Genomic DNA, 56,952 nt, shown 5'->3' on the forward strand with positions numbered 1-56,952 from the left:
CTCCTACAGAAGAGCAAAAAAAAAGCCCGACCAAAAGGTCGGGCTCTTTATAGGTCAAGCGGCTGGATTAGACCAGCTTCTCGAACTCAGGGATGGCTTCGAACAGGTCCGCCACCAGGCCGTAATCGGCCACCTGGAAGATCGGCGCTTCTTCGTCCTTGTTGATCGCGACGATCACTTTGGAGTCTTTCATGCCGGCCAAGTGCTGGATCGCGCCGGAGATACCGACCGCGATGTACAGCTGTGGAGCAACGATCTTGCCGGTCTGGCCGACCTGCATGTCGTTGGGTACGAAACCTGCGTCGACCGCGGCGCGGGAAGCACCGACGGCAGCGCCCAGCTTGTCGGCCAGGGCGTACAGGTGTTTGAAGTTGTCGCCGTTCTGCATGCCGCGGCCGCCGGAAACGACGATCTTGGCAGCGGTCAGTTCCGGACGATCGGACTTGGCCAGTTCTTCACCAACGAAGCTCGAAGTGCCGGCGTTGTGCGCAGCAGCAACTGCTTCAACGGCAGCCGAACCGCCTTCAGCGGCAACCGGGTCGAAACCGGTGGCACGCACGGTGATCACTTTGACCGCAGCGTTCGACTGAACGGTAGCGATGGCGTTACCGGCGTAGATCGGGCGCTTGAAGGTGTCAGCGCTTTCAACCGAGATGATCTCGGAGATCTGGTCAACGTCCAGCTGAGCGGCAACGCGCGGCAGGATGTTTTTGCCGTTGGAAGTGGCGGCAGCCAGGATGTGGCTGTAGCCCTTGCCCAGCTCGGCAACCAGTGGCGCGACGTTTTCCGGCAGTTGATGAGCGTAGGCGGCGTTGTCGGCCACCAGCACTTTTGCCACGCCAGCGATTTTCGCAGCGGCTTCAGCCACGGCGCCAGCGCCCTGACCTGCAACCAGCACGTGGATGTCGCCGCCGATTTTGGCAGCAGCGGCCACAGTGTTCAGCGTGGCCGGGGCCAGCACTTTGTTGTCGTGTTCAGCAATAACCAAGATAGTCATTTAGATTACCTTCGCTTCGTTTTTCAGTTTCTCGACCAGTTCAGCCACCGACTTGACCTTGATACCCGCGCTGCGTGCAGCAGGCGCTTCGACTTTCACGGTCTTGTTGGTGGAGGCGGTGGAAACGCCCAAAGCGTCCGGAGTCAGCACTTCGAGAGGCTTCTTCTTGGCTTTCATGATGTTTGGCAGGGACGCGTAGCGCGGCTCGTTCAAACGCAGGTCGGTGGTGACGATGGCCGGCAGTTTCAGGGAAACTGTCTGCGCGCCGCCGTCGATTTCGCGGGTCACGGCAACGCTGTCGCCGGACACTTCGACTTTGGACGCGAAGGTGCCCTGACCGTAGCCGCTCAATGCAGCGAGCATCTGGCCAGTCTGGTTGTTGTCGCTGTCGATGGCCTGTTTGCCGAGGATCACCAGCTGAGGCTGCTCCTTGTCGACAACGGCTTTGAGCAGCTTGGCAACGGCCAGGGAAGTCAGATCTTCAGCGGATTCGACGAGGATGGCGCGGTCGGCACCCAGAGCCAGCGCGGTGCGCAGTTGCTCTTGAGCGGTGGACGGGCCGATGGAGACGACGACGATTTCAGTCGCAACGCCTTTCTCTTTCAGGCGTACGGCTTCTTCCACTGCGATTTCGCAGAACGGGTTCATCGACATCTTCACGTTGGCGAGGTCGACGCCGGAATTGTCCGCCTTGACGCGAACCTTGACGTTGTAATCCACAACGCGTTTGACAGCTACAAGAACCTTCATGGATTCCTCGTTACTCTCCGGTGAAAAGAAAGTCGCCTAGGCGAACCTGGCGGTTGATGCTCATCGGGCGCAAGGGCACCTCTAAAAACGCCGGCATACGTGTCAAGTGACCATCGCTCATGACGTTGATGACCGTTCGTCAGTAGTGACCAACAAGTCATTAAATATCGTGGCGTGTAAACTGCGCGCCAACACTGCGCTGCACATCACCTTGTACTGCCATCGCCCTGTCTTTAGAGGTGCTCTTGAAACCAACAGTCAGCCTACGGCGAGCGCAAAACCGACCGTATCTTGACCGGAACGCCTATTCCGGTCAATACGGCAAAATGGCCAGTCATAAGCCGCGTGACTTTGATTTCTCTGGCTTTGAGCCGATTCAAACAAACGTTTGTATTGGACGCTAAGAGTGGTGTAGATATAATGCGCCACCCAAAGAGAAAGGTGGTTCATCGATTGTCCTCTTCCTGCCTCGTGCAGGAATTCATGGATGCGACACCAAACCTCCAATTAGAAAAAAAACTGTTGAGCCTTGAGTAGGAGATAACCTGTGGAACGCGAATACATGGAATTCGACGTGGTCATCGTCGGTGCCGGCCCCGCTGGTCTTTCCGCCGCCTGCCGCTTGAAGCAGAAGGCTGCTGAAGCCGGTAAGGAAATCAGCGTCTGCGTGGTCGAAAAAGGCTCCGAAGTGGGTGCTCACATCCTGTCCGGTGCCGTGTTCGAACCACGCGCCCTGAACGAACTGTTCCCGGACTGGAAAGAACTTGGCGCGCCGCTGAACACGCCGGTCACCCGCGATGACATCTTCGTGCTGAAAAACGCCGACAGCGCGCAGAAGATTCCCGACCTCTTTGTGCCCAAGACCATGCACAACGAAGGCAACTACATCATCTCCCTGGGCAACCTGTGCCGCTGGCTGGCTCAGCAGGCCGAAAACCTGGGCGTGGAAATCTACCCGGGCTTCGCCGCGCAGGAAGCACTGTTCGACGAGAACGGCGTGGTGCGCGGGATCATCACCGGTGATCTGGGCGTTGACCGCGAAGGCAACCCGAAAGAAGGCCTGTACACCCCAGGCATGGAATTGCGCGGCAAGTACACGCTGTTCGCCGAAGGCTGCCGTGGCCACATCGGCAAGCAGTTGATCAAGCGCTTCAACCTCGACAGCGAAGCCGATGCCCAGCACTACGGCATCGGCCTGAAAGAAATCTGGGAAATCGACCCGGCTAAACATCAGCCAGGCCTGGTGGTGCACACCGCCGGCTGGCCGCTGGACATCATGGGCACCGAGAACACCGGCGGCTCGTTCCTCTATCACCTGGAAAACAACCAGGTGGTGGTCGGTCTGATCGTTGATCTGTCCTACAGCAACACCTACCTGTCGCCGTTCGACGAGTTCCAGCGCCTCAAGCATCACCCGGTGCTCAAGCAGTACCTGGAAGGCGGCAAGCGCATCAGCTACGGCGCGCGCGCCATCTGCAAGGGCGGCCTGAACTCGCTGCCGAAAATGGTCTTCAAGGGCGGCGCGCTGATCGGTTGCGACCTCGGCACCCTGAACTTCGCCAAGATCAAAGGCAGCCACACTGCGATGAAGTCCGGCATGCTCGCTGCTGAATCCGTGGCCGAGGCGCTGTTCGCTGAAAAGGACGGCACCGAAGAACTGACCACTTACGTCGATGCGTTCAAGAAGAGCTGGCTCTACGACGAGCTGTTCGCCAGCCGCAACTTCGGCCCGGCGATCCACAAGTTCGGCGCCATCGTCGGCGGTGGTTTCAACTGGCTGGACCAGAACATCTTCGGCGGCAAACTGCCGTTCACCCTGCACGACACCAAGCCGGATTACGCTTGCCTGAAACTCGCGGCCGACTGCAAGAAGATCGACTACCCGAAACCGGATGGCAAAATCAGTTTCGACAAACTCAGCTCGGTGTTCATCTCCGGTACCAACCACGAAGAAGAACAGCCTTGCCACCTGAAGCTGGCCGACCTGAGCATCCCGATCGCCAAGAACCTGCCGATGTACGATGAACCTGCCCAGCGTTACTGCCCGGCCGGCGTGTATGAGGTGGTCACCAAGGAAGACGGCGAGAAGCGCTTCCAGATCAACGCCCAGAACTGCGTTCACTGCAAGACCTGCGACATCAAGGACCCTGCACAGAACATCACCTGGGTGGCACCGGAAGGTGCTGGCGGCCCGACTTACCCGAACATGTAAGTTGACTCGCTGAACATCAAGGCTCCCTAAATGGGGGCCTTTTTGTTGCCCGCAATTCATACCCCAACACTGTCCTGTAGGAGCCGGCTTGCCGGCGATGGCGGTGTGTCATTCGGCATTATCGGTGTCTGGCACGCCGCTATCGCCGGCAAGCCGGCTCCTACAGGGGTTCGCAACGGTTCAGGCAGCGCGCTCATCACCGGGATTACGCTCAAAGTAGCGCTTGTACTCCCGACTGAACTGCGACGTGCTCTGATACCCGACCCGATGCGCCACCTGCGCCACGCCCAAGCCCTCCGCCACCAGCAACGTCTGCGCCTTGAGCAAGCGCAATCGCTTCAAATACTGCACCGGTGACAGCAACGTGCTGCGCTTGAAATGCTCATGAAAAGTCGACGCACTCATGTTCGCGCAACTGGCCAGGGTCTCGACGTTCAAGGGTTCGGCGTAGTGCGCATGCAAATGGCTGATCGACGCCGCGACACGGGCGAACTGCCCCTGCTGTTCCACCAGCGCACGCAACACATCGGCCTGCGGCCCGCGCAACGCGACGAACAACAACTCGCGCAGGTGTGACGGCCCCATGATCCGCGCCTCCAGAGGATCGTGCAGACAACGCAACAACCGCTCCACACAGCCGCGCATGCCGTCGTCGAGCACCACCGAGGTCATCGACTCCGGCGTCTGCGCCGCAATGTGCCGTCCCGGCGCCAGTCCCATCGCCAGCACCAATTCCCCCAGCAGCACCCGGTCAATCGCCACGGAAACCCCGAGCAGCGGCGCATTCGGCAAGGCAAAGGTTTCGCACTCGAACGGCACCGGCAACGCTTGAATCAAGTAATGCCCGGCGCCGTATTCCAGGGTTCGCGGCCCCAGATACGCCAGTTTGCTGCCCTGGGCGATGATCATCAGGCTCGGTTCATAAATATGCGGGCCACGGGCGACGTCACAACTCGCGCGCAGAACTTGCACACCGGGCAACCCGGTCTGGGTGAAACCGTCGCGGGTCGCCAGTGGCTCAATCAGCGAAACCAGCGTGGCATTGGCATCGAGATGACGGGTCAACAACATGGGAGCTCTTCACAAAATAATCACGGAAAAAGGGATGAAAGCATCATCGCAGGTCTGATTGCCCATTGGACCCAACGAACGCAGATGCCGGAGGAATAGGCATGACACCCGGAGGAATCGCCATGGCCGCGTAATGGTACGGCGCCCAGAATGCGCCGCCTCACCTGTCATGCTTTTTGCGAGGTCCACCATGTACACCGCCATCGGATACGCCGCCCAGTCGGCCACCACTCCCCTTGCCCCCGTGAAATTCGAACGCCGCAGCCCGCGTGCCGACGACGTGGCGATCGAGATTCTCTACTGCGGCGTCTGCCATTCCGACATCCATCAGGCGCGCAATGAGTGGGGCATTGCCGTTTACCCGCTGATGCCCGGCCACGAGATCGTAGGCAAAGTGACCGCCATCGGTGCGAATGTCACCCAACATAAAGTCGGCGATCTGGTCGGCGTCGGCTGCATGGTCGATTCGTGCCGCAGCTGCGAAGCCTGCCAGGCCAACCTCGAACAATATTGCCTCGAAGGTCCGACCATGACCTACGCCACACCCGACCGGGTCGATGGCAGCAACACCATGGGCGGTTACTCCGACAGCATCGTGGTCAGCGAGCACTTCGTGGTGCGCATCCCGGAAAAACTTGACCTGGCCAGCGCCGCGCCGATCCTCTGCGCCGGCATCACCACCTACTCGCCGCTCAAGCACTACGGCGTGAAAGCGGGCGACAAGGTCGGGATTCTCGGCATGGGCGGCCTCGGCCACATGGGCATCAAGTTTGCCAAGGCTATGGGCGCGGAAGTGACGCTGTTCACCCGTTCGGCAAGCAAGGCTGAAGAAGGTCGTCGTCAGGGCGCGGACCATGTGATCGTGTCCACCGATGCCGAGCAGATGAAAGCCGCTGCCGGCCATTTCGACTTCCTGCTGGACACCATTCCGGTGCAGCACGACCTCAATCCCTACCTCGACACGCTGCGTTTCGACGGCGTGCACATTCTGGTGGGGTTGATTGAACCGATTGATCCACCGGTCCACGCGGCCAAATTGGTACTCGGCCGCCGGGTACTGGCCGGCTCGCTGATCGGCGGCATCGCCGAAACCCAGGAAGTGCTGGATTTCTGCGCCGAGCACAACATCACCTGCGACATCGAAATGCTCGACATCCGCCAGATCAACGAGGCTTACGCACGCATGATCGCCGGTGACGTGAAATACCGCTTCGTCATCGACATGGCGACGCTGAAAGTCTGATCAGACCTTAGCGGTTTATACCTTCAAGCCAAGCTCCGCCGAGAGCCGGGCCGTGACCCCTTTGATCAGGGGAATCAGCTCGGCCATTTTTTCCAGCGGCATGTACGGCACGGTGCTGGCAATGCTGATGCCGGCGACGATGCGCTTGCTGGCGTCACGGATCGGCGCCGCCACGCAGCGGATCGACGGTTCGTTGTCTTCCAGGTCGAAGGCGTAACCGCCCGCCACGTACTCAATCATGCGCTGCTGAAACTGCTCCCAGGATTGCTCCGGGTGCTGCGGCCAGAACTGATTTTTCCCACCCGCCGGCAGGCTGACTTCGTACAGCCGTTGCCATTCTTCCTGCGTGTCATCGAGCATCAGCGCCTTGCCGATCCCGGTGCGCGCCAACGGCATGCGGTGGCCAACCCGCGAACGCATTTCCGGACCATTGCGCCCCGGATTCTTGTGCAGGTACAGCACCTCGTCGCCCTCGCGAATCGCCAGGTGAATGGTGTCGCCGGTCAACGCCGACAACTCATCCAGATACGGACCGGCCAACGTGACCAGCGGCAATTCCTCACGCGCCTGAAAGCCCAGCTCGATCAGCTTCGGCCCCAGCAAATAACCGACTTGCGGCACCACGCGCAGATAACGCTCGTCCACCAGGCAACTGGCCAGACGATGGGTGGTGCTGCGCGTCGTGCCGATCAGCCGGGCGATTTCCTTGAGATCGCGGGCGCCACTGGCCACGGCCTGAACCACACCCAGACCGCGAAGCAGGGTCTGAGTGCCGGTCGGCGCGGCGTCCTTGGCGATTTTTGGGGCGTCTTCCTGCATATCCAGCCTTTACCGTTGAGCGAGTGAACGGGCGGCATTATGGTCGCCCGACGGCTACGACTACAACTTGATACGCTCGACCTTCCCGACCAGCAGAATGTAGGAAAGCGCCCCCAACAACGCGAGAACCGAGATGTAGGTGATCGCTGGAGCGAACGAATCACCGCTGGCGAGGAAACCGATGACAATCGGCGTGGCAATCGCCGACAGGTTGCCGATGAAGTTAAACACCCCGCCGGTCAGCCCCAACAAGCGTGCCGGTGCCAGCGTTGAAACCAGTGACCAGGTGATCGAAGCCAGACCGTTGCCGAAGAACGCCAAGGCGAGGAAGGCAATCACCAGCGGCGTCGACTCGACGAAATTGGCGCCGATGATCGAGGTGGAAATCAGCAAGCCGCCAATGATCGGCAACTTGCGGGCGAAACCCACCGTTTAGCCGCGTCGGATCAGGAAGTCGGAGAAGAACCCGGAACAGAGTACGCCGACGAAAGCGGCGAGAAACGGCAACGATGCCAGCAGGCCGGACTTGATGAAATCCATGCCGCGGTACTTCACCAGGTAGGTCGGGAACCACGTCAGGAAAAACCACAACGTCGAGTTGAGGCAGAACTGGCCAAGGTAAATGCCCCACAACTTGCGCTTGGTCAGGACGATGCCGAGGTCGGTCCAGCTGAATTTCGCCTTGACCTTCGCTTGCTCGGCCTGAATATCCACCAGCCCGCCACCTTCGCGGATCAGGTCGATTTCAGCGTCATTGGCGCCTTTGAAATCCCGCGGTTCGCGATACACCGCGTACCAGATCACCGCCCAGAGAATGCCCACCGCACCGGTGCTGACGAACACCATGTGCCAGCCAAATTCATGCTGCAACCAGGCGAGTACCGGCGTCAGGAACGCCAGGCCGACGAACTGGCCGGAGGTGTAGAAACCAATGGCCGTGGCGCGCTCACGCTCCGGGAACCAGGTGGTAACCACGCGGCTGTTGATCGGATACGCCGGAGCTTCCAGCGCACCGACCGCCATGCGCAAGACGAACAGCGCAATGAAGCTGGCGGCGAAACCGAGCATCACCGTGGCGATCGACCACAGCAGCAAGGCGAGGCTATAAAGGATGCGCGGCGGAACGCGGTCCACCAGCCAGCCGCCGGGGATCTGCATGGCGGCGTAGGTCCAGCCGAACGCGGAGAAGATCAGTCCGACATGGATCGGGTCGATGCCCAGGTCACTGGTCAGCGCCGGGGCGGCGATGGACAGGTTGCTGCGGTCCAGATAGTTGATCACCACGGTGATGAACAGCAGGACCATGATGAAAAAACGCTTGCGGCTGGGCGCCACCAACGACGCCTGCCCAGTGAGGGTTTGCGGTTGCATGGGGAATGCCTCTTCTTATGTTTATTGAGGTCGGTCTAAAGACTTGCACTGAACCCTGTAGGAGCCGGCTTGCTGGCGATGGGGGTGTGTCAGGCACCATCAATGTTGAATGATATGCCGCTATCGCCAGCAAGCCGGCTCCTACAGGGGATTTGCGGTGGGTCGGCGATCACTCACCACTCGGCAAAACTGCCATCGGCATGGCGCCAGATCGGGTTGCGCCAGCGGTGGCCGACCGCCGCGCGTTCGATCACGTATTCCTCGTTGATCTCGATCCCCAGGCCCGGGCCGTTCGGAATCTTCACGAAGCCTTTGTCGTAATCGAACACTCGCGGATCCTTGACGTAATCCAGCAGGTCGTTGCTCTCGTTGTAGTGGATGCCCAGGCTCTGTTCCTGGATGAACGCGTTGTAGCAAACCGCATCCAGTTGCAGACACGCCGCCAGCGCAATCGGCCCCAACGGGCAATGCAGCGCCAGCGCTACGTCATAGGCTTCGGCCATGTTGGCGATCTTGCGAGTCTCGGTGATGCCACCAGCATGAGAAGCATCCGGCTGGATGATGTCGACGTAACCTTCGCTGAGCACGCGCTTGAAATCCCAACGCGAGAACAGACGCTCACCGAGGGCAATCGGTGTGCTGGTCAGCGGCGCCAGCTCCTTCAGCGCTTCGTAGTTTTCGCTGAGCACCGGCTCTTCGATGAACATCAGTTTGTACGGATCGAGTTCCTTCATCAGCACCTTGGCCATGGGTTTGTGCACCCGGCCATGGAAGTCCACACCGATACCCACGTTCGGGCCGACCGCATCACGTACGGCGGCGACGTTGGCCAGGGCCAGGTCGACTTTCTCGAAGGAATCGAGGAACTGCAGCTCTTCGGTGCCGTTCATTTTCACGGCGGTGAAACCACGGCTGACCGCTTCTTTCGCGGCGCGCGCGGTGTCTGCCGGACGGTCACCGCCAATCCACGAATAGACACGAATCTTGTCGCGCACCTGACCACCGAGCAGGTCGCTGACCGACACACCCAAGGCCTTGCCCTTGATGTCCCACAACGCCTGGTCGATGCCGGCAAGCGCACTCATGTGGATCGCACCGCCCCGGTAGAAGCCGCCGCGATACAGCACGGTCCAGATGTCTTCGATGTTGCGTGGGTCTTTGCCGATCAGGTAGTCGGACAATTCTTCAACGGCAGCCGCCACCGTGTGGGCACGGCCTTCGACCACAGGCTCGCCCCAACCGGTCACGCCCTCGTCGGTTTCCACTTTCAGGAAGCACCAGCGCGGCGGAACGATGAAGGTGGTCAGTTTAGTGATTTTCATCTCTTCTCTCTCTTATTAGATGCAGCGCGCTCGGCGCCAAAAAAGTCTTAACGCAGAGCGTTCCATGCAGCGACGTAGGCCTTGGCATTGGACGCCACTTGCGCCGCAGTCATGCCCGGTTTGAACAACCCGGACCCGAGGCCGAAGCCCTTCACGCCCGCATCGATAAACACCTGCATGTTCTCCGGGGTGATCCCGCCCACCGGCGCCAGAATCGTCCCGGCGGGCAACACCGCCAGCCAGGCTTTTACAACCGCCGGGCCCATTTGTTCGGCGGGGAACATCTTCAGCACGTCCGCGCCTTCAGCCAATGCAGCGAACGCTTCGGTCGGCGTCGCCACGCCAGGCGACAGGAACAACCCGGCGGCCTTCGCGGCGCGCAGCACTTTGGGATCGCTGTGGGGCATGACGATGACCTGCCCGCCGGCGGCTTTCACTTGCTCGACCTGCTCCGGCGTCAACACCGTGCCGGCACCGATCAGGCAATCGGCAGGCAAGGTACTGCGCAGGATGCGGATACTTTCGTACGGCTCGGGGGAATTGAGCGGAACTTCGATGACGCGAAATCCGGCTGCGTAAAGGACTTCTCCGATAGCCGCCGCTTCCTGCGGGCGCAGGCCACGCAGGATTGCGATCAGGCCGTTTTGCGCCAATGCTTGTTTGAGCATGTCAGACCTCCAGTCAGGTTTAACGGGATGGGTTTGGAGTGATCAGCCCGGCGGCGAGCGCCAGTTGCCACAACCCGCGTTCGGTGGCCTGTTCGGCCAGCGTCACTCGGGCAAAACCGCAGGCGTCGAGCGCCCGGCTGTAACGGGCACAGAGTTGGGAATTGCCGATGAGAATGATCGATGGCAGATGAACGCTGTTGCGCCGACGCCGCTGAACCGTGGCCAACGCCGACAGCTCATGGCCGATCAACAGGCCGGACAAATAATCCGGTTGCGCACTGCCGCTCAGTTCGCCGGTCAGCCCGAGGCTGCGGGCACTGAACAGCGTCGACAGCGGGCCGATTTCGCCGTCCGCCGACAGGGCCACTTGCACGCCACGGTCAAACGCGTCGCCATCGAAAGACCCACCGCGTTGCTGGGTGCGCCCCAGAATGCTGTGTTCGCTGAGCACCGCGAAGACTTCGCCGGTCATGAAGGTGTCGAAATGCACGATGCAGCCATCGGCCACCTCCACCCATTTCGAATGGCTGCCCGGCAGGCCGATCAACAGATCGCTGCCCGCCTCGCCCGCCAGGTTTTGCAGCACGCCGAGGACCTGGGTTTCTTCACCGCGCATCACGTTCGGCAGGCGCGAACGCTGAATCACGCCCGGCACGATGTGCACATCGACACCGCGAAGACTGCGAATGGTTTGTAGGGAAGTTCCGAGATTGGCAACGTTTGCCGGCGTGTCACGGTAGGCCGCTTCGCACCAGCCTTGCGCGCTGCCAACCATGCCGCAGGCAATCACCGGCAAACCGGGTTGCTCATCGAGCCAGTCACCGCAGGCCTCGTCAAAGGCCAGTTCAAAACCGTCGGTGCATGCCAGACCGTTAATGATTCGCGGCGTCCGGGGCAGCTGCATGATTCCCGATGACAGCGAACGCTGTTCGAGCACCTGGCCACCTGCGGCGAGTTTGTAAGCACGTAATGAGGTTGTCCCCCAATCGAGCGCGATCAATTGCGCCAGCATCGCTTCACCTGTTTTGTTTATTGGCAGTGAGTGAGCTGGACTATAAACCCTGACACGGTAAAATCTCAATATATAAATATACATCCCATATTTTGGGATCAAGCCAAAAAAAGATCGCAGCCCTCGGCAGCTCCCCTATTAGGAGCCGCCGAGGGCTGCGATCCTTTAAACGATCAATTGCCCGCAGCAAAATCCCTTAGCACCGCACCATCCATCCGATACCGCACCCACTCTTCCTGTGGCTGCGCACCCAAGGATTTATAGAACTCGATAGCCGGCTTGTTCCAGTCCAGCACGCTCCACTCAAAACGCCCGCAATCATTGGCGCAGGCAATTTTCGCCAAGTGGCGCAGCAGGGTTTTACCGGCCCCGCCACCGCGCTGCTCGGGAGTGATGTAGAGGTCTTCGAGGTACAGGCAGTTGCTGCCGAGCCACGTGGAATAGCTGAAGAAGAACACCGCAAAGCCGATCGGCAAACCGTCGCGCAGGCAGATCAGGCCGTGGGCGGTGGCGCCTTCGCTGAACAGGCTGCGCTCGATGTCGGCGACGCTGGCGATGACTTCGTGGCGGGCACGTTCGTAATCGGCCAGTTCAGTGATGAACGCGAGGATTTGCGGAGCATCGCTGGGGGTCGCCGGGCGGATTTCGATCGTCATGGACGTGCCTTCGTCAAAAGTGGAAACGCCATACTAAGTCGGCGCGCAACGCTCGTCACACTGGAAATTCAAAGCTGATCTATGGAGGATGTGGAGCCGCTGCCCCAACCGTTTTCACTTAACAGGACGTTTATGACGACTGATGCTTTCGCGCCGCTGCCAATCCTCGCCGCCAGGTTGCTGCCCCACGCACTGGAACCCTCGGAAGACGGCGCCCACGATCTGTCGCACCTGCAGCGGGTCTGGCACAACGTGCGCACTCTTCATGCTGAGGAAGGTGGCGATATTGAAGTGCTGCTGGCAGCGGTGCTTTTGCATGATTGCGTGTCGCTGGAGAAGAACTCGCCGTTGCGTTCGCAAGCATCGCGGTTGGCAGCCGAGAAGGCCTCTGCAGTGTTGACCGACATGGACTGGCCCAGCGCAAAAATCAGCGCCGTTGTACACGCCATCGAGGCCCACAGCTTTTCTGCCAACATCACTCCAAGTTCCCTGGAAGCGAAAATCATGCAGGACGCCGACCGTCTCGATTCCCTTGGCATGCTCGGCGTTGCGCGCACCTTTTACATCGCCGGTCGCATGGGCAGCGCGCTGTATGACCCACAAGACCCGGAAGCGAATGCGCGGGAATACGATGACAAGCGCTTTTGTCTCGATCATTTCCAGACCAAGCTGCTGCACTTGGCAGACGGTTTCCAGACCCTCACCGGTCAACGCCTGGCCCGCATCCGGCATGAACGTTTGAAAAATTTCATGGAGCTGTTCAAGGAAGAAATCGGCATCGGCCGAGTGCATTACTCCGCCCACCACTAACCCTGGAATCGATAACCTCAGACCTAACATCGGCGCCTTGCATGATAGATAGATGACACTCTCCGTTATCGGGTCAAGGAAGCGCGTCATGTCTACTGCTCCACCTCAGGTCTCCAGCAAACTGTTCGGCCTGTTTTGCCTCGCCAGTTATTTGCTGTCGCTGTCCTATGGCTCGACGTTTTTGCTGTCGCTGTTGATCGGCTCGCGCGGCGGTAATGAACACGATGCCGGCAGTGTGATTTCGGCGGCGATGCTCAGTACGTTTGCGGCGGTGATCGTTTCCGGGCACTTGTCCGACTGGCTTGGCGCGGCGCGTTCGATTGCGCTGTTCGGCGTGCTGCTGGTGGCGGCCAGCCTGGGTTTTGCACTGACGCCGGGCTTCGGCCATCTGCTGCTGTTTTTCGGCTTGCTGCTGGGTTTGGGCTGGGGCGTTTTCTACACGCTCGGGCCGATCATCGTCGCGAGCCTTGTGACGCCTGCCCAGCGGGCCAGATATTTCGCGCTGCTGTCGGGCAGCATGATGACCGGGATCGGCAGCGGCCCGTTGCTGGGCCGCGCGGCCAGTGCGCTCGGCTATCCCGTAACGGCGGCGTTTTACCTCGCGGCGCTGGCCAGCCTGATCGGCGTGTTGCTGTTCTGGCGCCTGGATGCGCAGCTGAAAAAAGCGCCCTCGCCGACCGCTGCGGTCGCACGCATTTCCTGGCGCGCAACCCGGCAGATTTTGTCGTCCCGCGCAGTGTTCCCGATCCTCATGGTCGGCCTCGGCGGCTGTGTGTTCGGTGGTCTGTCGAGCTTCCAAACCAGCTACGCGGCGTCTCGTTCGCTGGATTACTCGCTGTTCTTTTTCGGCTTCATGGGCGCGGCGATCAGCAGCCGGATGGTGATTGCCGGGTTCGTGGTCAAGCGCGATCCGTTCCGCGCGTCTTGCCTGTTGTCCGGGCTGATGATGGTTTCGATTGTGATGTTCGGTTTCGTGGTCGACAGCGGCTTGAGCTACGTGCTCGCGGCGATGATGCTCGGGGTCGGTTACGGGCTGACGTATTCGGTGATCAATGGCCTGGCGGCGAATGAAGCGCCGCACAGCACCACCGCGCAAGCGTTGCTGCTGTTCAGCCTGTCGTACTTCATTGGTGTGTTCGGCTTTCCGTTGCTGGCCGGGAAGATCATCGTCGAACACGGGATGGCGACACTGTTGCTCACCGTTCTCGCCGTGGCGCTGTTGAACTGGCTGATCACCGTGGGCCGCCTGATCTGGCGCCGCTACACGGTCAAAACGTTGCAAGAAGCCTGAACCGTTCGTCGTTCATCAGTATCCATGAACGTCGATGAAAACCGATCAAGCTTGGTGCGGCTGGGGTTGAGGTGGCGCGCAAGCTGGACGTGTAAACGTTTGAGGGCCCCCTTCGCGGGCAAGCCTCGCTCCTACAGGAACTACGCGATCCCTGTAGGAGCGAGGCTTGCTCGCGAAGACGTCAGATCAGGCGCCGAACGTTTTACTGATCAACGCATCCACCTCGGCAGTCCCAGGCGAAGTCGCCGGCCCCCACCGAGTCACCGCCAGCGCCGCTGCCGCATTCGCCCGCCGCGCCGCTTCACCCGCAGACAACCCTCGCGCCAACCCGGCCACAAACACCCCGGCATGGGCATCCCCGGCGCCGTTGCTGTCCACCGCCTCAACCTTGAAACCCGGCACGTGCTGACGCTCGCCATGCTGATGAATCCAGCACCCTTGCGGACCGTCGCGGACCACCATCAACACCTTCGACGGCAGATGATCGGTCAGTCGATCCAGCGCCTCGGCAATGTCCGACGCCCCGGTAAACCGCAGCGCCTCGACGCTGTTGCTGGTCCACACATCGATGCGCGGCAACAACGCCTGCATCAACGGCGCATCGGGTGATTCCACCAGCGGGCCCGGGTCGAACACCACGTTGATCGCACTCGGCAAATCCAACACCCAATCCACCAGCGCCTGAGCCTTGCCGACATGCAGCAGGCTGTAGCCGCTGACGTAGACATAGTCGCCCGCCTGCGCCGCTACGCTGTTCAAATCCTCTGCGGACACTTCACCTTCGGCGCCGATGTAGGAAACGAAGCTACGTTCAGCCGAGGCGTCCGTGATCGCCACGCACAACCCCGTGTCTCGTTCAGCATTGTGAGCAATGCCGATGCGAATGCCTTCAGCCTTCATCGCCTCACGCGCCAGGTCGCCGAAACGACCAGTGCCATGACGGCCCAGGTAAACCACCGGCAAGCCATTACGCTGAGCGGCGGCCATCACATTGAACCCGCCGCCGGCTTCGAAACTGGCGGATTGCGCCAGTACGTCGCCGCCGGCTTGAGGCAGTTTATCCACGGCCATGACCAGGTCGATGATGACCTGGCCGGTGTGCAACATTTTAGGCATGAGCATTCTCGAGCGACGCGGCGCGGCGATCCCTGGCCCCGCCGAGTACAAAATAAATCCCGCCGGCGACCAGGAACGTCACGATCCAGCCAAGGCCGTTATGCCCCAGCCACGAGTCGGAAAGGAACCCACGGAACCAGACGGTTTGTTCGGTGGTGCCAATGGTGGTGAAGCTGAAACCCAGCACGATCGCCAGGGCCCACGCACCGAAAGCACGCCACTCGACGCCGCCGCGATACCAGTAGGCGCTGCTCGGGCTGACGTCCAGCAGGTCTTTGGGGCTGTAGTAATGACGATGAATCAGGTCAACGACGAAGATCCCGACCCACGCCGTGATCGGCACGGCCAGCAGCGAAATGAAGGTGATGAACGGGCCGTAGAAACTGTCGGCGATCAGCATGAAGTAAATCGAACCGGCGAAAATCGCCACGATGTCGACCACCACGGCGTAGACACGCTTGACCTTCAGGCCGAGGGTCAGCGTGGTCAAGCCGGCGGAATACACCGACAGGTTGTTCGACAGCAGCAAGCCGCCGAACGCGGTGATCAGGTACGGCACGGCCATCCAGGTCGGCAGCATGTCGCGGATCGCGATGATCGGGTCAGTGGCCGACGCCAGGTCGTTGTTGCCCACCGACAGCAGGCCGCCGAGGGTGATCAGCAACACCAGCGGGATCCCGGCACCAAACGCGGCGGAAGCCACCAGACGTGCCGCCTTGACGCTGCGATGCTGATAGCGCGACATGTCCGCACCGGCGTTGGCCCAACCGATCCCGGTGCCGGCGGCCATGGTGCCGACGCCGATGATCATTGCGCTAAGCGGTGCAGGCGTGGCGTTGAACACGGCGCTCCAGTCGATGGTGGCGCAGAGGAAACCGCCGACCAGAATGTTCAGCGCGCCGAACACATAAGTCGCCCACTTCTGAATCACCAGCAACGTCGCGTGACCGAGGCCGGACACCGACAAGGTCAGCAGCACGAAAATCGCGATGAAGATCAGGGTCAGCACCGGCGCGCTTTTGGCCTCCACCGGCGACCCGAACAGGATCGAGCACAGCGACAGCAACACGAACGCGGCGGTGGTGGTGTTGACGGTTTCCCATCCCAGCCGCGACATCAGCGAAACCAGGGTCGGGCCGATATTGCCGCGTACGCCGAAGATCGCCCGCGACAGCGTCAGGCTCGGTGCGCGGCCACGGCGACCGGCAATGGAAATGATCCCGACGACGGCAAAAGAACCGGCAGCGCCGAGGATCGCGACGATGATCGCCTGCCAGATCGCCAACCCGCGAAACGCCACCAGCGTAGCGCCGAGCGGCAGACCGAGGATGGAAATGTTAGCGGCGAACCAGACCCAGAACAGCTGCAGCGGATGCCCGTTGCATTCGGCTTCCGGCACCGGCTCGATGCCTCGGGTTTCCAGTTGCCCGGCGCTTTGCCCGGCGTTCGATGAACTCATGTGAAATGCTCCTGTTGCCTTTGTTGTGGTTATGGGCAATGACGGAAGACGAAAACAACATCCCGGCTGTCCTGGCCAAGTCAGTGCGATCCATTGCTGTGAGAACTTTCAAATAGGTGGTGCGGCCATCGCCGGCAAGCCGGTCTCGCTCCCACAGGTATTGGGAACACCGCAGATCACTGTGGGAGCAAGCCTGCTCGCGATGGCGTCGGCACAGTCAGCGCAGAGCCAACAGTCCTTTTACCAATGGCTCTAAATCCAATCCATTGACGATTTTAACCTTGTCGATCATCGCCACCGGCCAACTCTCAAGCCCCAGACAAGCCCCGAGCATGGCCCCCAGAATCGCCGCGATGGTGTCGGTGTCGCCCCCCAGACCTGCGGCCATGCACAGCGCGTCGAAGGCATTTATTTCACCGATGGCCACTTGTTGCGCCAGGGCAAACGAAACCACCACCGACTCCTGCGAAGCCACCGACGTGCCGATCACGTCGTACATCAAGTCCGCCAGCATCGCCTTGTCGCTGTCGACGCTGATCGTCCGCGCCCAACTGATGCGCGAGGCAATGCGTCCGCCTGCGACCCAGTGACCGTGGCTTTCCGCTTGCTGGGCGATTTGCTGGCCGAGGTTCAATGCCTCGCCGAGGTCCATGCCGTTGATGCCGGCCGAGACCACCGCCGCCACCGCCGCCGCGCTGGAAATGCCCAGCGTGGTGTTGTGGGTGACCTGGCAGGCCTGCACCACGGCGTTGATGAAACGCTCGGGATCGCGGACATCCGCCGAAATGCCGACGGGCGTGATGCGCATCGCCGCGCCGTTGGTGGTGCCGTAGCGCCCCGCTTCTTCCGGCGAATGACCGGCGAGGATCATCTCGATCGCCCGTTTGGTCGACGGCCCGAGCAAGTCCTGCGAGCCCTTGGCCTGCATCGCGGCTTCCCATTCGATCAGCCGTTGCGCCAGTACCGACGGTTCGATCCTGCCCTTGCCGTCGATCAACAACTGACCGACCAGAATGGCCTGTTCGGTGTCGTCGGTGATCGAGCCTTTAGGCATGTTGGCCGCAATCGGTTGATTGGGGCCGGCGTCTTGCAGATCGGTGATTTCACCGAAACGCGCCTTGATGACGGCGCGGCTCAGCGATTGCGTCGGCATGCCCAGCGCATCGCCCAGGGCCAGTCCGTAAAACGCGCCCAGTGCACGATTGAGCGCGGTCATTGTGGGTTTCCAAATTGCAGGTGCAGGCGAAAGTGCACGGGATCGAGCAGGCTTTCGACCTGCTCCATGAAGCGGTTCTGCCGGTCGTAGGTGGTGCGCAAGGCTTTGAGAAACACCGTGCCGACCGGACGACCGAGCAGCTCGGCGTCTTCGGCGCTCAAGGGTTCGGCGCCGATCCATTGATCGCCGCGCTCGCCGATGTAGCCGTACGCGGCCAGGGTGATGGTCAGGGAATTGTCGATCAGGCCGACACGCGGCAGGCTTTCCAGGCCTCCGGTGGCGGGCATCAATGAGCGTTCGAGGGAAACCAGCTTGCCGTCGGTGGAACGACGGCGGCGGTCGAGGGTGATGAATTGGTCAGTGCCGAAACGCGGCAGCAGGTCGGGGCGAGTCACCGCCTCGAGCCGCAGCACTTCGGTATTGATCAGCGCCCCGCTGTCGGCCAGCGCCTGCGCCCAACCGCTGCGCTGATCGAGCACCACCCCGTCGAACGTGACGATGGAACCGACACCACTTTGCGTCGCGATGTAGTTGCGCCGTTTCAATTCGGCCAGGGCTTCACGCAGCGTACCTCGGCTGACTTTGAATTCTTGAGCCAACTGATGCTCGCCCGGCAACTGAAAACCGTCCTCCATGAGGCCGCTTTCAATGCGCCGGATGAGTTCGTCGACCACCCGTTGTTTCTTGTCAAATCGTACCTGTCTAATCATGTACAAATTGATACCCGAAACGACTTGTAACAGGCAAGACATATTTAGGGGGAGTGACGGAAGGATGCGGTCGCGAGGTGAATCAGGTACATCGTCTTCGCGGGCAAGCCTCGCTCCTACAGGTTATATGTCAGTCGCGTAATCCATGCACGACACATAACCTGTAGGAGCGAGGCTTGCCCGCGAAGGGGCCAGCACAGACAACAAAAATCTCAGCGTTGTTTCAGACGGTCGATAACCACAGCCAGCAGCAAAATCGAACCACGAATCACGTACTGATAAAACGTATCGATGTTCTTCAGGTTCATCGCATTCTCGATGATCGCCAGAATCAACACCCCGGCGATCACATGCCGGATCATGCCGATCCCGCCACTGAGCGAAACCCCGCCAAGCACACACGCCGAGATCACCGTCAGCTCGAAACCCTGGCCGATCATCGGCTGGCCGGAAGTCATCCGCGACGCCAGAATCACCCCGGCCAACGCCCCGATCACACCGTGCACGGCGAAGATGATGATCTTGGTCCGGTCAACGTTGACCCCGGCCAGCAGCGCCGCTTCCTGGTTGCCGCCGATGGCCATGGTGTTGCGCCCGTAGGTGGTGTAATTCAGCAACCAGCCGAAAAACAGGAAGCAGGCAATGGTGATCAGGATCGGCACCGGCACGCCAAACAACTGGCCGTTACCGAAGACGAAGAACGACTCCTGCGACACGCCCACCGCTTTGCCATTGGCAAAAATGTAGGCCAGACCGCGAACGATCTGCATGGTCGCCAACGTAGTGATCAATGCATTGACCCGCAGCTTGGCGATCACGATCCCGTTGATCAGCCCGACTATCAAGCCCATGAACAGCGCCGCCACCACACCGAGAAAAACGCTGTCGGTGTCACGCATCACCACCGCCGCGACCACGCCGGCACAGGCAATCACCGAGCCCACCGACAAGTCGAAATGCCCCGACGCCAGGCAATACAACATGGTGCACGCGGCTATCCCGGTGGTGGAAATCGCCAGGCCCAGGCCGCGCATGTTCAGCGGCGAAAGGAAGTTGTCGATCAGCAAGGTGCAGAGCACAAAGATCCCGACGGCCGCGAGCAGCATCACCCAGTCATCGAGAAAGCGCCGCAGGTCCAGAGGTTTGCGCTGGGTGGGCAGAGCGTTGTTTTGGGTTGTCATCATAGTCACCTCTCAGTTCGCCACGCCGTCAGCACGGTGGCGCGGCAAAGCCAGTTGCAGCAGGTTGGATTCGTTGGCCTCGTCACGGGACAGTTCGCCGCGCATCGCGCCTTCGCAGAGCACCAGGATGCGGTCGGAAATACCCATCACTTCCATCAGGTCGCTGGACACCACGATCACCGCGATGCCGCTTTCAGCCAGGTTATGGATGATCTGGTAAATCTCGGCCTTGGCGCCGATGTCGATGCCGCGAGTCGGTTCATCCAGAAGCAGCACTTTCATCGGCATCGACAGCCAGCGGCCGAGAATCGCCTTCTGCTGATTGCCGCCGGACAGGTACATGATTTTCTGCGCCGCGCTGGGCGTCTTCACTTTCAGCGCCTTGATCTGCTTGTCGGCGTTGTCCTTCTCCCACAGGCCGCGCAACAGGCAACCGAAGGTGGAATGGGCGCCGCGCGCGCTGATGTTGATGTTCTCGGCAACGCTGGAGAGCGGCATGATGCCCTCCTTCTTGCGGTCCTCGGGACACAGCAGAATGCCGGCGGCAATCGCATCGCGGGGTGAACGCAGTTTCAGTTCATGACCGCGCAATTCCAGGCGCCCCGCGGTGTTGCGCTCAAGGCCGCTGAGCATGCGGAACAGCTCGGTTCGCCCTGCCCCCACCAGGCCGAACAGCCCGAGAATTTCGCCTTTGTGCGCATCGAAACTCACCGGCTCACGCAAGCCCGGCCCGAGCAGACCGTCGACCCTCAACGCCACCGCGCCACGCTTGCGCGGGCGGTAATCGTAGATGTCCTGAATGTCGCGCCCGACCATGCACGTGACCAATTGATCGTGGGTCAGCTCGCTCATGTCCTCGAAGGTGCGCACGTAGCGGCCGTCCTTGAACACCGTCACCGCGTTGCAGATGCGGAACACTTCTTCCATGCGATGGGAGACGTAAAGCACCACTTTGCCTTCGTCGCGCAGGCGCCCGATGATCGCCATCAAGCGATCGATCTCCCGCGCCGAGAGGCTACTGGTCGGTTCGTCGAACGCGATCACATGCGCGCCACGGGACAATGCCTTGGCGATTTCCACCAGTTGCCGTTGACCGAGGGACAGGCGCCCGACCTTCTCCTGCGGATCGATTTCATCGGCCAGGCCCTTGAGGCAGGCCAGCGCTTGTTGTCGCAGTGCGTTGCGATTGATCAGGCCGAAACTGGCAGGCAAATGACCGAGGAACAGGTTTTCCGCCACGGTCATTTCCGGCACCAGGTGCAATTCCTGATGGATCACCGCCACCTTGTTGCCGATGCTGTCGGCGGTGGATTTGAAGACCATCGTTCGCTCGCCGATCTGCAGGTCGCCGCTGTTCGGCGTGTAGGCGCCGCCGAGGATTTTCAGCAGGGTCGATTTGCCGGCGCCGTTCTCGCCCATCAAGGCATGAACCTGACCCGGATGGGCGACGAAGCTGATGCCGTCCAGCGCCTTTACCCCGGGAAAGGTCTTGCCGATCCCATTGAAGCGCAGGCTGCCGCCAACGCTGTCGTGTTGTGTCTGTACTTGCGCGTGCATAAAACACCTCATCACACAGATCAGGCAGCCCCGTCGCCAGGGCCGCCGATGAAATCAACCGCGCCTCAGTTCCAGAGGCCGATCTTTTCCAGTTCCTGCTTGAAGTTGTCGCGCGTGATCAGGGTCACGTCGTCCATGGCGGTGTACTTCGCCGGCTCTTTGCCGGTGGTGACCCACTCGAACATCATGCTGGCGGTGTTGTAACCCTCGATGTGCGGGCTTGGCAGCATCGAGCCGAAGAAGCCGCTGTTGGGCTTTTTCAGTTCGCCGATGGCGTCGGTGCCGTTGATGCCGATGCCGATCACGTTGGCCGCAGCAAAACCGGCGCTCTCGGTGGCGCGTACGCCGCCCAGCACGGTGTTGTCGTTCATGCCGCCGATGATCAGGTTCTTCGCCGCGCCCGGCAGTTTCACCAGCGCCGAGTTGGTGGCGTCCATGCTGCCCGGCACGTCGAGGGTTTTCAGGGCCGAGAACAGGATGTGGTCTTTTGGCATGCCGGCGTCTTCCAGCGCTTTGACCGAACCGTCGGTGCGCTTCTTGCCGGTGTCGAGCTCGTTGTAGGTGTTGATGACCGCGTAGGTGTCTTTCCAGTCCCAGTTGCGTTTTTTCGCTTCGGCGGCCATCGCCGCGCCCTGCTTCTGGCCGACTTCGAACGCCGCCATGCCGAGGTACGGAACGTCTTCCATGAACTTGCCGCTGGCATCGACGAAACGGTCATCCACGGCAATCACTTTCAAACCGTTGAGTTTGGCTTTGGCCATGATCGCCGGGCCGAGGGACACGTCCGGCGGGCAAATCACGAAGCCCTTGGCGCCGTTGGCAGCCAGGCTGTCGATGGCGGACAGGGTTTTCTCGCCGTCCGGCACGGCGATCTTGATGACCTTGAAGCCTTTCTCTTTACCGGCCTTTTCGGCGAAGGCCCATTCGGTCTGGAACCAGGGCTCTTCCGCCTGCTTGACCAGAAAACCGATCTTCACTTCCTCGGCCGCCAGCAAGCTGCTGCTGAGGCTGACCGCGGTGACCGCCAAAGCGGCACAGCACAGGGAACGGATCCCACGACGACGATTCATAAGCTGACTCCTTGTTATTTTTTTTGAGCGTTATTTTTCAAAGCCGGTGTAAACGTTGTAGCAAATAGTCATATCGTATGATGATTGGATTTCAGACGTAATTCCGCGCCTGAAACCCCGGTTATTCAGTCGTGGTACATCACCGAGCGCCCACCATCGATGGTGATGCACGAGGCGTTGATGAACGGCGCTTCATCGCTGGCCAGGAAGACTGCCGTCATCGCCACTTCAATCGGCTGGCCAATGCGCCGCGGCGGATGCAGATCGAAAGCGCGCTGACGTTCGGCCTGCGGGTCGGCAAAACCGTTCCAGTAATCGACGTTCAATTGGGTTTCGATGTAGCCCGGTGCAATGGCGTTGACGCGAATGCCTTTCGGCGCGTATTCGATGCCCAGTGCGCGGGTCAGGCCGAGCAAACCGTGCTTGGCCACCGGGTACGGGAAGCAGCCGGGAATGATGTGCGTGGAATGGGTCGAGGCGATATTGATGATGCTGCCGACGCCCTGCTCGATCATCTGCGGCAACACCGCCTTGCAGCCGAACCAGGCGCCATCGAGGTCGATGGCAAAGCAGCGGCGCCAGTCTTCTTCAGTCATTTCCAGCGGATCGCGGAACACATTGACGCCGGCGCAGTTGACCAGCACGTCGATGCGGCCATGCAACTCGACGGCCCTTTTTGCCATCGCGTGCAGGTCTTGTTGATTGGATACGTCAACCTTGATCGCCTGAACATCGAAGCCTTGGGCGCGCCAATGCGCCGCGACGCTTTCGACTTTCTCGCCCTGGATGTCGCTGATGATCAGCCTGGCTTGCTGGCAAGCGAAGGCCGCAACAATCGCCTCGCCAATGCCCTGAGCGGCACCGGTCAGCAGCACGACCTTGTTTTTCAGGCGCTCGCCCTTCGGCGGTTCGGGCACTGGAGGCAGGGAGAGCGCTTCAGCCATGGATCAGCGCTCCCTTTCGCGGGCACGACAAAAACCGGGCATCTGTCGATGTCCGGCCAAAAAACGTGTTGGAAAATCGCTGCATCACTTCACCTGTTTTGTTTTTTTAAGTGTGAGTGCGTGTAACTGATTGGAGCCGACTATAAACCCGACCACCAAATAATCTCAATATATAATTTTACATCCCATATTTTGGGATTTAATCGGCAAATCTCGTACAGGGTTTTCCTGGTATATCGACCCGGATCGACAACACCGCGCCGTCCAGCGGATGGTTGAGCGGGCTCGCAGCGCTGGTGATGTAGAGGGTTTTCAGGTCGGCGCCACCGAAGACACAACTGGTCGGGCGACTGACTGGCAATTCGATGATGCGATCGACATACCCATCCGGTGTCAGCCGGATCAGGCAGCTGCCGTCCCAGCGCGCGTTCCAGATATAACCTCTGGCATCCATCGCCGAGCCGTCGGGGCCGCCACGTTGATGCGGGCCGAACCAGACCAGCGCGGGATCGAGGCCGCCGTCGGTGCGGATGAAATGCTGGTAGAGCGTGCCATCCAGGCTGTCGGCGAAATAAAGCGTGGTGGCGTCATCGCTCCACAACAACGTGTTGGGAATGCCCAAACCGCGCAGCAGCGGCGTGACCCGGGCATCGCGGTCGATACGAAACAAGCCGCCGGAACGCCGCACAACGGGCAGGTCTTCGCCATTTTCGCCGATGTTGTTTTGCATGGTGCCGAGCCAGAGTCGCCCCTGGGCATCGCAACGGGCTTCGTTGCCGCGATTGCCCGGCTGCGGGTCGGCGACGCAGAACAAGGTCAGCCGTGGCTCAAGGCCTGGTGAATCCAGATCGAGCCGATACACGCCACTGCTCAACGTCACCAGCGCATCGCCGCTTTCGCAGGGAATGAAAGCCGACACGTGCTCGGGCATCTGCCAGATCTGCACGTTGGCACCGATCAGGCGCAGCGCCTGTTTACCGGCGATATCCACCCAATAGAGGGCTTGCGTCGGCGCATCCCAGAACGGGCCTTCGCCGAGGCGTGCCCGGTGTCCGGTGACTGCGGTCCATTCCATGAAACCTCCTGCGTTGTTCTTGTTTTATGTGGGAGCGGGCTTGCTCGCGAAGAGGTCGTGTCAGACGACATTGACGTTGAATGACACACCGCCTTCGCGAGCAAGCCCGCTCCCACAGGGGATTAGTGTGATCAGCCGGTTTTTTTGTCGGCCATGACTTTTGGGTAGAAACGTTTGATGGCCAGGTCGGCGTTGTCGATCAGCGTCATGCAGGCCCACACACCGCGTGCCGCGTCGCGGGCGGCGATGGCGTCGGCCATGTCCTTGTGTATCGGCAGCGTGCGGCGCAGTTCGTCCGGATCGGCGGCGGAAACTTCAAAAGACACCGCCAGCAACGCGCCGAGGGCCGGGACCATTTGTTCGATGAATTGATTGTGGCTGGCCGCGAGGATGCACTCGTGGAAGAACTGGTCGGCGCGGTTGTAATCGATGCCGCTGTGCACCGCCCGCTCCAGCGCGTTATAGGCCTGAAGCACCGCCTGCACCTGTTCGACGGTCGCTCGCTCGCAGGCCCAGCGCACGGCCATCGGCTCGATGGTGCGGCGTAAATCGAGGAGGTCGTCGACGAAGTTTTCCGGCAGGCCGCTGCGGGACAGCCAGCCGACGACTTGCGGATCGAAGAGGTTCCAGCGCCGCACCGGCAATACCCGCGTGCCAACCTTCGGCCCGACTTCGAGCATTCCTTTGGCGACCAGGGTTTTGATGGCTTCGCGGATGACAGTGCGGCTGACGCCGAGCTGCTCGCCCAGGTCGGCCTCAACCTTTAGGGTTTCGCCGGGTTTTACCTGGCCCGCCGCAATCCAGCAACCCAGCCAATCGACCGTCGATGCGTGAAAACTGCTGGACATGGGCACCTCGATGCTGGGACGGCACAATGCCGTTCGCGATGGTTGCCCACGCTAATCATCATACGATTGGGTGTCAATTTGATTTTGAAGCTGAGTAGCGAGATCGCGTTATCGTTCTTCGCGGGCAAGCCTCGCTCCTACAGGCGCCGGCGAACTCTGTAGGAGCGAGGCTTGCCCGCGAAGGCGTCAGCACTGACGACTCAAGGCTCGAGACCGATGGGGAAGAAGATGCCGCCGCTCCATACGCCCAGCCAACGCTGCCCATCGATTTCACGAGTCACCGCCAGCTCCACCAATTGGTAAAACACATTGCGATGAATCAGCGCTTCGAGATTGGTGCGCACATGCACGTAAGGCGCAGGCTCCTGTGTCACCGGGTCAATCACCACGCGGATCGCATGGTCGGCACCGGCCTCGGCGATTTCATCCACATGGGTGGTGAAGCGCAAGACCTGGGCTTCACCCTCGCCTTCAACATCCACGGCAATCGCCACGAACGGAGCATCGTCAACCTTGATGCCGACTTTCTCGACCGGGGTGATGAGGAAATAATCATCGCCGTCGCGGCGAATGATGGTGGAGAACAGTTTGACCATCGGCTTGCGCCCGATCGGCGTGCCCAGGTAATACCAGGTGCCGTCGCGGGCGATGCGCATGTCGATGTCGCCGCAGAAGTCGGGGTTCCACAAGTGGACCGGTGGCAAGCCTTGGGTCTTGGGGATTTGCCCCAACAGGTCGTTGGCTTTTTGCGGGCCACTCATGGCGTTCTCCTTGGAATTACTGGTCGCTGAACCCCAGCAGGCTGCGCGCGTATTGCCGCAGCGGCGGGCCCATCAGGTCTTCAGGTTTTTTGTCGTAGAACGTCAGTAAACCGCCACGACTCTTGATACGTGCAGTATCAATCAAATACTGGGTGCTGGTCTCGATCAACATGATCTGAATCACGCCAGAGTCGATACCGAGACGATCCACGGCTTCCTGATCGAGCCATTCGTCCGTGTTGCCGATACGGTCGTCAGTCTTGGCGAAACGGGTGTAGAGCAGGTAATGCGCACCGACCGCACGGGCTTCGCCCATGGCCTGGTCGAGGCCTTCCGGCGTGCGTGCACGGCGGACCATCGGGAAGTATTCGATAAAACCGTCGAAGGCGACTTCGGCGATCACGTTAGGTCGCGGGTAGACCGCACTGCCCGGCGGCACAAAGGCGCCTTGGGCGATATAGACGAACGAATCCGGCTGAATGCGCAGGTTGTGCACGCGGCGGCTGTCGCTGTGGTCAAGCAGCCCCACGTCGCTCATGTGGTAGCGAGCTTCTTCAGCCATATCGCTGACATTCATGCAGCCACCAAGCGCCAAAACGGCCAGCAGCAAAACCAGGCTACGCATCCTACCCTCCAGAGGCCGGTGACGGAAAACCGGCGAATGGCCATGGGATGCAGCTTCCGCGCCAGCTCCAGAACGTCGTTGCCTGTTCGAACGCATTCGCGGGCAAGCCTCGCTCCTACAGGTTAACGCCGATCTTGTAGGAGCGAGGCTTGCCCGCGAAGAGGCCAGTTCAGCCGCCGATAATCTTCATGACGGTCGCACCACCGGAAAACGCCACCTCCTGCTTGTCACCCAAGGCCTTCACCAAGAGTCGCTGCAACGCCGGCAATGCCTGGTGACGCGGTTTGTCCAGCAGATCGCCGACATAGTGACGGTTGCTCGACGACAGGCAGCCATGCAGCCACCCGGTTGAAGACAGGCGCAGCCGCGAACAGGTTCGGCAGAACGGAACACTTTCGTTGGCGATTACCCCGAAATAGCCCTGCCCCGGAATTTCATAGCGCACCGCCGTGGCGTCAACCGGAGCATCGGCCTGGAGATACTCATAGCGATCACCGATCAAGCTCAGCAGTTGCTGAAGGCTGACGAATTGTTGCAGGAATGCGTTGTTGTCGCTGGCCAGGTGGCCCATGCGCATCAGCTCGATGAAGCGCAACTCGTAACCGCGTTCCAGGCAATAATCGAGCAGCGGCATCACCTGATCGAGGTTCTGCCCGCGCAACGGCACCATGTTGACCTTGATCTTCATGCCGGCGGCGCTGGCCTGGTCCATGCCATCGAGCACAGTCGCCAGATCGCCGCCGCGAGCAATGCTGCGGAATGCATCGGCATCCAGGGTATCGAGGGAAACGTTGATGCGACGAATGCCGGCATCGACCAGCAGGGGCAGTTTTTTCGCCAGCAATTGACCATTGGTGGTCAGGCTGATGTCTTGCAGGCCCATCTGCCCGACGGCGGTCATGAAGGCTTCGAGTTTGGGGCTGACCAACGGCTCACCGCCGGTGATGCGCAGCCGTTCGATCCCTGCCGCCTCGATCAAGTAGGCAACGCCGCGCGCCATGGCCTCAGCCGACAGTTCATCCTGCGCAGCGACCAGCCGCTTGCCGTTAGGCACGCAGTAGGTACACGCGTAATTGCAGGCGGAGGTCAGGCTGATTCGCAGATTACGAAAACGCCTGCCTTGACGGTCAACGATCATGGTCACTCCGGCACAAGGAATTCGGACGACGTAAAACTTGACTCACAAATCAAGTTTTAGCAAGTCCCATGCCTGAGTATATTACTGAGGTACTGCGCCATATAGCGAAATCATGGCGCAATAAGGCAACTGAATGACTCAGCTACTCGGCGTGTCGGTGTCGCGCTTGCGTTTGTTGCCCATGCGCACGCCGATGTCCATCAGGAACTGGAAGAAGCCTTCCTGATCTTCCAGCACATTGCTCCAGAACGGCGAGTGATACAGCGCCACGGCGCCGTGCACCAGCGCCCAGGATGCGCAGTAATGGAAGTAAGGCGGCACGTCTTCGAGCTTGCCTTCGCTGATCCGGCCCTTGATCAGCAGGGTCAGGCGTTCGAAGTTCGAGGCGCGAATCTTGTGCAGCTCCTCGATCATCTCCGGCACCTGATTGCCCTTGACCACCTTTTCTTCCAGGCGATCGAACAAGCGGTAACGTTGCGGATCGCGCATGCGGAATTCGAAGTAGGCCCGGGACAGCGCTTCCTTGTCCTTGTCGACATCGGCCGAATGCAACAGCTCGTTCAAATCACGCTCGTAATCGAGCATCAGGCGCAGGTAGATCTCCGCCTTGGATTTGAAGTGCTTGTAGATTGTGCCTTTGCCGATACCGACGGCATCAGCAATCATCTCGACGGTGACACTGTCTTCACCTTGGTCGAGGAACAGCTTGAGCGCGGTATCGAGAATTTCTTGCTCACGGCGACGAAATTCACGGACCTTACGAGGTTCTTTATGCATAAGAAAAGGTCTGTCGGGGTCAAAATTCGAAGCCGCGTATTATGCCTAACTTGCGGCAAAATGCACGGATCATCCTTCCATATCTGTGTTTCTAGATGAATTCTGTCAGCACCAGCTTTTAATGAGAACTCTTCCGAAGCGCCTGTATTCCAAAATTGTTTAAAAACCTGGGCCGGTAAACTGGACTCAGCGCAATACTGATCAATACTTCAACTGTCGGCGGGGCATCTCCCCCAAGTGCCGCGTCGATATTGGTACCAACGGACCGCGTACCATTGTTTTACTCCTAATGGTCTTAACCCGGATTCACCCCCCAGAACCCGGGTTTTTTTTGCCTGCGATTTAACCTTTCACATGCGCCAGCGGGAACAGTCGCTTGAAGTTCTCGGTCGTCTGCGCGGCAAATCGCTCGTAGGATTCACCGCGTAGCATTGCCAGAAACTCTGCCACTTCCCGCACATATTGCGGCAGGTTCGGCTTGCCGCGATAAGGGATCGGCGCCAGGTACGGCGAATCGGTTTCCACCAGCAATCGGTCGGCAGGCACTTTACTGGCCACGTCACGCAGCGCATCGGCATTGCGGAAAGTGACGATGCCCGACAGGGAAATGTAATAACCCATGTCCAGCGCCGCTTTGGCCATGTCCCAATCTTCGGTAAAGCAATGCAAAACGCCGGCCTGGGGCAACGCGGCCTCGCGCAGCAGGTTCAGCGTGTCCGCCCGGGCACCGCGCGTGTGAATGATCACCGGTTTGCCGGTCTGCTGCGCGGCTTGCAGGTGCAGGCGAAACGATTCCTGCTGCAACTCCGCCGCTTCGGGCTCGTAGTGATAATCCAGGCCGGTTTCACCAATCGCGACCACACGCGGGTGGTTGAGCTCCTGCAGCAGCCAGTCCAGCGCTGGCGCAGCGCCCGGCTGCACGTCCAACGGGTGCACGCCGACCGAACAGTCGACATCGTCATAACGTTCGGCCAGGGCTTTGACGTCGGCGGCGTTGTCGACACTGACGCCGATACACAGAAAGTGCCCTACCCCGCGCTGGCGGGCCGCGTCGAGTGCGGCATCCAGCGAGCCGTCATGGGCGGCGAGGTCAAGGCGATCAAGGTGACAATGGGAATCTACGAGCATAAAAAGGGCTGCAACTTACATCGTATGAGTGGGACGGTCGGACTTCAGGGCTCCGGCCAGGTGGGTTTCGATTCGACTGCGCGCGGTGTCATCACCGTCGTTGAACTGCACGCCGACGCCAGCGGCCCGGTTGCCTTGCGCGCCTTTGGGGGTGATCCAGGCAACCTTGCCGGCGACCGGAATTTTCTCCGGCTCGTCCATCAGGTTCAGCAGCATGAATACCTCATCGCCCAACTTGTAGCTCTTGTTGGTCGGGATAAACAGGCCACCGTTCTTGATGAAGGGCATGTAGGCCGCGTAGAGCACGGAGTTGTCCTTGATGGTCAGGGACAAAATGCCGTTGCGCGGCCCCGGATTGACGGCTTCATTCATGCTGACCTCCACTGCTGATGTTCAGAGGATAGGCCCAGTCGGTCACTTCTGGGTAGGCAATGACGCCCATTGCACCAGCAGCGCTTCAAGCAACAGCACCCGATTGAGGTTGGCCTTGCTCATGACTTTCTGACGCTGGGCGAGGATCCAGTCCTGAATGTTCAGGACTTTGTCCTGAGCGCTTTTCTGCGCCAGATATTGAATCACCTTGCGCATATCGGCCAATCCCAGCCCGTCTTCATCCTGAGTCAGCTGATACCGCAGGATCAGGCTCGACCAGTCGCAGAACCAGTCAAACAGCAACAACAGCGGAATCGCGTTCCAGCCTTCGGCCAGTTGCGTCGGCGATTGCTGCTGCTTGAGCAATTTCTTCACACCGTCGACCACCAGCGCCCGCTGCTCGCGCACGCCCTGGGCCTGCAAATTCACCGCCGCCAGCGGTGAGCCGGCGGCCAGGGTCAGCAGTTCGACACGCTCTTCTTCCGAGCTGTCCGGTAACGCCTTGGCCAGCCACGCAAGGCTCATGGCCTCGCTTGGCAGTGGACAGGCTTGCTGCACGCAGCGGCTTTTGATGGTAGGCAACAGCCGACTGGTCTGGTGACTGACCAGTAACAGCACCGTATCGCCGGACGGCTCTTCAAGGCTTTTGAGCAAGGCGTTGGCGGCGTTGATGTTCATCGACTCGACCGGCTCGATCAACACCACTTTGCGCCCGCCCATCTGCGCGGTCTGGACCACGAAGCTGACCAGTTCGCGGACCTGATCGACCTTGATCGCCTTGTCGGCTTCTTCCGGCTCGAGGATGTAGTTGTCAGGGTGACTGCCGGCTTTGAGCAGCAGGCAGGATTTGCATTCGCCGCAAGCGTCCTGCGCGGTCGGACGCTGACACAGCAGGCTGGCCATCAGGCGCTCGGCCAGCGCTCGCTTGCCGATCCCGGCCGGGCCGTGCAGCAGATAGGCGTGCGCATGTTGTTTGCGACCTGCCAACTGCTGCCAGAGGCTGTCCTGCCACGGATAGGCTTCAGCCACGGGTCAACTCCAGCAGACGCGGCAACAAGGCGTCCAGCGACTGTTGAACCTGCGCCAGCGGCTGGGCGGCGTCGACCAGCACATACCGCGCCGGGTCGGCTTTAGCGCGTTTGAGGAACGCACTGCGCACCGCATCGAAAAACGTCCGGCCTTCGAGTTCGAAGCGATCCAGGCGACCGCGAGCGCTGGCGCGGGCCAGACCCACTTCCACGGGCAAATCGAAAATCAGCGTCAGGTCCGGGCGCAACTCGCCCTGAACGAAGCTTTCCAGCGTAGCGATGCGTTCCAGCGACAAACCGCGACCGCCGCCCTGATAGGCGTAGGTCGAGTCAGTAAAGCGATCGCACAACACCACCGCGCCACGGGCCAGCGCCGGGCGGATCACGCCGGCCAGATGCTGGGCGCGCGCGGCAAACACCAGCAACAGCTCGGTGTCGGGGTCCATGGCCTCCTCGACCGGCGCCAACAGCACCTCGCGGATCTTCTCGGCCAAAGGCGTGCCGCCCGGCTCGCGGGTCAGCACCACTTCGATACCGGCGGCGCGCAGGCGCTCGGCGAGGTATTCGCGATTGGTACTCTTGCCGGCGCCTTCGGCGCCTTCCAGGGTAATAAACAAGCCAGTCACAGGCAGTCCTTAGTCAGAATCATTGCGGGCTTTGCGGCGCGGTTGCATCCGATTCGGGCGCGGGTGCAGCAGCGGGCTCTTTAGCAGGTTCTTGAATCGTTTCTTGAGCCGGCTCTGGCGGCGTCACTGGTGCCAACGCCTCCGGGGCCGGGTCAGGCGAAGCCGCCGGGATCGGAGCCTGCTCATTCGTCGCCTCTGGCGCGGTGACCGGCGCCGGACTGGAGCGGTAATCGGCGCGACGCTTGAGCTGAAATTCACGCACCGCGCTGTTGTGAGCATCCAGATCATCGGAGAACACGTGGCTGCCATCGCCGCGCGCAACAAAATACAGGCTGTTGCCGGCCACCGGGTTGAGTGCCGCATGGATCGCTTCGCGACCGACCATCGCGATCGGCGTCGGCGGCAGGCCGCTAATCACGTAGGTGTTGTAAGGGGTCGCTTCCTTGAGATGGGCGCGGGTCAACTTGCCGTTGTAGCGATCACCGAGGCCGTAAATCACGGTCGGATCGGTCTGCAACAGCATGCCCATTTCCATGCGCCGCACGAACACGCCAGCGATCTGGCCACGCTCTTGCGGTACGCCGGTTTCCTTTTCCACCAGCGAAGCCATGATCAGCGCCTGGTAGGGTTCGGTGTACGGCACGTCAGCCGCGCGCTGCCCCCACTCCTTGGCCAGGACTTCGTCGAGGCGGTCGTAGGCTTTTTTCAGCAGCTCGACGTCCGTCATGCCACGCACGAAACGGTAGGTGTCCGGGAAGAATCGCCCTTCCGGGAAGATCCCGGCGTGACCGAGCTTGTCCATCACTTCGCTATCACTCAAGCCGTTCAGCGTCTGCTCAAGTTTTTCATCCTTGGCCAGCGCAGCACGCACTTGATGGAAATTCCAGCCTTCGACCAGCGTCAGGCTGTACTGCACCATTTCGCCGCGTTTCCACAGGTCGATCAGGTTTTCCACCGTCATGCCGGGCTGCATGCGGTACTCACCTTTGTGCAACGGTTGCCCGGCCAGGTTGAAGCGCCAGTACACACGCAACCAGAAAGCGTCCTTGATGACGCCATCGGCTTCGAGTCGATAGAAAGTGCGGGTGGGTGTCGTGCCTTTGGGCACTTCCAGGAGTTGTTCCTGGGTAATGTTCAGCGGCTGTTCCAGCGCCGAATGAATCTTCCAGGCCGAAGCGCCCAGACACAGCCCTGCCAGAACCAGTCCGGTTTCCAGCAGCAGCAAGAATTTACGTCTCACGTATCAAGCATCCAGTAGCGCGCGGGCAATGGTTTGGAGTTTACGGGTGAGCGGCCCAACCGGCCAGCTCAGAGCTGTATAGGCGCGCACCGGCCAAACGCCATACACGCTGTTGCAGATAAAGACCTCATCAGCCCATTGCAGCTGTTCGAGGGTAATGTCGGTGATTTGCGTGGGAATCCCCAGCGACTCGGCTTGAAACAATAATTCGGCGCGCATTACGCCGGCCACACCGCAGCGCTTGAGATCGGCAGTGATCAACACACCATCGCGGACCAGGAACAGATTGCTGAACACACCTTCGATCACCCGCCCGGCCTGATCGAGCATCAAGCCTTCGGCATGCTCGGTGTCTTGCCATTCGGAACGGGCGATGACTTGCTCAAGACGGTTCAGGTGTTTGAGCCCGGCGAGCAAGGGTTGTCTGGACAGTCGTGTGGCGCAAGGAAACAGGCGAACGCCCTGCTCCGCATGTATGACAGGGTAAGCGGCAGGTGGGTTGCCCTGAAGAATGCGTCGGGCCTGGGCCGCAGGGTCGGGCGCGTAACCGCGCAGGCTGTCGCCGCGGGTGAGGATGAGTTTGAGCACGCCCTCGCCCAGTGCTGCGGCGTAGGCCAGCAGCTCGCTGCGGATCAGCGCGTGATCGGCCGTGATCGCCAGGCGTGAACAGCCTTGCGCCAGGCGCGACAGATGCCGGTCCAGCAACAGCGGCTGCCCGCTCCGCACGGCAATGGTCTCGAACAGACCATCACCGTAAGCCAGGCCGCGATCCTTCAGCGACAGAGCGTCAGCCGGCTGACCGTCGACCCAGCTGTCCATCAGTCAGCGAACCGGCGGAACACCAGCGAGCCGTTGGTACCGCCAAACCCGAAGGAGTTGGACAGGACCACATCGATGTCCATGTTGCGCGCGGTGTGCGGCACGAAGTCCAGGTCGCAGCCTTCGTCCGGCTCGTCGAGGTTGATGGTCGGCGGTGCCACCTGGCTATTGATCGCCAGCACACTGAAGATCGCCTCGACTGCGCCCGCCGCACCCAACAGGTGACCGGTCATGGACTTGGTCGAACTGACCGCCAGCTTGTAGGCGTGATCGCCGAACACCGACTTGATCGCACAGGCTTCGGCAAGGTCGCCGGCCGAAGTCGACGTACCGTGGGCGTTGATGTACTGGACTTGATCGCTATTGATCTTCGCATCGCGCAGGGCGTTGGAAATGCAACGAGCAGCACCCGCACCGTCAGCCGGCGGCGACGTCATGTGGTAGGCATCGCCACTGGTGCCAAAGCCGATCAGCTCGGCGTAGATGGTCGCGCCGCGAGCCTTGGCGTGTTCCAGCTCTTCAAGCACCAGCGCACCGGCACCGTCGGACAGGACGAAGCCGTCACGGCCCTTGTCCCATGGACGGCTGGCGCGGGTCGGCTCGTCGTTGCGGGTCGACAGCGCGCGGGAGGCACCGAAGCCGCCCATGCCCAGACCGCAAGCCGCCATCTCGGCGCCGCCGGCAATCATCACGTCGGCTTCGTCGTACATGATGTTGCGGGCTGCCATGCCGATGCAGTGCGTACCAGTGGTGCACGCGGTGGCAATGGCGTAGTTAGGTCCCTGTGCACCCAGGTGGATCGACAGGAAACCGGAAATCATATTGATGATCGAGCCAGGCACGAAAAACGGAGAGATCCGTCGTGGGCCGGAATCATGCAGCGTGCGGCTGGTTTCTTCGATATTGGTCAGACCGCCAATACCCGAACCCATGGCCACGCCGATGCGCTCACGGTTGGCGTCGGTGACTTCAAGACCGGCGTTACGCACCGCCTGAAAACCTGCGGCCAGACCGTACTGAATGAACAGGTCGAGCTTGCGAGCTTCCTTGACCGACAGATATTCCTCGACATTGAAGCCCTTTACCGAGCCGCCAAAACGGGTGGAATAGGCAGAAAGGTCGGTGTGTTCGATCAGACCAATGCCACTACGGCCAGCCAGAATGCCCTGCCAACTGCTCGGCACATCCGTGCCCAGTGGCGACAACATACCCATACCGGTGACTACGACGCGTCTACGCGACACAGCACTCTCCTTTTTCAAATGACGACTTTGCATCAGGCCTAAAGAAAAAACCGCACGCCATGATGGCAGTGCGGTTTTTCCATGACAGCAAGCAACGATTACAAACTATTACGCCTGGTGGCTAGTAACGTAGTCGATTGCAGCTTGTACAGTAGTGATCTTCTCAGCTTCTTCGTCAGGGATTTCGGTCTCGAATTCCTCTTCCAGAGCCATCACCAGCTCAACGGTGTCAAGGGAGTCGGCACCCAGGTCTTCAACGAAGGAAGCAGTGTTGACCACTTCTTCTTCTTTAACGCCCAGTTGCTCAGCAACGATTTTCTTGACGCGCTCTTCGATGGTGCTCATACCTTGTTTTCACTCCTAATGGACAAATTCAGGCAGCTGGCCAGTGGGTAAGTGTATAGAAAGACTTTTCAGTTTTTCAACTGAAAGCTTCACTCCTCAAACCCCGTGACCCTCTGCCTATAAATAGATTGCAGCTTTATAACGGATTTTAGACAGCTCGTATGACATTTTTTTGAAGCAACCCGTCACATTTAACTCATGTACATCCCGCCGTTCACCGGGATTGTAGCCCCAGTAACGTAAGCCGCACCGTCGGATGCAAGAAAAGCGACCACAGACGCGATCTCTTGAGCTTGCCCCAGACGACCCAGCGGAATTTGCGCCTGCAAGACTTCACGCTGTGCCTCGGGCAGTTCGCGGGTCATATCGGTGTCGATGAACCCAGGGGCCACCGAGTTTACCGTAATCGAACGCGAACCGACTTCACGCGCCAGAGCACGGCTGAAACCTTCCAGACCTGCCTTGGCGGCAGCGTAGTTTACTTGGCCTGCGTTGCCCATGGCACCCACAACCGAGCCAATACTGATAATTCGTCCCCAACGGGCTTTGGTCATACCGCGCAGAACGCCCTTGGACAGGCGGAACAGACTGTTCAGATTGGTATCGACGACGTCATGCCACTCGTCGTCTTTCATGCGCATCACCAGGTTATCGCGGGTGATGCCGGCATTGTTGACCAGGATCGCCGGCGCACCGAACTGCTCCTGGATGCTCGCCAGCACAGCGGCAACGGATTCGTCGCTGGTGACATTCAGTTCCAGGCCAGTGCCTTGAATACCGTTTTCTTTCAGGGTAGCGGCGATGCGCTCGGCACCCGAGGCGGATGTCGCGGTGCCCACAACAATGGCGCCCTGACGACCCAGTTCCAGGGCGATGGCCTGGCCGATACCGCGGCTCGCACCGGTGACCAGTGCAACTTTACCTTGCAGACTCATGCAAGCTTCTCCTGATTCAGGCCAACGCTGCACGGGCGGCAGCGAAGGCGTCTGGGGTATTGAGGTTGGATGTCGACACGCCTTCGGCGCAGCGTTTGTTCAAGCCTGCCAGCACTTTGCCGGGGCCGCATTCGACCAACTGGGTCGCGCCCTTGGCGGCCAGCGCCTGGACCGATTCAACCCAGCGCACAGGCTTGTAGAGCTGCTCAAGCAGATCGCGCTTGAGGGTTTCGAGATCGGCCGGCACGTTCGCGCTGACGTTTTGTACCACAGGAATCTGTGGCGCCTGCCAGTTGATCGCAGCGATCGACTCGGCGAAACGCTCGGCGGCTGGACGCATCAGCTCGCAATGGGACGGTACGCTGACCGGCAACGGCATGGCGCGTTTGGCACCACGAGCCTTGCAGCCTTCGATGGCGCGCTCGACCGCAGCCTTGGCACCGGCGATCACGACTTGACCCGGAGAGTTGAAATTGACTGCGCTGACCACTTCGCCTTGCGCCGCTTCGGCACAGGCTGCCAGTACGTCAGCATCGTCCAGACCGAGAATGGCAGCCATACCGCCCTGCCCGGCCGGAACGGCTTCTTGCATCAACTGACCGCGACGCTCCACCAGTTTCACCGCGTCGCCCAGACTCAGGCTGCCCGCAGCGACCAGGGCGCTGTACTCGCCCAGGCTGTGACCGGCAACGTAAGCCGGACGCGCACCGCCTTCCGCCAGCCACAGACGCCACAAGGCGATCGAGGCGGTCAGAATGGCCGGCTGGGTTTTATCGGTTTGATTGAGTTGCTCTTCCGGCCCTTGCTGGGTCAGTGCCCACAGGTCGTAACCGAGCGCGTCGGATGCTTCTTTGAATGTTTCGAGGACCACCGGATGTTGCGCGCCCAACTCGGCCAGCATGCCGAGGGACTGCGAACCCTGTCCTGGAAAGACGAATGCGAGGGAAGCAGACATGTAACAAGCCCCTAATGATCTTGTCGTCGGAGAATTGACGTCCCGCTTGGGGGACGCAAGAAACTGACAGTTGGATGGCAAATTGAACTGAGCGGTCACATTTAAGCATTGTCCGACGAAAACGCCTAAAGCAACAAATCCTCCAGACGACCGTGAATGCGTTCCGGCAGGTTTTCCTGGATCTCGATCAAGGCCCGCTGAATCGCACTCTGGAAGCCCTGAACCCCTGCCGAACCGTGGCTTTTCACCACAATCCCCTGCAACCCGAGGAAGCTTGCGCCGTTATGCCGAGCAGGCGCCAGATCAGCCTGAAGACGCTTCATCAGCGGCAGCGCCAGGGCGCCCACCATTTTCGATGCGAGGTTTTTTTTGAAAAGCGCTTCAATTCGCCCGGCAATCATGGTCGCCAGACCTTCACTGGACTTGAGCAAAATATTGCCGACAAAACCGTCGCACACCACCACATCCGCCTCGCCACGGTACAAACCGTCACCCTCGACAAAACCGATGTAGTTGATGCCGCGAGCACTCTGCAACAAGGTTGCCGCCAGCTTGACCTGCTGATTGCCCTTGATGTCTTCGGTGCCGATGTTCAGCAATGCAACCCGTGGACGAACGATGCCCAGGGTTTGCGCCGCGACCGAGCCCATCACCGCAAACTGCAGCAAATGCTCGGCGCTGCAATCGACGTTGGCGCCCAGGTCGAGCAACTGACAGTAACCCTTCTGCGTCGGAATCGCCGCGACCATGGCCGGCCGATCAATGCCCGGCAAGGTCTTGAGCACGAACCGTGACAAGGCCATCAGCGCGCCGGTATTGCCGGCGCTGACGCAGGCCTGAACCTTGCCATCACGCAACAACTCGAGCGCCACGCGCATCGACGAATCCGGCTTGCCACGCAAGGCCTGGGCAGGTTTTTCGTCCATGGTGATCACTTCGGATGCCGGGGTAATCGACAGGCGCGAGCGATCCACAGCCGATTGGCCAGCGATCAATTCTTCAAGAAGGGAGGGTTGACCGACAAGGGTCAGGTGCAGCGAGGGTGTAGCAATCAGACAAGCAAGGCTGGCCTGAACAATGCTGCGGGGACCGAAGTCCCCGCCCATTGCGTCAATCGCGATGACTTGAGCGGACAAGTGATTACTCGTCAGCGCCCTTGTCGATCACTTTACGGCCACGGTATACGCCTTCTGGCGATACGTGGTGACGCAGGTGAACTTCACCGGTGGTTTTTTCTACAGACAGGGTGCTAGCCTCGAGAGCGTCGTGCGAACGACGCATGTCACGGGCGGAGCGGGATTTTTTGTTCTGCTGAACAGCCATAATTGATTAACTCCTAAACGTTTGGGTCACGCTTTAACTGCGCCAATACACTGAACGGGTTGGACCGCGTTACCTCGTCCTCGCTCGGTTCGGGCTCATCGAGACCCGCCGGCTGCTGGCATTCTTCCGGATGATGAGCAGGCACAATGGGCAAGGCGAGCAGAAGCTCCTCCTCGATCAGTGACTGCAGATCCAAAGGATCTTCGCCCAGTTCCAGCACGTCATAACCTTTCGGCAACGACTGGGTATTCGCACCCTCCTTCACCACAGCATAACTGCATTCGCTGTGGATCGGCAGGGTGACCAGCTCAAGACAACGCTGGCAAACCATTTTGACTTCGGTGTCGATAAAGCTGTGGATTACCACAGACTTACGTTCATCTCGTTCAAAAACGAATTTAGCCTGCACCGTACCGACATTGTCGGAAAGCGGGTCGCAGAGTCTCTCCAAATCGGCCAGCAGCAGTTCACCTTGAAGGGTGGTGCCACGGTCAGCCAATTTGCGCGGGTCAACGTGAGGTGGAATCGGGTCATTCAACATAGGCGCAGCATTATAGGGATGCACCCAGCCATGTCAAAGGAAATTCAGCCCTGTCCGTCACCTGGAAGCCTCGCTAGAATTCGCGCCTGTCTTCTGGAGATGCGCATGCTGCCTTTATTACTCGCTTCAAGCTCAGTGTATCGCCGGGAATTGCTGGCCCGCTTGCAGCTGCCGTTCACCTGCAGCTCGCCGGACATCGACGAAAGTCATCGGCCGAATGAAGCAGCCGTCGAACTGGTAAAGCGCCTCGCCGAAGAAAAAGCCCGGGCTCTTGCCGGAAACCACCCCGCCCATCTGATTATCGGCTCTGACCAGGTTGCAGTGCTCGGCGAGCGCATTATCGGCAAACCCCACACCTTCGAAAAGGCTCGCGAGCAGTTGCTGGCCTCAAGCGGCGCCAGCGTAACCTTTCTGACCGGCCTGGCCCTGCTCAATAGCCAGGCGGGACACTGCCAGGTCGACTGCGTGCCGTTCACCGTGCACATGCGCACACTCGACACCGCACGCATCGAACGCTACCTGCGCGCCGAACAGCCCTACGATTGCGCTGGCAGCTTCAAGGCCGAAGGTTTGGGGGTGAGCCTGTTTCAACGCACCGAAGGCCCTGACGCCACCAGCCTGATCGGCCTTCCGCTGATTCGTCTGATCGACATGCTGCTGGCTGAAGGGGTGCAAATCCCCTGACGGTTGCCGAGTCCTTCACCGATCTTGAGGGCGCCATCGCCGGCAAGCCGGCTCCTACAAGGGAACGTCCCAATCCGCACCACAACAAAATCCTGTAGGAGCCAGCTTGCTGGCGATGCGAACGGCGCGGTGTATCAGGAACGCTGCCATCGCCGGCAAGCCGGCTCCTACAGGATGCGAGCGCCAACAAAAAACCGGCCACTTGGGCCGGTTTTTTTATGTAGCCGGAAGATCAGCGCAGCGATGGACCCTGGAAGCCCATCCACATCGCCAACTGCTCAGCCACGCTGGCACCCAGTTTCTTCGAGAAGCGATCGAACGGCGATTCCTGAACGGTGAAGTCCACCAGCTCTTTCTCGCCAATCACATCTCGCGCTACCGAACTGGCATTACCCAGACCATCGATCAACCCCAGCGGCAGCGCCTGCTCACCGGACCAGACCAACCCGGAGAACAACTCCGGATGCTCTTTGTCCTTGAGTCGGTCGCCACGACCCGTCTTGACGCTGTTGATGAACTGCTGGTGCGTCGTATCGAGTACGCCCTGCCAGAACCGGGTTTCCTCAGGCTTCTGCGGCTGGAACGGATCGAGGAACGACTTGTGCTCGCCCGACGTATAGGTCCGACGCTCGACACCCAGCTTCTCCATGGTGCCGACAAACCCGTAACCGGCCGCCGTCACGCCAATGGAACCCACCAGGCTCGCCTTGTCGGCATAGATCTGATCCGCCGCACTGGCGATGTAATAAGCACCGGAAGCCCCCAGATCGGAGATTACCGCGTAAACCTTGGTGTCCGGGTTCAGGCCGCGCAACCGGCGAATCTCGTCATACACGTAGCCGGACTGCACCGGACTGCCGCCCGGACTGTTGATGCGCAGGATGACGCCTTTGACCTTCTTATCTTCGAAGGCGGCACGCAGGCTGCCGACGATGTTGTCAGCGCTGGCGGGCTCCTTGTCGGCGATCATGCCCGTCACTTCGATCAGCGCAGTGTAATTGGCGCTGCGAGTGGCGGCTTTCTCCATGTCCATCAACGGCGTAAACAGCACCAGTGCGCCAAGCAGGTACACAAAGGTCAGCAACTTGAAGAAAATCCCCCAGCGACGCGACCGACGCTGCTCCTGCACGCTGGCGAGCAGGGTCTTTTCCAGCAGCTTCCAGCTTTTCTCGTCACCGCTCTCTGCGCTCGGCTTGGCGGGCGCCTTCCATTCGTCGGTCATGACCATCTACCCCGGCAAAAACGTATTAAGCCCGCTGACTCAGCCAGGCATGCAATTCTGAAAAACGATCAATGGCCAGCGCCGGTTCGAACAATTTCAGCGCTTCAATCGATTGCGCGCCGTAGCTGACCGCCACCGAATCCATGCCGGCGTTGCGCGCCATCTGCAGGTCGAATGACGAATCGCCGACCATCAACGCTTGCTCCGGACGAACTTCGCAATGGGCGAGGATCTGCTCAAGCATCAGTGGATGGGGTTTGCTGGCGGTTTCGTCGGCGGCACGGGTGATGTCGAAATAATCTTCCCAGCCGTGCGACTTCAGCACCCGATCCAGTCCGCGACGCGCCTTGCCGGTGGCAACCGCTAAATGATAACCCTCGGCGCGGAACGCCTCCATCGACTCGACGACCCCTTCGAACAACGGCGAAGGCACGGCTTCAGAGGCGATGTAGTGGTCCGCATAATGCTCGCGAAACGCCACCAGTTCGGTATCGCTGATCTCGGGGTACAGCGTGCGAATCGCTTCCGGCAGGCCCAGGCCGATGATGCCTTTGACAGCAAAGTCATCGCGCAACTGAAAACCGGAACGCTCGGACGCAACGTGCATTGCTTCGACAATCCGACCAATGGAATCAGCCAGCGTGCCGTCCCAATCGAAAATCAGCAGTTTGTAATCAGAGGGGTGCACTCAGGCGCTCCACAGTCTTGGCCCACATCTCGTCGACAGGCGCCTGCAACTTCAGTTCGCCGCCATCCGGCAGCGGCACGGTCAGCATGTACGCATGCAGGAACAGGCGTTTGCCGCCCAGATCGCGGATTTCCTTGCTGAAATCGTCATCGCCGTACTTGGTGTCGCCAGCAATGCAATGCCCGGCGTGCAAAGTGTGAACACGGATCTGGTGAGTCCGGCCAGTGATCGGCTTGGCCTCGATCAAGGTGGCAAAGTCGCCGAATCGACGCAGCACCTTGAACACGGTCACCGATTCCTTGCCCTCCTCCTCGTCGACCTCGACCATCCGCTCGCCGGAACGCAGATTGCTCTTGCCCAGCGACGCACGGACCTGCTTGATCGATGCCGCCCAGTTGCCGCGAACCAGCGCCATGTAGCGCTTGTCCACGCCATCACCGCGCAAGGCCGTGTGCAAGTGACGCAGCATGCTGCGTTTCTTGGCGATCATCAGCAGACCGGAAGTGTCACGGTCCAGGCGGTGAACCAGCTCGAGCTCCTTGCAATCCGGACGCAACTGACGAAAGGCTTCGATCACGCCGTAAGTCAGGCCGCTGCCGCCGTGAACCGCAATGCCGCAAGGCTTGTTGATCACGATCAGCGCTTTGTCTTCGTAGACAATCGAGGCTTCAAGTCGCTGCAGCAGGCCCTGGGCCAGCGGCACGGGTTCGTCGCGCTCAGGCACGCGAACCGGCGGCACGCGCACGATATCGCCCGCCTGCAGCTTGTATTCGGGCTTGATCCGGCCTTTGTTCACTCGCACTTCGCCTTTACGCAAAATGCGGTAAATCAAGGTCTTGGGCACGCCTTTGAGCCGAGCGAGAAGGAAGTTATCAATACGTTGGCCGGCATATTCCGGCGAGACCTCAAGCAGTTGTACGCCTGGGGTCGAGGGGGCAGTAGTCGTCATGGCGCGGATGATATCAATTTTTTATGGAATTGAAGCACTTAATCATTACTGCTATAGTCGCGAACGCCGCCAAAAGCGGCCTGGACAGCGGACAAACGGTCAAAAACCGGCCCTGACCAATGCAATTCACCAGGACGCGAGGCCGTCCTACGGCGCTTTCGCTACGTAACGGTGGAGTTTGCAGGTGTAACGAGCGCAGGTGACATGAGGCCTGAATCACGCCGCAAAGCAGAGTTTTCACTCGCTACGCGAGCCCATATTCACGGCCAGTTCACAAAGTGCAGTCAGCTGCGAATGACCCCGAGCGAATGCTTCGGAAACAACGCCTAAATTAGCCATGATGCGTGACCTCCCCTTTCGGAGCTCACGGTAAATGCCAACCCGCTGCGGATTCTGCGCGCGGCAGCACCCGAATTATCAGGGATACGTGTAGGGTGGAGATGCACAACCGCTGGACTGTGTAGCAATAGGCTTTATCAAGACGCTTCATCTCGTCCACAGCCGCCGGTTGATTCCTCCTCCTGACTGAGTGCTTAAGTAGCCACAGCAAGCAGGACGCGTACGTCGCGACGAAGGCCCACATTGGCCGGACTTCGCTAGACACGGGAATGGCCAACCACTCCCGACGCACCTGACACCGACCATGAGAAGTCGTGTGTGCCGAACGCCGTTTCCGGCAGCCCGGAAACCGACGGTACTACATGAAAAGAATGCTGATTAACGCAACTCAACCCGAAGAGTTGCGTGTTGCACTGGTAGATGGCCAACGCCTCTACGACCTGGACATCGAATCCGGTGCACGCGAGCAGAAGAAGGCCAACATCTATAAAGGCCGGATTACTCGCATCGAACCAAGCCTTGAGGCTGCCTTTGTCGATTTCGGCTCCGAGCGCCACGGCTTCCTGCCCCTCAAAGAAATCTCCCGCGAATACTTCAAGAAAGCCCCTGAAGGCCGCGTCAACATCAAAGACGTCCTGAGCGAAGGCCAGGAAGTCATCGTTCAGGTCGAAAAAGAAGAACGTGGCAACAAGGGCGCAGCCCTGACCACCTTCATCAGCCTGGCCGGTCGTTACCTGGTTCTGATGCCGAACAACCCGCGTGCCGGCGGTATCTCCCGTCGCATCGAAGGTGAAGAGCGCAACGAACTGCGTGAAGCCCTGAACGGCCTGGTTGCACCGGCCGACATGGGTCTGATCGTGCGCACTGCCGGCCTGGGCCGCAGCAGCGAAGAAATGCAGTGGGACCTTGATTACCTGCTGCAACTCTGGACCGCCATCAAAGAAGCCTCGCTGGATCGCTCCGCGCCGTTCCTGATCTACCAGGAAAGCAACGTGATCATCCGCGCCATCCGCGATTACCTGCGCCAGGACATCGGCGAAGTGCTGATCGACAGCGTTGAAGCCCAGGACGAAGCCCTGACCTTCATCCGCCAGGTGATGCCGCAGTACGCCAGCAAGATCAAGCTGTACGAAGACAGCGTTCCGCTGTTCAACCGCTTCCAGATCGAAAGCCAGATCGAGACCGCTTTCCAGCGCGTCGTCGAACTGCCTTCCGGTGGCTCCATCGTTATCGATCCAACCGAGGCCCTGGTGTCCATCGACATCAACTCGGCGCGCGCCACCAAAGGCAGCGACATCGAAGAAACCGCCCTGCAGACCAACCTTGAAGCCGCCGAAGAAATCGCCCGTCAGTTGCGCCTGCGCGACATCGGCGGCCTGATCGTCATCGACTTCATCGACATGACCCCTGCCAAGAACCAGCGCGCCGTGGAAGAGAAAGTCCGCGAATGCCTGGAAGCCGACCGCGCTCGCGTGCAAGTTGGCCGCATCTCGCGCTTCGGCCTGCTGGAAATGTCCCGTCAGCGTCTGCGTCCATCGCTCGGCGAAAGCAGCGGCATCGTTTGCCCGCGTTGCAACGGCACCGGCATCATCCGTGATGTTGAATCGCTGTCGCTGGCGATCCTGCGCCTGATCGAAGAAGAAGCCCTGAAAGACCGCACCGCCGAAGTTCGCGCACAAGTGCCAATTCCGGTCGCAGCCTTCCTGCTTAACGAAAAACGCAACTCGATCACCAAGATCGAACTGCGCACCCGTGCCCGCATCGTCATTCTGCCGAACGATCACCTCGAAACGCCGCACTTCGAAGTTCAGCGCCTGCGTGATGACAGCCCGGAAGCCAGCATCAACCAGTCCAGCTACGAAATCGCTGCTGCCGCTGCCGAAGTCGAAGAAGTCCAGCCAGCCGCTGCGACCCGCACCCTGGTTCGCCAGGAAGCCGCGGTCAAGACTGCGCCGGCCCGCGCCAACGCTCCGGTTCCGACCGAAGTCGTCGCCGCACCGGTTGCTGCACCGGCCGCCGCGCCAGAGCCAAGCCTGTTCAAAGGCCTGGTGAAGTCGCTGGTCAGCCTGTTCGCTACCAAAGAAGAGCCTGCTGCTCCGGTTGTGGTTGAAAAACCAGCGACCACCGAGCGCCCGGCCCGCAACGAAGAGCGTCGCAACGGCCGTCAGCAGAGCCGCAACCGTAACGGTCGCCGCGATGAAGAGCGTAAGCCTCGCGAGGAACGTGCACCGCGTGAAGAACGCGCACCACGTGAGCCACGCGAAGCCCGTGAAGAAACCCCGGCAGTCGCTCGCGAAGAACGCGCTCCACGTGAAGAGCGCGCACCACGCGCCCCTCGCGAAGAACGTGCACCGCGCGCGCCTCGTGAAGATCGCAAGCCACGTGGCGAGCGTGAAGAACGTGTTCGTGAACTGCGTGAACCACTGGACGCCGCCGCTCCGGCTGCTGCCGCTACCGCTACTGCTGAAGAGCGTCCAGCTCGTCAGCCACGCGAAGAGCGTGCGCCACGTCCACCGCGTGAAGAGCGTCAACCACGCGCCGAGCAAGCCGCTGCCGCCGTTGCTGAAGAAGAGCTGACTGGCAACGAAGAGCAACTGCAGGAAGACGGTCAGGAAGGCGCCGAAGGCGATCGTCCACGCCGCCGCTCCCGTGGCCAGCGTCGTCGCAGCAACCGTCGCGAGCGTCAACGCGATGCCAACGGCAACGTGATCGAAGGTTCGGAAGAATCCGAGTCCGCCGAAGGTAACGAAGGCGCCGAAGCACCAAGCGCTGCCGATCTGGCCGCAGGCCTGGCTGTTACCGCAGCCGTTGCCAGCACCGTGATCAGCGCTCCGGCCGAAGCACAGGCCAACGAGCAAGCCGAACGCGCCACTGCCGCCACACTGGAAACTGCTCCAGTCGAAGCGCCAGTCGTTGAAGCGACCACGCCTGTAGAAGTAACTGCTGCTCCGGAAGTCGAAGTAGCTCCGGTTCGTGAAGCACAGCCTGAAGTCGAAGCTGCCGCCGAGCCTGCCGTCGTTGCTGAAACGCCTGCCGTGGTTGCAGAGCCGGTTGTTGAAACCGTCGCTGAAACCGTGACCGAAACCGTTCGTGAAGTTCGCGAAGAGCAAACCGCTTTCAACTGGGTTGCCGAGCCGGTAGCGGTCGAAACGCCAGCACCAGTCGCTGAAGTTGCGGTTGTCGAGCCTGTTGTTGTGGCTGCCGAACCAGAGCATGCTCCGGTCGTTGAAGCCCCTGTTGTCGCCGAAGTGGCTGCACCAGTGGTTGAAGCTGCCCCGGCCAGCGCCCTGACACCAAGTGGCCGCGCACCTAACGACCCGCGTGAAGTGCGTCGTCGCAAGCGTGAAGAAGAGCGCCTGCAGAAGGAAGCCGAACTGGCTGCCGCTGCTGCTCCGGTCGCTGTCGAAGTGGCACCGGTTGTTGCTGAAGTCGTCGAGGCTGCTCCTGCCCCGGCTGCTGAAGTGGCTGCCGAGCCCGCTGACTCCGTGATCGACGAAGCTCCACGCTCCGTTCAGGAAGCGGTAGAGCAACACGAGCAAGCCCAGGAAAAAGAGCACGAGCCTAAACCTCTCGTCTGATTCCATCGGCCACTAAAAAGCCCCGCCTGGTAACCCAGGCGGGGCTTTTTTTATGCCGGCGGTTCCACAGTTAGACCGCGTTATCGTTCTTCGCGGGCAAGCCTCGCTCCTACAGTGATCGGCGGAAAACCTGTAGGAGCGAGGCTTGCCCGCGAAGGCGGAGGATCAGGCGAAAACCAACGCCTCAGGCACATCCACATCCCACAACACCCCGGCATCCTCCACCGCCACCTCAACCACCCGAGCCGACGCAAACAACGGCTTGGCCCCGCGATCCCCCGACAACGCCATCAACCCCGGTCCAAACGTTCGCCCGAAACCAACCGGATGGCCATATTCGCCATTCATCACCGGAACACTGATCCCATCATCAGAAAACCCCGCCAACACCTGTTCAACCGTCGACGGCAGAATGAACGGCATATCCCCCAACACAATCAACCAGCCACCGAGCTGCGGACACGCTGCCACCCCCGCCGCAATGCTGTCGCCCATGCCGGAGGATTCCACCAGCACAATCTCGAAACCATACGCCTGAGCCATACGAGCCACTTGCGGGCGATCTTCGGTCGTCACCAGCACGCGTTTCGCCAGCGTGGCCGGCAAACTCACCAGCACCTGCTCGATCACCGAACGAACGCCGCCATCGCGCCCCGTACAGTCCGCCAACAACTTGTCCCTGTCGGCCCCCGCCACCTGTCGAAACCGAGTGCCCTGCCCCGCCGCCAACACGATGACGCCGATTGGCCCGCTCATGCCTCCTCCTGCAACGGCTTCTTCTGTTTCAGCTCGACGCCGTTCTTGATCGCGACAATTTCCGCCAGCAGCGACAAGGCGATTTCCGCCGGGGAATGGCTGCCGATGTGCAGACCGATCGGGCCGTGCAAGCGCTCGATGGCCTCTTGGGACAAGCCTAGCTGAGCGAGGTTTTCCCGGCGCTTCAGGCTGTTGACCCGCGAACCCAGCGCACCGACATAAAACGCCCTGGAATCGAGCGCCGTCAGCAACGCCATGTCATCCAGGCGCGGATCGTGAGTCAGCGCGACGATGGCCGTGCGTTCGTCGGTCTGGATGTTCAGCACCGCTTCGTCCGGCATTCCGGATACGAAGCGCCCGTGCTGTTCTTCCCAGCCGTAGACGAACTCGGTGCGTGGATCGCAGATCAGCACTTCGAAATCCAGCAGCCGTGCCATCTCGGCAACATAACGGGACAATTGCCCCGCGCCGATCAGCAACAACCGCCAACGCGGACCGTAAATGGCGCGCAGCGTGGTGCCGTCAAAACTCAGCGCATCGTTCTTGGTCGCCGGCTGCAACGTCACTTCACCGCTCGCGATATCCAGCGAGCGCGCCGTGATTTCATGGGCCTCGCAACTCGCCAGCAACCCGGCAACCCAAGCCGGGTCGCCGACTCGTTCCTCGGTCAGGCGCAACGTGCCGCCACACGGCAAACCAAACCGTGCGGCCTCCTCGCGAGTAACGCCGTAAGTGATCAACTGCACCGGCGGCCCATCAGCCGGAATCCGGCCATCGTGCAGCCGGGCGATCAAGTCATCCTCGACACAACCACCGGACACCGAACCGATCACCACCCCGTCTTCGCGCAAGGCCAACATCGCGCCCGGCGCCCGGGGCGCGGTGCCCCAGGTCTGGACCACGCTGTACAACACCACTCGCTGACCGGCGCGGCGCCATTCCAGCACGCTGCGCAGGACATTCAGATCCACGCTGTCCATCAAGCCTCGGCCTTCTGCCAACCTTGCAATTGATAACGAACCGGCAAGTTGCGGATGCGTTTGCCGGTGGCGGCGAAAATCGCATTGCACAGCGCCGGCGCAATCGGCGGCACGCCAGGTTCACCGACACCGCCCAACGGCACCACGCCCGGTGGCGTAACCAGATGCACGGCGACTTCCTTCGGCGCCAGGGACATGCGCGCCACTTCGTACATGTGGAAGTTGTCTTGCTGGACCTTGCCGTCCTTGAAACTGATCTCGCCCAACACCGCGTTGCCCAGCCCCATCACGCAAGCGCCTTCGAACTGCGAGCGAATTCGTTCCGGGTTGATCTGCGGACCGCAATCCACCGCTATATCGGCCTTGTGCACGATCAACGTGCCGTCATCTTTGACTTCGACCTCGATCACCGCCGCCACGTAAGTGACGAAGCTGTAATGCACCGCCAGTCCCAGGCCTCGGCCCTTCGGCAACTCTCGGCCCCAACCCGCAGCTTTCGCGGCGGTTTCAAGGACGGTGCGCATGCGCCCGGTGTCGATCGGATAGCGTTCGGGCGACTCGCCGTAGTTCCACTCTTCACTCAACGTACGCGGATCGATCTGACGGTCCGGACCGAGCAATTTGATCTGGTACTTGAGCGGATCCTGTTTGGCCTTGTGCGCCAACTCATCGACAAAGCACTGGATCGCGAAGCCGTGAGGAATGTTCGACACCGAGCGATACCAGCCGACCCGCGTATGAATCGCCGCTTCCGGGTTCTCCAGGCGCACGTTGGGGATCGCGTAAGCCATGTTGGTGAAGCCCATGCCCAGCTCGAAAGCGGCCTCATGGTTCATGCCCGGCGCGAACAGCGCGGTGATACTCGGCGCGACCGTGCGGTGCAACCAACCCGACGGCAGGCCGTCCTTGTTCAGGCTGGCCTTCAGGTATTCCGCCGAGACGGTGTGGAAATACGAACAGTGGATGTCGTCTTCACGAGTCCATTGCACCCGCACCGCCTTACCGGGGAATTCCTTGGCGAGGATCGCCGCTTCGATGATGAAGTCCGGCTTGGACTTGCGGCCGAAACCGCCGCCGAGCAGGGTGACGTGGAAGGTGACGTTATCGAACGGAATGCCCAGGCGTTCGCCGATTCGTTCACGGGTGACCTGCGGCGCCTGGCTTGGCGCCCAGGCTTCGCACACGCCATCCTTGAAACGGGCGATGGCGACCATCGGTTCCATCGGCGCTTGCGTCAGGTGCGGCAGATAGTAAGAGGCTTCGAGGGTGCTGTCGGCGCCGCTCATGGCCTGGTCGATGTTGCCGGTATTGCGCACCACTTTGCCGGGTTTGAGCGACGCCGCTTCAATTTCCTTGCGGTAGGCGATCGAGTCGTAACTGGCGTTGGGGCCGTCGTCCCATTCGATTTTCAGTGCATCGCGGCCCTTGATCGCCGCCCACGTATTGCTGGCCACCACCGCCACGCCGCCCAACGGCTGAAATTCCGAGGGCAGCGGACGGCCTTCGATCTGGATGACTTTGACCACCCCGGGGACTTTCAGCGCCGCGCTGTCATCCACGGATTTGACCTTGCCGCCATACACCGCCGGACGTGCAATTGCGGCGTACAGCATGCCGTCGATATGCACGTCGGCACCGTAGATCGCGCGACCGTTGACGATGTCAGCACCGTCGATGGCCTTGGTGCCTTCCTTGCCGATGTAGCGGAATTCTGACGGATCCTTGAGCCGCAGGCTGTCACGCGCCGGCACCGCCAGCGCACCGGCAGCGACGGCGAGCGCGCCGTAACCCAGTTCACGACCGCTCGGTTTATGGATGACTTTGTGCAATTGCGCGTGGCACTCGCCGACCGGGACTTTCCACTGTTCGGCGGCCGCCTGTTCGAGCATGGTCCGCGCGGCTGCACCGCAGCGGCGCATCGGCTCGTACCAGTGGCGCATGCTGCGCGAACCGTCGGTGTCCTGGTTGCCGAAGCGCACTTCATCGCCCGGCGCCTGCTGCACTTTCACCAGCGCCCAGTCGGCTTCAAGTTCATCGGCCACGACCATGGTCAGGCTGGTGCGTACGCCCTGGCCCATTTCTGAACGGTTGCAAACCACGGTCACGGTGCCATCCGCAGCGATGCTGACGTACACCTTCGGATCATCGATCCAGCCGTTGGGCATGCCGTCGGCGCCGAATTTCTTTTCCTTCTCGGCTGCGAACGCGTCCTGCCAGCCCCAACTCGCGGCGACCACCAGCGCACTGGTGGCACCGACGCCTTTGAGGAAACCGCGACGACTGAGGTTACTCAGGGCGAAATCATTCGGGAACTGGCTCATGCCTTGGCTTCCTTCAGGTGAGTGGATGCCTGGCGGATGGCGGTCTTGATGCGGTTGTAGGTGCCGCAACGGCAAATATTGCCAACCATCGCCTCTTCGATCTGTTCGTCGCTCGGGTTCGGGTTGGTCTTGAGCAGTGCGGTGGCGGACATGATCTGCCCGCCCTGGCAGTAACCGCACTGGGCGACGGCGGTGTCGAGCCAGGCTTGCTGCACGATTTGCCCGACCGGATCGGCGTGCAGGTTGTCGATGGTGCTGACGTTCTGGCCGACTACCGAGCCGATCGGCGTGATGCAACTGCGTGCCGGGGCGCCTTCGATGTGAATGGTGCAGGCGCCGCACAGGCCCATGCCGCAGCCGAACTTGGTGCCGTTGTAACCGGCCACGTCGCGGATGGCCCAGAGCAGCGGCATGTCCTCGGTGACATCGAGTTGATGGTCTTGACCATTGAGTTTCAGGGTAATCATGGGCACGCCCGCATAGTGGTATGGGTTATGGGGTCGAGCAATCTGCCGCTGGGGGATTAGCGGTTGGCATCACGCAGATCGACTCAGGCTAATGAGGCTCTCTTATGCGGACGAAGATGTCTGCATCGGGCCCTTGATGGAGCAAATGCTTGCATCGTTAGGGGGCTAAGTTAACCCAGCATTAACAAAAAAGCCCTGCACAATCGAAGATGTGCAGGGCTTTGAGATCAGCCTTGAAAGCGTAGCCTCAATACTGATTGGGCTCCATTTCCAGATCGACATGGAAGCGTTCTGAAATGTCCTTTTGGATGCGCTGTGCCAGGTTCAGCAACTGCAGGCCAGTCGCGGCCCCGTAGTTGACCAGCACCAGCGCCTGCAATTTATGCACGCCCGCGTCGGCCTCGCGAAAACCTTTCCACCCTGCCCGCTCGATCAGCCAGCCCGCAGCCAGTTTCATCTGCCCGTCGGGTTGCGCGTAAGCCACCAGGTCCGGGTATTCGCCTTTGAGCCGAGCGACCAGTGCAGCCGGTACCAAGGGATTTTTGAAGAAGCTGCCGGCGTTACCGAGCACCGCCGGGTCCGGAAGCTTTTCGTTGCGGATGCTGCAAATCGCCTGGCTGACGTCGGTGGCGGTCGGGTGATCGATGCCTTGCTCGGTCAGACGCTGACGCACCGGGCCGTACTCCAGATGCAAGTGCTCGGCACGGTCCAGGGCGAAACGAACCCGCAGGATCAACCAACGCCCCGGTTCCTGTTTGAACAGGCTGTCGCGGTAAGCGAAGTTACATTCGGCCAGCGTGAAGTCGCGCAGCTCGCCAGTCTGGCGGTCCAGCGCGGTCAGGCCGGCGAACACGTCCTTGATCTCCACGCCATAGGCGCCAATGTTCTGCATCGGTGCCGCGCCGACGGTGCCGGGGATCAGGCTGAGATTTTCCAGACCCGACAACCCCTGCGCCAAGGTGTGTTGCACAAACGGATGCCAAGGCTCGCCGGCCTCGGCTTCGATCACGACCTTGTTGCCGTCGTCGCTCAAAATGCGAATCCCGCGGGTGGCCATGCGCAGCACCAGCGACTGGATGTCGGCGGTCAGCAGCAGGTTGCTGCCACCACCGATCACCAGCAGCGGCACGTCATGCTCCACCGCATAGGCCAGCGCCTCGCGCACGTCGGCATCGCTGTGAGCCTCGGCAAACAAGCGCGCCTGAACGTCCACGCCAAAGCTGTTGTAAGGCTTGAGCGAAACCTGTGGCTGAACCTGCAAACTCATAACCGGCCCTTCAATTCGATCACCAGTCGATCACAAGCGCTTTCGATCAAGTCGAGCACCTGCTCAAAGCCCTGGTTGCCATCGTAGTAAGGGTCCGGTACTTCATCGACTTGCGACTGGTAGCGGCGCAGAAACAGGTCCAATTCGGCCTTGGACTTGCCCTTGGCAGGTTGCAGCGCCATGAGGTCACTCAGGTTGCTGTTGTCCATCGCCAGGATCAGGTCGTACGTGGAAAAATCGGCGCGGGTCACTTGCTGGGCGCGCTGCATCGACAGGTCGTAACCGCGCAGCTTGGCCGCGGCCTGGCTGCGTTTGTCCGGAGCCCTGCCGACGTGCCAGTCACCGGTGCCGGCGGAGGCGACTTCGACTTGATCGGCCAGCCCCGCTTCGCGCAATTTGTACCGCAGCACACCTTCTGCCGTGGGTGAACGGCAGATGTTGCCCAGGCAAACGAACAAAACCCGCATCAGGCCTCCAGCAGGCGACGAACGCGCTCGAGGTCTTCAGCCGTATCGACGCCGGTGGGCGGTGCGATCAGCGCGTCGGCGACGTGAATCCGCACGCCGTGCCACAGCGCACGCAGCTGTTCCAGGGATTCGGTGTTTTCCAGCCAGCACGGGCCCCAGCTGACGAAGTCATGCAGGAAACCGGCGCGGTAGGCATAGATGCCGATGTGGCGGCGATACGGCACGCCTTCCGGCAACACGTCGCGAGTTTTCGCGAACGCGTCCCGAGCCCATGGCAACGTCGCGCGACTGAACGTCAGCGCCAGGCCATTGAGGTCGCTGACCACCTTGACCACGTTGGGGTTGAACAGGGTTTCGACATCTTCGATCGGCTCGGCCAGCGTGGCCATGCGCGCTTCGGTGTGGGCTGCGAGGTTGGCCGCGACCTGATCGATCACGCTTGGCGGGATCAGCGGTTCGTCACCCTGCACGTTGACCACAATCGCGTCGGACGCCAGACCGAGTTTTGCGGCGACTTCGGCCAAACGGTCCGTGCCGGAATTGTGGTCTTCGCGGGTCAGCACCACGTCGGCACCAAACGCGATGCACGCCTCGACAATGCGCGCATCGTCAGTGGCAACCACCACACGCTCGGCGCTGCTTTTGCACGCTTGTTCCCAGACGTGCTGGATCATCGGCTTGCCGGCGATCAGCAGCAGCGGTTTGCCCGGCAGGCGGGTCGAGGCGTAACGCGATGGAATGACAACGGTAAAGGCTGTGGTCATTTATCCAGACGCTCGTCGGTGGTCAGCGTGCGAGCTTCGGTTTCGAGCATCACCGGGATACCGTCGCGAATCGGGTACGCCAGGCCGGCGCCCTTGCTGATCAGCTCGGTTTTGTCGGCGCTGAGCTTGAGCGGGCCTTTGCAGACCGGGCAAGCGAGGATGTCGAGCAATTTGGTGTCCATGAGCATTCCCTGGATATAAACGGTTTAAGGCAAAAGTCGAGCCGGCAACAGGCGCATCAACTGCGTATCGAACCAGGCCACGAAGGCCGGCGATGGCGCAGCATCGACCGCCAGGTACCACCAATCGGCGGCGGCGAAGGCACGGCACTTCACCGCGTCCTTTTCGGTCATCACCAACGGCAATGACGGTGTGAAATTCAAGGCCTGCACGCTGTACTCGGCGTGGTCGGCAAATGCATGCGGGACTGGCTGCCAGTGTAGCGTTTCGAGGGTCGTGAAGAAACGCTGCGGATTGCCGATCCCGGCCACGGCATGCAGCGCCTGGCCTGCTGGGAAGTGGTCAAGGGGACGGCGTTCGCCGCTGTGCAGGTTGACCAGTTCCGTGGGTTGCAGCTGGAAGGCAAAACCGTTGTCGCGATCATCGGTGGCGCCGTTGAACAGCACCGCGTCAACGCTTTGCAGGCGTTCGACCGGTTCGCGCAACGGTCCCGCAGGCAGGCAGCGCTGGTTGCCCAGGCCTCGGGCGGCGTCAATCAACACCAGCTCAAGGTCGCGGGCCAAACGGTAATGTTGCATGCCGTCGTCGGAGAGAATCAGGTCCAGAGGTTCGCTCGCCAGCAGCGCTTTGACCGCACTGCTGCGGTCCGGGTCGATCATCAACGGAACGCCGGTACGCTGGACGATCAGCAGCGGTTCGTCGCCGGCGATGTCGGCGCTTTGATCAGCCTCGACACGCCATGGCAGTTGCGGCGGTTTGGCGCCATAACCACGGCTGACCACGCCGACCCGCAAACCGCTGCGCTGACAATGCTGGATCATCCACAGAATCAGCGGCGTCTTGCCGGTGCCGCCCACCGTGATGTTGCCGACGACGATCAGCGGCACCGGTGGCTGATAAATCTCGCCCTCACCCGCCAGAAAGCGTTTGCGCTTGTTCATCACCACGCGCCGGTACAGCCACTCCAGCGGCTGCAACAGCTTCAGGGCCGGATGACCCTGGTACCACGCGGCGAGCAAGCGATCGGACATGGCCATCAGGGCGCGGGCTGCGCCGCCTCGACAGTGGTCATGCGCAGGTGACTGAAGCCGAGTTTGCCGGCGGCGTCCATGGCGGTGATGACCGATTGATGCTGGGTCTTGCCGTCCGCACTGATCGACAGCGGCAGGTTGGTGTCACCGTTGGATTCTTTTTGCAACGCGTCCATGAGCGCGGTCAGATCGTTCTTCTGCAAGACCTGATTGTTCACCGAGAACACGCCTTCGGCGCTGATGGCCACGTCCAGGTGTTTAACCTGCTGGTCTTCGGCAGGCGAACCGCTGACCGCTTCGGGCAGATCGACGCGCAACTGGGTTTCACGGGTGAAGGTAGTGGTCACGACGAAAAACAGCAGCAGGATAAACACCACGTCGATCAGCGACGCGAGGTTGATGTCGACCGTTTCCCGCGGTTTGCGGCGGAATTTCACGCTTTTTTGCCCTCGGTCAGGTCCACGTCACGATCACCCTGTACCACCTCGACCAGCTTGATCGCTTCCTGCTCCATGCCCACCACCAGCTCATCGATGCGGCGTTGCAGGAAACGGTGGAAAAATACCGCAGGGATACCGACCATCAGACCAGCAGCCGTGGTGATCAAGGCCTTCGAAATACCACCGGCCAGCACGGCGGCATTGGTGCCCATGCCCGTCCCCATGAACGCGCTGAAAATATCGATCATGCCCAGCACGGTGCCGAGCAAACCCAGCAACGGCGCCATGGCGGCGATGGTGCCCAGCGCATTGATGTAGCGCTCGAGCTCATGAATCACCCGCGCGGCGGCTTCTTCGATGCACTCTTTCATGATCTCGCGACCATGTCTGGAGTTGGCCAGGCCTGCCGCCAGAATCTCGCCCAATGGCGAATTGGCGCGCAATTCCTTGAGTTTTTCTTTATTGAGTTGCTTGTCCTTGATCCACACCCAGACTTGCCCGAGCAAGTGTTCCGGGGTCACACGACTGGCGCGCAGGGTCCAGAGACGCTCGGCGACGATCGCCATGGCCGCGATGGAACTCAGAATGATCGGCAGCATCATCCAGCCGCCGGATTTGACCAATTCCCACACAGTGACAGTCCCCTCGAAAAAGTGCGCCACTCTAACATAGGGGGTCGATGCACCGAAGACCGTGATGTCGCATCCGGTCGGGCTTTCATAACTCGCGGTTATTGCGTGGAACGCCAGAAACGCCGTTCTTGACGCATCGCCCACGGCGGATGGAAGCGTCCTAGGTGCAGACGGATGGCGCCCTGCTCGGCGCTGTCATGGATTTCCATACCGCGTTTTTTATAACGGGCCATGACCGTGGGGTGCGGGTGACCGAACGAATTGCCGTTGCCGCGAGAGATCAGCACGGCTTTGGGTTGCAACGCAGTGAGCAACGCCATCGACGACGAGCTGCGGCTACCGTGGTGCGGCGCCTGCAACCAATCGGTGGGCACTGCGAGCGGGCTGTCGAGCAGGGCGCGCTCGGCGGCGCTGTCGATGTCTCCGGTCAGCAATAATCGCTCGCCATTGGCTTCGATTTGCAGCACGCAGGATTTTTGATTGCGGTCCGTGGCCGAAGGCCATTGCCAGAGCTGAAACCTCACGCCGTCCCAGGTCCATTGCTGGCCACTCTCGCAGGCATCGGCGTGCAATTCGGCGGGCAGCGCCAAGGGATCACCGCTGAGCACCTGCTTAATCGGCAAACCATTGGCAACCGCTCGCGCACCACCAGCGTGATCGGCGTCGGCATGGCTGATCAACATCAGGTCGAGCTCGTTCACGCCGAGTTTGCGCATCGCTGGCAGAACCACTCGCTCGCCTAGATCGAAGTCGCCGAAGCGTGGTCCGGTGTCATACAGCAGCGTGTGATGGCGAGTCCGCACCAGAATCGCCAACCCTTGGCCGACATCCAGTTGCCAGACTTCGGCGATGCCCTCGGGCAAAAGTGGCCGTGGTGGAAAAACCAGCAACAGCAACAACGGCCAACCCAACGGGCGCAGCGGTACACCGCG

At 60.6% G+C, this 56,952-nt stretch carries 56 protein-coding genes and 1 pseudogene (1 of these 57 only partly in view); 6 read left to right on the forward strand and 51 right to left on the reverse strand.

Annotated features, from left to right (window positions below; translation table 11 throughout):
• Positions 1–67 precede the first annotated feature (67 nt).
• The gene (locus KGB27_RS14155) at positions 68–997 is read right to left on the reverse strand and encodes an electron transfer flavoprotein subunit alpha/FixB family protein (protein WP_223453145.1); all 930 of its coding nucleotides are present in this window, start codon (positions 995–997) and stop codon (positions 68–70) included.
• The gene (locus tag KGB27_RS14160; RefSeq protein ID WP_007942046.1) at positions 998–1,747 is read right to left on the reverse strand and encodes an electron transfer flavoprotein subunit beta/FixA family protein; all 750 of its coding nucleotides are present in this window, start codon (positions 1,745–1,747) and stop codon (positions 998–1,000) included.
• 547 nt (positions 1,748–2,294) lie between these two features.
• Here KGB27_RS14160 and KGB27_RS14165 point away from each other — a divergent pair.
• Complete coding sequence (locus KGB27_RS14165) at positions 2,295–3,959, forward strand: electron transfer flavoprotein-ubiquinone oxidoreductase (RefSeq protein ID WP_032829072.1); 1,665 nt, start codon at positions 2,295–2,297, stop codon at positions 3,957–3,959.
• Between the two features lie 180 nt (positions 3,960–4,139).
• Here the strand turns inward: KGB27_RS14165 and KGB27_RS14170 are convergent, their stop codons facing one another.
• Positions 4,140–5,030, reverse strand: a complete 891-nt coding sequence (locus KGB27_RS14170) for an AraC family transcriptional regulator (RefSeq protein WP_207286294.1) — start codon at positions 5,028–5,030, stop codon at positions 4,140–4,142.
• Between the two features lie 190 nt (positions 5,031–5,220).
• On the opposite strand from KGB27_RS14170, the gene KGB27_RS14175 reads away from it, so the two are divergent.
• On the forward strand, positions 5,221–6,273 hold the full coding sequence (locus KGB27_RS14175) for an NAD(P)-dependent alcohol dehydrogenase (RefSeq protein WP_008032874.1): 1,053 nt from the start codon (positions 5,221–5,223) through the stop codon (positions 6,271–6,273).
• 15 nt (positions 6,274–6,288) lie between these two features.
• Here the strand turns inward: KGB27_RS14175 and KGB27_RS14180 are convergent, their stop codons facing one another.
• From KGB27_RS14180 to KGB27_RS14205, 6 genes and pseudogenes are all read right to left on the reverse strand, one after another.
• Complete coding sequence (locus KGB27_RS14180) at positions 6,289–7,092, reverse strand: IclR family transcriptional regulator (protein WP_008032872.1); 804 nt, start codon at positions 7,090–7,092, stop codon at positions 6,289–6,291.
• Between the two features lie 60 nt (positions 7,093–7,152).
• A pseudogene (locus tag KGB27_RS14185) lies at positions 7,153–8,463 on the reverse strand (MFS transporter).
• A 173-nt stretch (positions 8,464–8,636) separates the two neighbouring features.
• Entirely contained in the window at positions 8,637–9,785 is a 1,149-nt protein-coding gene (dgoD, locus tag KGB27_RS14190) for a galactonate dehydratase (RefSeq protein WP_007903915.1), read from the reverse strand.
• 47 nt (positions 9,786–9,832) lie between these two features.
• Positions 9,833–10,453 carry a 2-dehydro-3-deoxy-6-phosphogalactonate aldolase gene (locus KGB27_RS14195; RefSeq protein WP_008032870.1) on the reverse strand — a complete coding sequence of 207 codons (621 nt, stop codon included), beginning with the start codon at positions 10,451–10,453 and terminating at the stop codon, positions 9,833–9,835.
• 19 nt (positions 10,454–10,472) lie between these two features.
• Positions 10,473–11,465 carry a 2-dehydro-3-deoxygalactonokinase gene (locus tag KGB27_RS14200; protein WP_192227895.1) on the reverse strand — a complete coding sequence of 331 codons (993 nt, stop codon included), beginning with the start codon at positions 11,463–11,465 and terminating at the stop codon, positions 10,473–10,475.
• A gap of 173 nt (positions 11,466–11,638) precedes the next feature.
• Entirely contained in the window at positions 11,639–12,121 is a 483-nt protein-coding gene (locus tag KGB27_RS14205; RefSeq protein WP_008034765.1) for a GNAT family N-acetyltransferase, read from the reverse strand.
• Between the two features lie 132 nt (positions 12,122–12,253).
• Between KGB27_RS14205 and KGB27_RS14210 the strand changes: the two genes are divergently transcribed.
• Together KGB27_RS14210 and KGB27_RS14215 are read left to right on the forward strand one after the other, a co-directional pair.
• Complete coding sequence (locus KGB27_RS14210) at positions 12,254–12,931, forward strand: HD domain-containing protein (protein ID WP_223555015.1); 678 nt, start codon at positions 12,254–12,256, stop codon at positions 12,929–12,931.
• 88 nt (positions 12,932–13,019) lie between these two features.
• Entirely contained in the window at positions 13,020–14,222 is a 1,203-nt protein-coding gene (locus tag KGB27_RS14215) for an MFS transporter (protein WP_223555018.1), read from the forward strand.
• Between the two features lie 186 nt (positions 14,223–14,408).
• Here KGB27_RS14215 and KGB27_RS14220 read toward each other — a convergent pair whose 3' ends face one another.
• From KGB27_RS14220 to KGB27_RS14350, 27 genes are all read right to left on the reverse strand, one after another.
• Positions 14,409–15,338 (reverse strand): PfkB family carbohydrate kinase, encoded by a 930-nt coding sequence (locus tag KGB27_RS14220; protein WP_223555020.1) that lies wholly within the window; start codon positions 15,336–15,338, stop codon positions 14,409–14,411.
• The gene (locus KGB27_RS14225; RefSeq protein ID WP_008031640.1) at positions 15,331–16,797 is read right to left on the reverse strand and encodes a purine-cytosine permease family protein; all 1,467 of its coding nucleotides are present in this window, start codon (positions 16,795–16,797) and stop codon (positions 15,331–15,333) included. Before KGB27_RS14225 ends, KGB27_RS14220 begins: the two co-directional genes overlap by 8 nt.
• 217 nt (positions 16,798–17,014) lie before the next feature.
• The gene (locus tag KGB27_RS14230; protein ID WP_207286290.1) at positions 17,015–18,013 is read right to left on the reverse strand and encodes an ADP-ribosylglycohydrolase family protein; all 999 of its coding nucleotides are present in this window, start codon (positions 18,011–18,013) and stop codon (positions 17,015–17,017) included.
• Entirely contained in the window at positions 18,010–18,723 is a 714-nt protein-coding gene (locus KGB27_RS14235; RefSeq protein WP_032832566.1) for a GntR family transcriptional regulator, read from the reverse strand. Before KGB27_RS14235 ends, KGB27_RS14230 begins: the two co-directional genes overlap by 4 nt.
• Positions 18,724–18,935: 212 nt before the next feature.
• The gene (araH, locus tag KGB27_RS14240) at positions 18,936–19,904 is read right to left on the reverse strand and encodes an L-arabinose ABC transporter permease AraH (protein WP_032828927.1); all 969 of its coding nucleotides are present in this window, start codon (positions 19,902–19,904) and stop codon (positions 18,936–18,938) included.
• Positions 19,905–19,916: 12 nt separating this feature from the next.
• Positions 19,917–21,461: an L-arabinose ABC transporter ATP-binding protein AraG gene (gene araG, locus KGB27_RS14245; protein WP_223480814.1), complete on the reverse strand. Its 1,545-nt coding sequence runs from the start codon at positions 21,459–21,461 to the stop codon at positions 19,917–19,919.
• A 65-nt stretch (positions 21,462–21,526) separates the two neighbouring features.
• Positions 21,527–22,531, reverse strand: coding sequence for a substrate-binding domain-containing protein (locus KGB27_RS14250; protein WP_008031628.1), 1,005 nt, complete (start codon positions 22,529–22,531; stop codon positions 21,527–21,529).
• Between the two features lie 125 nt (positions 22,532–22,656).
• A complete protein-coding gene (locus tag KGB27_RS14255) occupies positions 22,657–23,475 on the reverse strand; it encodes an SDR family oxidoreductase (RefSeq protein WP_223555023.1) in 819 nt (272 codons plus the stop codon).
• A gap of 199 nt (positions 23,476–23,674) precedes the next feature.
• Positions 23,675–24,550 (reverse strand): SMP-30/gluconolactonase/LRE family protein, encoded by an 876-nt coding sequence (locus tag KGB27_RS14260; RefSeq protein WP_223555025.1) that lies wholly within the window; start codon positions 24,548–24,550, stop codon positions 23,675–23,677.
• Between the two features lie 131 nt (positions 24,551–24,681).
• Positions 24,682–25,398 (reverse strand): FadR/GntR family transcriptional regulator, encoded by a 717-nt coding sequence (locus KGB27_RS14265; RefSeq protein WP_223555028.1) that lies wholly within the window; start codon positions 25,396–25,398, stop codon positions 24,682–24,684.
• A gap of 200 nt (positions 25,399–25,598) precedes the next feature.
• Positions 25,599–26,159 carry a DUF1285 domain-containing protein gene (locus KGB27_RS14270; RefSeq protein ID WP_223555030.1) on the reverse strand — a complete coding sequence of 187 codons (561 nt, stop codon included), beginning with the start codon at positions 26,157–26,159 and terminating at the stop codon, positions 25,599–25,601.
• 16 nt (positions 26,160–26,175) lie between these two features.
• Positions 26,176–26,784, reverse strand: coding sequence for a DUF4823 domain-containing protein (locus tag KGB27_RS14275; protein WP_008040882.1), 609 nt, complete (start codon positions 26,782–26,784; stop codon positions 26,176–26,178).
• Positions 26,785–26,953: 169 nt separating this feature from the next.
• Positions 26,954–27,922, reverse strand: a complete 969-nt coding sequence (locus KGB27_RS14280) for a GTP 3',8-cyclase MoaA (protein WP_223555033.1) — start codon at positions 27,920–27,922, stop codon at positions 26,954–26,956.
• A 138-nt stretch (positions 27,923–28,060) separates the two neighbouring features.
• On the reverse strand, positions 28,061–28,699 hold the full coding sequence (locus KGB27_RS14285) for a TetR/AcrR family transcriptional regulator (protein ID WP_008031613.1): 639 nt from the start codon (positions 28,697–28,699) through the stop codon (positions 28,061–28,063).
• A gap of 342 nt (positions 28,700–29,041) precedes the next feature.
• Complete coding sequence (locus tag KGB27_RS14290; RefSeq protein ID WP_008040884.1) at positions 29,042–29,827, reverse strand: TatD family hydrolase; 786 nt, start codon at positions 29,825–29,827, stop codon at positions 29,042–29,044.
• 15 nt (positions 29,828–29,842) lie between these two features.
• Positions 29,843–30,199, reverse strand: coding sequence for a PilZ domain-containing protein (locus tag KGB27_RS14295; RefSeq protein ID WP_008031608.1), 357 nt, complete (start codon positions 30,197–30,199; stop codon positions 29,843–29,845).
• 42 nt (positions 30,200–30,241) lie between these two features.
• Positions 30,242–31,228: a DNA polymerase III subunit delta' gene (locus KGB27_RS14300; protein WP_008031605.1), complete on the reverse strand. Its 987-nt coding sequence runs from the start codon at positions 31,226–31,228 to the stop codon at positions 30,242–30,244.
• Positions 31,221–31,853 carry a dTMP kinase gene (gene tmk / locus KGB27_RS14305; RefSeq protein WP_223555036.1) on the reverse strand — a complete coding sequence of 211 codons (633 nt, stop codon included), beginning with the start codon at positions 31,851–31,853 and terminating at the stop codon, positions 31,221–31,223. The genes KGB27_RS14300 and tmk overlap by 8 nt, the downstream gene beginning before the upstream one ends.
• A 19-nt stretch (positions 31,854–31,872) precedes the next feature.
• The gene (gene mltG / locus KGB27_RS14310) at positions 31,873–33,093 is read right to left on the reverse strand and encodes an endolytic transglycosylase MltG (protein WP_207286285.1); all 1,221 of its coding nucleotides are present in this window, start codon (positions 33,091–33,093) and stop codon (positions 31,873–31,875) included.
• Positions 33,094–33,096: 3 nt separating this feature from the next.
• Positions 33,097–33,912 carry an aminodeoxychorismate lyase gene (pabC, locus tag KGB27_RS14315; protein ID WP_223555038.1) on the reverse strand — a complete coding sequence of 272 codons (816 nt, stop codon included), beginning with the start codon at positions 33,910–33,912 and terminating at the stop codon, positions 33,097–33,099.
• Positions 33,912–35,156: a beta-ketoacyl-ACP synthase II gene (gene fabF, locus KGB27_RS14320; protein ID WP_008031595.1), complete on the reverse strand. Its 1,245-nt coding sequence runs from the start codon at positions 35,154–35,156 to the stop codon at positions 33,912–33,914. The genes pabC and fabF overlap by 1 nt, the downstream gene beginning before the upstream one ends.
• A gap of 108 nt (positions 35,157–35,264) precedes the next feature.
• A complete protein-coding gene (acpP, locus tag KGB27_RS14325) occupies positions 35,265–35,501 on the reverse strand; it encodes an acyl carrier protein (RefSeq protein ID WP_003175607.1) in 237 nt (78 codons plus the stop codon).
• A 191-nt stretch (positions 35,502–35,692) separates the two neighbouring features.
• Positions 35,693–36,436 (reverse strand): 3-oxoacyl-ACP reductase FabG, encoded by a 744-nt coding sequence (gene fabG, locus KGB27_RS14330; protein ID WP_008040890.1) that lies wholly within the window; start codon positions 36,434–36,436, stop codon positions 35,693–35,695.
• A 16-nt stretch (positions 36,437–36,452) separates the two neighbouring features.
• The gene (fabD, locus tag KGB27_RS14335; RefSeq protein ID WP_192227907.1) at positions 36,453–37,391 is read right to left on the reverse strand and encodes an ACP S-malonyltransferase; all 939 of its coding nucleotides are present in this window, start codon (positions 37,389–37,391) and stop codon (positions 36,453–36,455) included.
• Between the two features lie 125 nt (positions 37,392–37,516).
• Positions 37,517–38,527, reverse strand: a complete 1,011-nt coding sequence (plsX, locus tag KGB27_RS14340) for a phosphate acyltransferase PlsX (RefSeq protein WP_081500214.1) — start codon at positions 38,525–38,527, stop codon at positions 37,517–37,519.
• A 4-nt stretch (positions 38,528–38,531) separates the two neighbouring features.
• Positions 38,532–38,714, reverse strand: a complete 183-nt coding sequence (gene rpmF / locus KGB27_RS14345) for a 50S ribosomal protein L32 (RefSeq protein ID WP_003179396.1) — start codon at positions 38,712–38,714, stop codon at positions 38,532–38,534.
• Positions 38,715–38,727: 13 nt separating this feature from the next.
• Positions 38,728–39,255 carry a YceD family protein gene (locus KGB27_RS14350; protein WP_008031588.1) on the reverse strand — a complete coding sequence of 176 codons (528 nt, stop codon included), beginning with the start codon at positions 39,253–39,255 and terminating at the stop codon, positions 38,728–38,730.
• Positions 39,256–39,360: 105 nt separating this feature from the next.
• On the opposite strand from KGB27_RS14350, the gene KGB27_RS14355 reads away from it, so the two are divergent.
• Positions 39,361–39,939: a Maf family protein gene (locus KGB27_RS14355; RefSeq protein WP_223555040.1), complete on the forward strand. Its 579-nt coding sequence runs from the start codon at positions 39,361–39,363 to the stop codon at positions 39,937–39,939.
• 232 nt (positions 39,940–40,171) lie between these two features.
• Here the strand turns inward: KGB27_RS14355 and sppA are convergent, their stop codons facing one another.
• From sppA to rluC, 3 genes are read right to left on the reverse strand one after another with little or no spacing between them, the layout of a single operon-like run.
• On the reverse strand, positions 40,172–41,161 hold the full coding sequence (sppA, locus tag KGB27_RS14360) for a signal peptide peptidase SppA (RefSeq protein ID WP_223555042.1): 990 nt from the start codon (positions 41,159–41,161) through the stop codon (positions 40,172–40,174).
• A gap of 25 nt (positions 41,162–41,186) precedes the next feature.
• A complete protein-coding gene (locus KGB27_RS14365; protein ID WP_192227908.1) occupies positions 41,187–41,849 on the reverse strand; it encodes an HAD-IA family hydrolase in 663 nt (220 codons plus the stop codon).
• Positions 41,836–42,798, reverse strand: coding sequence for a 23S rRNA pseudouridine(955/2504/2580) synthase RluC (gene rluC / locus KGB27_RS14370; protein ID WP_008031576.1), 963 nt, complete (start codon positions 42,796–42,798; stop codon positions 41,836–41,838). The genes KGB27_RS14365 and rluC overlap by 14 nt, the downstream gene beginning before the upstream one ends.
• Before the next feature lie 701 nt (positions 42,799–43,499).
• Here rluC and rne point away from each other — a divergent pair.
• A complete protein-coding gene (gene rne, locus KGB27_RS14375; RefSeq protein WP_223555044.1) occupies positions 43,500–46,715 on the forward strand; it encodes a ribonuclease E in 3,216 nt (1,071 codons plus the stop codon).
• A gap of 165 nt (positions 46,716–46,880) precedes the next feature.
• On the opposite strand, the gene KGB27_RS14380 is transcribed toward rne, so the two are convergent.
• From KGB27_RS14380 to KGB27_RS14435, 12 genes are all read right to left on the reverse strand, one after another.
• Positions 46,881–47,471, reverse strand: coding sequence for an NTP transferase domain-containing protein (locus KGB27_RS14380; protein WP_223555047.1), 591 nt, complete (start codon positions 47,469–47,471; stop codon positions 46,881–46,883).
• Positions 47,468–48,451 carry an XdhC family protein gene (locus tag KGB27_RS14385; protein WP_008031568.1) on the reverse strand — a complete coding sequence of 328 codons (984 nt, stop codon included), beginning with the start codon at positions 48,449–48,451 and terminating at the stop codon, positions 47,468–47,470. Before KGB27_RS14385 ends, KGB27_RS14380 begins: the two co-directional genes overlap by 4 nt.
• A complete protein-coding gene (locus KGB27_RS14390) occupies positions 48,451–50,772 on the reverse strand; it encodes a xanthine dehydrogenase family protein molybdopterin-binding subunit (RefSeq protein WP_008045096.1) in 2,322 nt (773 codons plus the stop codon). The genes KGB27_RS14385 and KGB27_RS14390 overlap by 1 nt, the downstream gene beginning before the upstream one ends.
• Complete coding sequence (locus KGB27_RS14395) at positions 50,769–51,239, reverse strand: (2Fe-2S)-binding protein (RefSeq protein ID WP_008031566.1); 471 nt, start codon at positions 51,237–51,239, stop codon at positions 50,769–50,771. The genes KGB27_RS14390 and KGB27_RS14395 overlap by 4 nt, the downstream gene beginning before the upstream one ends.
• Before the next feature lie 247 nt (positions 51,240–51,486).
• A complete protein-coding gene (gene murB, locus KGB27_RS14400; protein ID WP_192420256.1) occupies positions 51,487–52,506 on the reverse strand; it encodes a UDP-N-acetylmuramate dehydrogenase in 1,020 nt (339 codons plus the stop codon).
• Positions 52,503–52,973 (reverse strand): low molecular weight protein-tyrosine-phosphatase, encoded by a 471-nt coding sequence (locus KGB27_RS14405; protein ID WP_223555049.1) that lies wholly within the window; start codon positions 52,971–52,973, stop codon positions 52,503–52,505. The genes murB and KGB27_RS14405 overlap by 4 nt, the downstream gene beginning before the upstream one ends.
• Entirely contained in the window at positions 52,973–53,737 is a 765-nt protein-coding gene (kdsB, locus tag KGB27_RS14410) for a 3-deoxy-manno-octulosonate cytidylyltransferase (protein ID WP_223555051.1), read from the reverse strand. The genes KGB27_RS14405 and kdsB overlap by 1 nt, the downstream gene beginning before the upstream one ends.
• The gene (locus KGB27_RS14415; RefSeq protein WP_007945752.1) at positions 53,734–53,919 is read right to left on the reverse strand and encodes a Trm112 family protein; all 186 of its coding nucleotides are present in this window, start codon (positions 53,917–53,919) and stop codon (positions 53,734–53,736) included. The genes kdsB and KGB27_RS14415 overlap by 4 nt, the downstream gene beginning before the upstream one ends.
• A 24-nt stretch (positions 53,920–53,943) precedes the next feature.
• The gene (lpxK, locus tag KGB27_RS14420) at positions 53,944–54,954 is read right to left on the reverse strand and encodes a tetraacyldisaccharide 4'-kinase (protein WP_008045104.1); all 1,011 of its coding nucleotides are present in this window, start codon (positions 54,952–54,954) and stop codon (positions 53,944–53,946) included.
• Positions 54,954–55,385 carry an ExbD/TolR family protein gene (locus KGB27_RS14425; RefSeq protein ID WP_008031559.1) on the reverse strand — a complete coding sequence of 144 codons (432 nt, stop codon included), beginning with the start codon at positions 55,383–55,385 and terminating at the stop codon, positions 54,954–54,956. Before KGB27_RS14425 ends, lpxK begins: the two co-directional genes overlap by 1 nt.
• Positions 55,382–56,020 (reverse strand): MotA/TolQ/ExbB proton channel family protein, encoded by a 639-nt coding sequence (locus KGB27_RS14430; protein ID WP_008045105.1) that lies wholly within the window; start codon positions 56,018–56,020, stop codon positions 55,382–55,384. Before KGB27_RS14430 ends, KGB27_RS14425 begins: the two co-directional genes overlap by 4 nt.
• A 98-nt stretch (positions 56,021–56,118) precedes the next feature.
• Positions 56,119–56,952: the 3' end of a DNA internalization-related competence protein ComEC/Rec2 gene (locus tag KGB27_RS14435; RefSeq protein ID WP_223555053.1), read on the reverse strand. It continues 1,389 nt past the right edge of the window; the window shows 834 of its 2,223 coding nt (coding positions 1,390–2,223); its start codon lies off the right edge, out of view; the stop codon is at positions 56,119–56,121.

The organism is Pseudomonas sp. BF-R-01 (assembly GCF_019946615.1).
GTDB lineage: Bacteria > Pseudomonadota > Gammaproteobacteria > Pseudomonadales > Pseudomonadaceae > Aquipseudomonas > Aquipseudomonas migulae.

What these genes read in the sequence shown, in the direction of transcription:
- KGB27_RS14235 (WP_032832566.1), bottom strand. Translation starts at nt 18,723, where the DNA reads ATGATTAGACAGGTACGATTTGACAAGAAACAACGGGTGGTCGACGAA.
- KGB27_RS14230 (WP_207286290.1), bottom strand. Translation starts at nt 18,013, where the DNA reads ATGACCGCGCTCAATCGTGCACTGGGCGCGTTTTACGGACTGGCCCTG.
- KGB27_RS14155 (WP_223453145.1), bottom strand. Translation starts at nt 997, where the DNA reads ATGACTATCTTGGTTATTGCTGAACACGACAACAAAGTGCTGGCCCCG.
- pabC (WP_223555038.1), bottom strand. Translation starts at nt 33,912, where the DNA reads ATGGACAGCTGGGTCGACGGTCAGCCGGCTGACGCTCTGTCGCTGAAG.
- dgoD (WP_007903915.1), bottom strand. Translation starts at nt 9,785, where the DNA reads ATGAAAATCACTAAACTGACCACCTTCATCGTTCCGCCGCGCTGGTGC.
- KGB27_RS14395 (WP_008031566.1), bottom strand. Translation starts at nt 51,239, where the DNA reads ATGATTACCCTGAAACTCAATGGTCAAGACCATCAACTCGATGTCACC.
- KGB27_RS14295 (WP_008031608.1), bottom strand. Translation starts at nt 30,199, where the DNA reads ATGAATGAAGCCGTCAATCCGGGGCCGCGCAACGGCATTTTGTCCCTG.
- KGB27_RS14175 (WP_008032874.1), top strand. Translation starts at nt 5,221, where the DNA reads ATGTACACCGCCATCGGATACGCCGCCCAGTCGGCCACCACTCCCCTT.
- KGB27_RS14225 (WP_008031640.1), bottom strand. Translation starts at nt 16,797, where the DNA reads ATGAGTTCATCGAACGCCGGGCAAAGCGCCGGGCAACTGGAAACCCGA.
- KGB27_RS14270 (WP_223555030.1), bottom strand. Translation starts at nt 26,159, where the DNA reads ATGAGTGGCCCGCAAAAAGCCAACGACCTGTTGGGGCAAATCCCCAAG.
- KGB27_RS14205 (WP_008034765.1), bottom strand. Translation starts at nt 12,121, where the DNA reads ATGACGATCGAAATCCGCCCGGCGACCCCCAGCGATGCTCCGCAAATC.
- KGB27_RS14350 (WP_008031588.1), bottom strand. Translation starts at nt 39,255, where the DNA reads ATGTTGAATGACCCGATTCCACCTCACGTTGACCCGCGCAAATTGGCT.
- lpxK (WP_008045104.1), bottom strand. Translation starts at nt 54,954, where the DNA reads ATGGCCATGTCCGATCGCTTGCTCGCCGCGTGGTACCAGGGTCATCCG.
- KGB27_RS14160 (WP_007942046.1), bottom strand. Translation starts at nt 1,747, where the DNA reads ATGAAGGTTCTTGTAGCTGTCAAACGCGTTGTGGATTACAACGTCAAG.
- KGB27_RS14210 (WP_223555015.1), top strand. Translation starts at nt 12,254, where the DNA reads ATGACGACTGATGCTTTCGCGCCGCTGCCAATCCTCGCCGCCAGGTTG.
- KGB27_RS14390 (WP_008045096.1), bottom strand. Translation starts at nt 50,772, where the DNA reads ATGAGCCAGTTCCCGAATGATTTCGCCCTGAGTAACCTCAGTCGTCGC.
- KGB27_RS14355 (WP_223555040.1), top strand. Translation starts at nt 39,361, where the DNA reads ATGCTGCCTTTATTACTCGCTTCAAGCTCAGTGTATCGCCGGGAATTG.
- KGB27_RS14200 (WP_192227895.1), bottom strand. Translation starts at nt 11,465, where the DNA reads ATGCTGGCGCAATTGATCGCGCTCGATTGGGGGACAACCTCATTACGT.
- KGB27_RS14380 (WP_223555047.1), bottom strand. Translation starts at nt 47,471, where the DNA reads ATGAGCGGGCCAATCGGCGTCATCGTGTTGGCGGCGGGGCAGGGCACT.
- murB (WP_192420256.1), bottom strand. Translation starts at nt 52,506, where the DNA reads ATGAGTTTGCAGGTTCAGCCACAGGTTTCGCTCAAGCCTTACAACAGC.
- KGB27_RS14415 (WP_007945752.1), bottom strand. Translation starts at nt 53,919, where the DNA reads ATGGACACCAAATTGCTCGACATCCTCGCTTGCCCGGTCTGCAAAGGC.
- KGB27_RS14215 (WP_223555018.1), top strand. Translation starts at nt 13,020, where the DNA reads ATGTCTACTGCTCCACCTCAGGTCTCCAGCAAACTGTTCGGCCTGTTT.
- araG (WP_223480814.1), bottom strand. Translation starts at nt 21,461, where the DNA reads ATGCACGCGCAAGTACAGACACAACACGACAGCGTTGGCGGCAGCCTG.
- KGB27_RS14385 (WP_008031568.1), bottom strand. Translation starts at nt 48,451, where the DNA reads ATGGACAGCGTGGATCTGAATGTCCTGCGCAGCGTGCTGGAATGGCGC.
- KGB27_RS14260 (WP_223555025.1), bottom strand. Translation starts at nt 24,550, where the DNA reads ATGGAATGGACCGCAGTCACCGGACACCGGGCACGCCTCGGCGAAGGC.
- KGB27_RS14195 (WP_008032870.1), bottom strand. Translation starts at nt 10,453, where the DNA reads ATGCTCAAACAAGCATTGGCGCAAAACGGCCTGATCGCAATCCTGCGT.
- KGB27_RS14405 (WP_223555049.1), bottom strand. Translation starts at nt 52,973, where the DNA reads ATGCGGGTTTTGTTCGTTTGCCTGGGCAACATCTGCCGTTCACCCACG.
- rpmF (WP_003179396.1), bottom strand. Translation starts at nt 38,714, where the DNA reads ATGGCTGTTCAGCAGAACAAAAAATCCCGCTCCGCCCGTGACATGCGT.
- araH (WP_032828927.1), bottom strand. Translation starts at nt 19,904, where the DNA reads ATGACAACCCAAAACAACGCTCTGCCCACCCAGCGCAAACCTCTGGAC.
- acpP (WP_003175607.1), bottom strand. Translation starts at nt 35,501, where the DNA reads ATGAGCACCATCGAAGAGCGCGTCAAGAAAATCGTTGCTGAGCAACTG.
- rluC (WP_008031576.1), bottom strand. Translation starts at nt 42,798, where the DNA reads ATGACGACTACTGCCCCCTCGACCCCAGGCGTACAACTGCTTGAGGTC.
- KGB27_RS14290 (WP_008040884.1), bottom strand. Translation starts at nt 29,827, where the DNA reads ATGCTCGTAGATTCCCATTGTCACCTTGATCGCCTTGACCTCGCCGCC.
- kdsB (WP_223555051.1), bottom strand. Translation starts at nt 53,737, where the DNA reads ATGACCACAGCCTTTACCGTTGTCATTCCATCGCGTTACGCCTCGACC.
- KGB27_RS14280 (WP_223555033.1), bottom strand. Translation starts at nt 27,922, where the DNA reads ATGATCGTTGACCGTCAAGGCAGGCGTTTTCGTAATCTGCGAATCAGC.
- fabD (WP_192227907.1), bottom strand. Translation starts at nt 37,391, where the DNA reads ATGTCTGCTTCCCTCGCATTCGTCTTTCCAGGACAGGGTTCGCAGTCC.
- KGB27_RS14275 (WP_008040882.1), bottom strand. Translation starts at nt 26,784, where the DNA reads ATGCGTAGCCTGGTTTTGCTGCTGGCCGTTTTGGCGCTTGGTGGCTGC.
- KGB27_RS14180 (WP_008032872.1), bottom strand. Translation starts at nt 7,092, where the DNA reads ATGCAGGAAGACGCCCCAAAAATCGCCAAGGACGCCGCGCCGACCGGC.
- KGB27_RS14250 (WP_008031628.1), bottom strand. Translation starts at nt 22,531, where the DNA reads ATGAATCGTCGTCGTGGGATCCGTTCCCTGTGCTGTGCCGCTTTGGCG.
- KGB27_RS14220 (WP_223555020.1), bottom strand. Translation starts at nt 15,338, where the DNA reads ATGCCTAAAATGTTGCACACCGGCCAGGTCATCATCGACCTGGTCATG.
- rne (WP_223555044.1), top strand. Translation starts at nt 43,500, where the DNA reads ATGAAAAGAATGCTGATTAACGCAACTCAACCCGAAGAGTTGCGTGTT.
- KGB27_RS14285 (WP_008031613.1), bottom strand. Translation starts at nt 28,699, where the DNA reads ATGCATAAAGAACCTCGTAAGGTCCGTGAATTTCGTCGCCGTGAGCAA.
- KGB27_RS14170 (WP_207286294.1), bottom strand. Translation starts at nt 5,030, where the DNA reads ATGTTGTTGACCCGTCATCTCGATGCCAATGCCACGCTGGTTTCGCTG.
- fabG (WP_008040890.1), bottom strand. Translation starts at nt 36,436, where the DNA reads ATGAGTCTGCAAGGTAAAGTTGCACTGGTCACCGGTGCGAGCCGCGGT.
- KGB27_RS14265 (WP_223555028.1), bottom strand. Translation starts at nt 25,398, where the DNA reads ATGTCCAGCAGTTTTCACGCATCGACGGTCGATTGGCTGGGTTGCTGG.
- KGB27_RS14255 (WP_223555023.1), bottom strand. Translation starts at nt 23,475, where the DNA reads ATGGCTGAAGCGCTCTCCCTGCCTCCAGTGCCCGAACCGCCGAAGGGC.
- sppA (WP_223555042.1), bottom strand. Translation starts at nt 41,161, where the DNA reads ATGACCGACGAATGGAAGGCGCCCGCCAAGCCGAGCGCAGAGAGCGGT.